Below are 57,671 nucleotides of genomic sequence, written 5' to 3'. Positions count from 1 at the left end.
GCAACCGATGATGCGAGTTCAGCGGCGCGGCCGGGCTCTGGCCATAGCTCCCTCGCCACAACGATGTCTTCCTCTGGTGACACCGCTCCCCGAAACAGTGGTCGACGGCCGCAGCTGGTGACAACTACGGCCTGCTGTCACACGCGATCATCCGTTCTCGCTGATTGATCATCGGCGCTCTGTTCGCGATCCCCATTACCACGATCGCGATCATCGCAGCTCTCCTCACCGGCCCGGTAAGTGACGAGAAGTCTGCATGGCGGATCCGCTCTCTGGCGAGTGTTGAAAATCGATTCTCGGTTCTGGGCTAATTACCGCCGCGGCGGTGCCCGATTTCCTTGGTGAGGGTGATGACATCGCTCAGTAATTGGGGCGCTTGGCTGCATTCCTCGGTGGTGACGCGCTTGCTGCCGCTGTTGCTGTAGGTTACGGTCACGGCGTACGAGTACGAGTCGCGGCAACCGTTCGGTTCGGTGTAGCTGTCTTTCAATGCCCGGAACTGCTCACTGCCGACCATGTCGAACAACTTGCCGCGTCGCTGGTCCTCGACGCTGCCGTCGACGGTGTAGAACTCATTGACCCCGGCAAAGCCGCCGGTCCGGTTGACCTCGACGCTGGTTGCTTTCGAAGTGCCTGTCCCGGACCGGGTCTCGCTGGTGCGGCCGCAGGCCGCCGACGCGAGAACCAGCGCGCCGACTACAGCGGCAGAAAGAACCAGCAGCGGCACGTGGCCATGGTGGGACCGCAATTCGCCCATAGCCGCACAATATCGGCGCGGGCAGGTCGAGACAATGGCGCTTCGGTTCGGTGGCAGCGCCCTGGTCGGCTGCCAGCGAGGGGGCGGGAGTTCGAGGCATGCCGCCGCCGCGATGTCAGCGCAGGTTTCGCCCACTGGGGACAGCGTGCAGGCGAACGGCGCTGACAGTGTTTCCCTCAATGCCGGCGACCTCGATCACCCACTCGTGCAAAGGGATCCGATCACCGGGCTGGCGTGGAATTCGGCCGAGTGCGGTGAGCACCAGTCCGGCCACGGTCGTGTAATCGCCGGTCGGTGCATCGTCTATCCGCACGCCGAGTTCGGGCAGGTCGTGCACCGGGAAGGTGCCGGGCAAAAGCAGTGCGCCGTTGCTTTCGTGCCGGACCGCGGCGATGTCCCGGTCGGCTTCGTCGTAGATCTCGCCGACCACTTCTTCGAGCAGGTCTTCCAATGTCACGATGCCGTCGATGTCGCCGTGTTCGTTGGCGACCAGCGCGAACTGTTCGTGCTCGGTCATGAATCGGCGCAACGCATCGGCCACTCGCATCGAGTCGGGGAACACGACGGCGGGGCGTGCGGCGTCGGTGAGGCGGCCGTCGTGAAGGATGAGGTCACGTAGCCCAGCGTGATAGTGATCTGGATCGTGGCGAGAAACCGGTTGGGTTCACGCGCCAGCCGCACGAGCGTGGCGGCGGCCCGGTCCTGACGCCGCTCCAATCGCCGAATCTATCCCTCGCGCAGAGTAATCAGAGCAGTTTCGCTGCCCGAGAACAACCCGTTGAGTCCCCCCAGCACGACCAAGCTCATATCACCGCCCCTTCCCGCCCTCCGATCTCGGCCTCGCGACATCGGAGGAATCCTCATAGCCACGGGCACGAAACGGCGCCCGCGTTCGCCGCTTCGGTTGCTGCGGTGGTAACCACCGGGACGGCGCAGCCCGAGGCCCACGAAGCGCGCAAGATTGAGACTGCCCGCCACCGCTGGGTGCCGCGTTTCAGCGCTGAAATAGCTTCGAGCACTACAGGATACGCGGCATGTCTTCGGTAGCGCGGTGAAGTTCGGGGGATGTCGCAGTTCCAATTGGGGGAATCGAAGCGTGGCCTGGCTGATACAGGTTGTTTCCTGCGGTATCGCAGCTGTGTCCGATGGTCACCGAGACGAGGGGCGATATGCCCTGTCGGCTGCGCTGGATTTGGAACACAGTGAGGCGAGCGTCGCGTGTGAGGACAGGAAGCGGCGATGGACTGCGACGATAGGCCGGGGATGAGAGCGAATGTGATTGAGCGGCAGCTCCTGTCGATGCTCGACACGCTACGGGGAGTGTCGACTACCAGCAACGTGCGCGCGTTGCGTGACAGCGTCGTCGCACTGAGCAGCTCTGCAGACGCATTGGACGAATCCGATCCACAGCAGCGCGCGGTCCGCCGACTGTACGACTACCTCGAAGCCACAACTCTCGATGCACTCGCCGAGGGCGCCGCGTCGCAGCACCCGGAGCGGATCGAGATCGAGAACGCCCTGGCATCGGTGCTGGCCGCCAGCAGGCGTGGGGGATCGGTTTATGCGCTGTCGTGTGTCCGGGACGACCTGGAGCAGTTGACCGTTCGTATCGACGAGTTGAAGCCCGACGATCGAGAACCCCTGCGCTCGTTGTTGTCCTATGTGGACGCGAAGAATCGGCAGGCGCTGGAACTGGCCATTCGCCGAGACTGGGGCACATCCACCATGGTGCGCCGACTCGACGGGGCCCGCGACGATCGGCCGGATGGCCTGGGCGAACAGAAGCCCTCGATCGCGCGGTAACGGGGTACACATCCCGCCGTGGTATCGGCGCTCGGATACCGTGCGCTATCGGGGGGACCCCTGTTCATGATGTCCGGCCGGGTGCCGGTGTTCCGCCGGTGTAGGTGCCGTGTACGTCGACCGGGTGGTCGGCGGTGCCGGCGGGTGGGTGTCGCAGGACTTCGTCGCGGCGGCTGCCTGCCCGGTAGACGGTGATGCCTTTGCAGCCGGCTCGCCAGGCGTGGCGGAAGATGCCGCGGACGGTGTCGACGGTCGCGTTCTCCGGCAGGTTCACGGTTTTGGCGACGGCGGCGTCGGTGTGTCGTTGCACTGCGGCCTGCATCCGGACATGCCAGATCGGGTCGATCTCGTGGGCGGTGACGAAGCGTCGCCGTAGGTTGGCGGGCAGAGCCGCGGGCGCGGCGGTGCCGGTCGCGGTGATGTCGGCGGCGACCTGCGCCGACCATACCCCGCACTCGGTGGCCAGGCGCTCGAACAGGGGATCGACCTGCGCGAAGTCGTGCCCGAGCAGGTGGCGGGTGTAGGCGAGGGCGAACAGCGGCTCGATTCCCGCGGAGGTACCGGCGAGCAGGGAGATGGTTCCGGTGGGCGCGATCGAGGTGAGCTGCGCATTGCGCATCGGAGCGGCGCAGTGTTGCGCCCGGCGGCTGCGGTCGAACAAGGGGAAGGCGCCCCGTTCGGCCGCGAGTTCGCGCGAGGCCGCGTGCGCCCACCGTGCGATGCGTGCCATCACGTGCCGAGCGAACTGGACCGCCGCGTCGCTGTCGTAGGGAAGTCCCAGGGCCGCGAGCATTTCGGCCAGTCCCATGATGCCCAGGCCGATCTTGCGGGTGGCCTGCGCGGCCGTCTCGAGCTCAGGTGCGGGATAGGTCGCCACGTCGATGACGTCGTCGAGGAACCGTACCGTCACCCGCACCGCGTCGGCGAGGCGCCGGTCGTCGAGGGCGTCGCCGGCCAGGAAGCGGGGCAGGGCGATCGAGCCGAGATTGCACGATTCATAGGCGGCCAGCGGCACCTCCCCGCAGGGGTTGGTGGCCTCCAACCGCCCCAACGCGGGCAGGGGGTTGGCGCGATCGACCGTGTCCAGGAACAGGATTCCCGGTTCGCCGGTGCGCCACGTCTGTGCCGCGATGTCATCCAGGAGTGAACGCGCCGAGACTTCCCGCACGACCTGGCCGGTGCGGGGGTTGATCAGCGGGTGGGGCCGGTTCTCGGCGGCGGCGAGCATGAACTCGTCAGTGATCCCGACCGAGAGATTGAAGGTGGGCAGTGTCGTGGTGTCGGCCTTCGCGCGGATGAACGCCGCGATATCCGGGTGATGCACATCGAGTACGGCCATGCTCGCTCCGCGTCGCCGTCCGCTGAGCTGAATGACTTGTGTCGCAGCGTCGTACAGCTCGATGAACGATACCGGCCCGCTGGCTCGCCCACCGGTGGTGGACACGATGTCGCCGTGGGGTCGCAGATGCGAGAACGAGAATCCGGTACCGGCGCCAGCTTGATGCAGCAGCGCTGTGGTGCGCAGCGTGGTGAAGATCGACTCCAGTGAATCGTCGATCGGCAGCACGAAACACCCCGACAGCACACCGGATCCGGTACCGGCGTTCATCAATGTCGGTGAGTTCGGCAGGAATTCACGAGCCCGCAGCAACTCCGAGAACCGCGCCGCCCATCGGTCCGCGCTGCCGGGGCGGTGGATGTCTTCGGCTCGGGCGACGAACTCGGCGACCCGATCCATCATCTGCCCGGTCGACTCGCAGATCCGGCCATCGACGTCGCGGCGCAGATACCGTTCGGTGACCACCGCCAGCGCGGCCGGCGACAAGCCTAGGTCATCCACGGCCTCGGTCCGCGCCTCGGTCACCGCCACCACCTCCTCGAGGTCTCAGCATCGGACAGCGCACCTGGTATCCACAGCTGGCAAAGTCCTCCTCCGGTGAGGACCAATGTCCCGCGCGACAGGAGATTTCGGGACCGAATCATTCGAGGGTATCGCGAACGGCAGGCCGGATAAGCTCGGCACGAACGGCGGCTCCCGGTCTGCGGTGTCCGGGGTACATACTGGACATATGTCGGGCGGGCTGCTGACCGATCTGTACGAGTTGACCATGGCGGCCAGTTATCTGCGCCGGAAGATGACTGGGTCGGCGACGTTCAGCCTGTTCGTCCGTGACCTGCCTCCGAATCGGGGTTTCCTCGTCGCCGCGGGCCTCTCCGACTGCCTGGACTGGTTGGCGCAATTCTGGTTCTCGCCAACTGATCTCGACTATCTGGCAGGTATCGGTTTCGACGACCGGACGCTCGCGTCGTTCGCATCGATGCGGTTCGGCGGGGATGTGTGGGCGGTCGGGGACGGGCGGATCGTATTCGCGAATGAGCCGATTCTGGAGGTGACCGCGCCGATCGTGCAGGCGCAGTTGGTGGAGACCTATCTGCTCAACCAGGTGAGCTTCCAGACCACGATGGCCACCAAGGCCGCCCGTTGCCGGATCGCCGCCGCCGACCGAATCGAGTTGGTAGATTTCGCCTTTCGTCGTGCCCAAGGGATCGAGGCCGGTCTGGCCGTCGCGCGTCTGTCGGCGATGGTCGGGTTCGCGGCAACCAGCAACGTGGAGGCGGCTCGCCGCTATGGCCTGCGCCCGGCGGGCACCATGGCGCACTCCTATATCGAGGCGTTCCCGACCGAACTCGACGCCTTCCATGCCTTCGCCGCCGACCAGCCCGAGCGGGCCACCTTCCTGGTCGACACCTATGACACGCTCGGCGGCGTGGCCCACGCCATCGACGTCATCAGACGTCTGGGTCTACAACGGCATGCCGGGATTCGCCTCGACAGCGGCGATCTGGCCCTACTCGCGATCGATGCGCGCCGGATGCTCGACGAGGCCGGCCTGCCCGAGGTCCGGATCGTCGTCTCCGGTGGCTTGGACGAACACGACCTGGCCACTTTCGTGTCCCGCAGTGTGCCGATCGACGCGGCCGGTATCGGGACCCGGATGGGAGTGTCGGCCGACGCGCCCTACCTCGACAGCGCCTACAAGCTGGTCGCTTACGACAGTCGTCCGGTCGCCAAGCTGTCCACTGGCAAGGCCACCATGCCTGGGCCGAAACAGATCTTCCGCGGCGACGGATTGCGCGATGTGATCGCTTGTCGCGATGAGCCCGCACCAGCGGGCACCGGTCCGCTGCTCGAACCGGTCATGCTTGCGGGGCGGCGCCTGGGAGCCGTCGAGGACGTATGCGCAGGGCGCGCACGTTTCGAAGCCGATCTCGTCGAACTCCCCGAGGACGTCAGTGACCTCTGTTTTCCGGTCACCCCGGTTGCCGCGATCTCACCACGGCTCGATCGACTCACCACCGATGTCCAGAACGCGGCCCACGGGCTCGCCGGGCCGGTTGGTCGGCACAGCAACGGGCGGTAATTCGCTCGGGGTACTCGACCCACGCCTATTCGTCGGGCGAAACGTCGGTATGGGTCTTCGGACCCTTTCCCAACGGGCTGTGAGGTGCTGAGTTGAAGTATGCGTGCTGCTCGCGCCGAAAAGGCTTCCACGTGGTTGATTCGGTCTCCGATCGCGGCCTCGCACGGCCGGAAGCTGCCTCCCGGCCGATGGTGAGCCGAGAACGGACCGCTCGCGTCCTCGGCCTGGTTCAGCAGTTGGTCGCCGAGGTCCATCCTCATGTGTCGCGGGATACCGTGTCGCTCGACAGCCGGTTCGACGACTTGGGTATCGGCAGTCTGGAATTGGCTGAGCTGCTGCTCCGGGTCCAGGCCGCGTTCGGGGTTGCGCTCGCCCCTCATGTCCTGACCAGTGCCGAGACACCGCGTGATCTGTTATGCGCCATCGACCGTGGCCGTGCATCGGCGGGCGAGGAGGTCGGGCTGGTCTCGCCGGTAGCCACTGCGGCGGGGGGTGCGGCGACGGAGGCGTCGACCGTGGTCGAAGCCCTCGAATGGCATGTGCGCACGGGCCCGGATCGGTTGCATATCCGCATCCTCGATGAGCTGGGCAGGTCTGAGGATCTGACCTACGCGATGCTGCACCGCGAGGCTGCGGCGGTAGCGGCGGGGTTACTGATGCGAGATGTCATGCCGGGCGACAGGATTGCGATCATGTTGCCCACCGGCAGGGCGTACTTCGTCACTTTCGCTGGGGTGATGCTGGCGGGCGCGGTGCCGGTGCCGTTGTATCCGCCGGCCCGTCCGTCCCAGTTGGCGGATCATCTGCGGCGCCACATCGGCATCCTCGCCAATGCCGGGGCGGCTCTGTTGGTCACCGTTCCCGAGGCCGTGTCGGTCGGTCAGCTGCTGCGCTCGAACGTCGACAGTCTGCGCCACGTCGTGGTCCCCGAAGCCCTCGAAGGCTCCGTCGGAGGAGCCCGTCCTCGGCCTCGACCCATCGATCTCGCACTGGTGCAATACACCTCCGGCAGCACCGGCCAGCCCAAGGGCGTCGCGCTGACCCACCTGAATCTGCTGGCGAATATCAGGGCGATGGGCCAGGCCGCGCGGGTGACGGCGATGGATACGTTCGTCAGCTGGCTGCCCCTGTACCACGACATGGGCTTGATCGGCGCGTGGCTGTCGCCCCTCTACTTCGGCGTCCCACTGGTGGTGATGGGCCCACAGGTGTTCCTGACCCGCCCGTCGCGGTGGCTGCGGGCGATTCACGCCAACCGGGGCACCATCTCGGCCGGCCCGAACTTTGCCTTCGAGCTCTGCCTCACCAGGATCGATGATGGCGAGCTCGAGGACCTCGACTTGAGTTCCTGGCGGTTGGCCTACAACGGCTCCGAGCCCGTCAGCCCCGCGACAATTCAGCGGTTCACCGAGCGCTTCACCAGTTACGGATTCAGGCCGAGCGCGATGACGCCGGTGTATGGGCTCGCCGAATCCTCGGTCGGTCTGACGTTTCCACTCGTGGGGCATGATCCGGTCATCGACCGTGTGAACCGCGAGAAGTTTCTGCGTTCGGGACGAGCCGCCCCCGCGAAACCCGGTGAGACGCATGCGCTGTGCTTTGTCGCCTGCGGACGGCCCCTGCCCGGGCACGAGATCCGGATCGTGGACAGCGCCGGAATCGAGCTGGGTGACCGCAACGAGGGTCGCATCGAATTCCGCGGCCCCTCGGCGACCGCCGGTTACTTCCACAATGCTGAAGCTACGCGGTCGCTGTTGCACGGTGACTGGCTCGACAGCGGCGACCTGGGCTATCTGGCAGACGCCGATCTCTACGTCACCGGGCGGGTGAAGGACCTGATCATCCGTGCCGGCCGCAACCTTCACCCCGCCGAACTCGAAGAGGCGGTCGGCAACCTCGACGGCGTCCGCAAGGGCTGTGTCGCAGTGTTCGCCGCCGCGAACCCGGTTGGCGGCCCCGAGCGGCTCGTGGTGATGGCCGAGACCCGAGTTTCCGGAGACCAGGCGACAGACGCCCTACGCACGCAGATCGTTTCGACGACGGTGGATCTGCTCGGTGTGCCACCCGACGAGGTGGTCCTCGCCCCACCGCGCACCGTTCCGAAGACCTCGAGCGGCAAAATCCGGCGGGCCGCCAGCCGAGAGATCTACGAGCAGCGCAGGATCGGTGCACGACCACGGCCGCTGTGGTGGGAGTTGATTCGGCTGCGGCTGCGCGCAGTCGTGCCGTCGTGGCGCCGGACCCGTCGCGGTGCCGCCGCTACGGCTTTCGCAGCCTACGCGTGGGTGGTTTTCCTCGCGCTGGCCGTGCCGGTGGTCATCCTGCTGGCGGTGCTTCCGAGCATGCATTGGCGCTGGCAGCTGATTCGCGGCTCGGCTCGGCTTCTGGCTCGTCTCACCGAGACCGAAGTCACCGTGCACGGTCTCGATTGCCTGCCGGAGGGGCCGGTGATCGTGGTGGCGAATCATCAAAGCTGGCTCGACGGGCTCGTGATCGCGACGGTGCTGCCGCGGACGTTCCGTTTCATCGCCGGGGAGGTGTTCGAGCATCGGCGGCTCAGTGGGTTCGTGCTCAGGCGGCTCGGCACGGAGTTCGTCGAACGGCATGAACGCGAACACGGTGTTGCCGATACCGCGCGCCTCGTCGACCACGTCCGATCCGGTCGATCGCTCGTGATATTCCCCGAGGGCACCATATCGCGCGCTACCGGGGTGCGGCCCTTCCATATCGGCGCGTTCGTGGTCGCGGCCCAGGCCGCGGCGCCTGTCCTTCCCGTGGGTATTCGCGGCACCCGCACGATTCTGCGGCCCGAGCACGGCTATCCGCGGCGGGGAGCGATCGCCATCGCCCTCGCTCACCCGCTCCGCGCCGCGAATACCGACTGGACCGAGGCAGTTCGATTGCAGCGCACCGCACGTGACGCTGTGCTGCACCTGTCAGGAGAACCGGACATCGAATGACACAGCCGCACAGCACCTTCCCCACGACATCGAACTGGTTCCCGGCCGCGGAGCTCAACCGCAAGTTACGAGCCATGAGGTGGAGCCGTGGTGGCCGTGGACCAAGGGTGACTTTCTCGTCCGAAACGGGGACCGAAGACCCATGACCGTCACGCCGACCGGGGGAAGGCTCGATAGGTCGGGGAAACCCGGGGGCCTGTCTTGGGGCATTGGAGTCGGTGATGGCAATCCGATCAGCGGGACATGTATCCGTGCCGCACACTGCCGATCTGCGTATCGAAGCGTGGGCTCCGACCCAGGCGCAGTGTCTGGTCGAAGCGGTGAACGCATTGGTGGACAGCTTCATCGATCGTCCGCGACCGCATCCGTCGTCGACGGTCGAGTGGACGTTGCTCGACGACCACGCAGAGAATCTGCTGGCCGATCTGCTGGACGAGGTCATCTATCAGATGGAGGTGTTCTCCCATGTTCCCGTCGCGACCACCGTCGAGTCGACACCGAACGGGTGGCGGGTCCGGTTCGAGATGGCTGAGCTGGCTGAGGCCACGGCGTGCGGGGCGATGCCCAAAGCGGTCTCCTTGCACGACATCCGGTTGCGGCCGGTGGAGAACGGCTGGCGCTGTGTGGTGACCATCGATGTCTGAGCAGCAAACCCTTATCGAGCTTGTCGAGGAGGCCCCATTCCGGTTCCGTATCCCACAGTGCGGCCGGATGCGGGTTCCCGGCGTGGTATTCGCCTCCCGTGCGCTGCTGCCCGAAGTCGGCGACCATCAGGCGTTGGAGCAGGTGGTGAACGTGGCCACGCTGCCGGGGATCGTGCGGGCCTCCTACGCCATGCCGGATGTGCACTGGGGCTACGGTTTCCCGATCGGTGGTGTCGCGGCCACCGATATCGCCGCAGGTGGTGTCGTATCACCTGGTGGGGTCGGTTTCGATATCTCCTGCGGGGTAAGGCTTCTGGCCGCCGATCTGGACCGTCATGCCTTGACGCCGGTGCTCGAGGCGGTCGTGGACGATCTCGACGTGGCGATTCCACGCGGCTTCCGGCACGGCGGTGTATGGCCGGTCTCTCGTGGTGAGCTCGGTGGGATCCTTTCCGGCGGGGCCGCTTACGCGGTCGGTCGCGGGCATGGAGTGGAGCGTGATCTGCGGCGATGTGAGGACCTTGGCACTGTGGCGGGCGCCGATCCGGATCTGGTCAGTGATCGTGCCCTCGAACGCGGGCTGCGGCAGGTGGGCAGCCTCGGCTCGGGGAATCATTTCCTCGAGGTCCAGGCCGTCGCCGAGATCTACGACGAACCGACCGCGAGCGTGTTCGGGCTGCGCGCCGACCAGGTGTGCGTGATGATCCATTGCGGCTCACGCGGTCTCGGGCATCAGGTGTGCGGCGACTACGTGCGGGTGATGGATGCGGCGATGGCCTGTTACGGCATCGACGTCCCCGACCGGCAGCTCGCGTGCGCGCCCGTGGAGTCCCGGCAGGGCCGCGACTATCTCGCGGCGATGGCGGCCGCGACGAACTACGCCCGCGCCAACCGGCAACTACTCACCGAAGAGGCTCGGCGGATCTTCCAGGCTCGCACCGGAACTCACCTCGACCTCGTCTACGACGTGTCGCACAACCTCGCCACCCTCGAAACCCACGAGATCGACGGCCGGACACGTCGACTGTGTGTGCACCGTAAGGGCGCGACCCGGGCCCTGCCGCCCCGGCACCCGGATCTGCCCGACGATCTGGCTCCGGTCGGTCAGCCGACCTTGATTCCCGGCACCATGGGAACCGCCTCGTACGTGCTCACCGGAGTCCAGCCCGGACATGCCTTCCACTCCACCTGCCACGGCGCGGGCAGAGTCTGGAGCCGGCACGCCGCCGCGCGCACCGTCGGCGGCAAAGCGTTGCGGGCCGAGCTGGAAGAGCGCGGGATCGCCGTCCGTGGCGCCTCCTGGAAGGGGCTCGCCGAGGAAGCGCCGGCGGCCTACAAGGACATCACCGCGGTGGTCGCCGCCAGCGAAGGCGCCGGACTGTGCCGCAAGGTCGCCCGCCTCGTACCGATCGGAGTCGTCAAAGGCTGACCACGACATCGTCGGATACCGACATACACAGAACCGGGGTGGTGCCGGTCCCTCGTTGGATGCAATCCTGGCGGAGTTCTCCTGTGGCCCTGGCTGTTCGGGCCATGGCGAGGCGATGCGGAACCGGCGGGCGCGGCGGCGCTGGTCACTGTAGTGGCGCCGTCCAGCATGTGCGCGCGCCCGGGCGGCCCCCTGCGCTGTGGGGATTCGGCCCGATGGTGAAGGAGCCGCCGGACTGTTCGGCGCGGTGGGCCATGTTGGTGAGGCCGCTGGGTGTGATGGTGTCCGGGACCCCCGTCCCGTTGTCGGCCACGATGATCGTCAGGTCGTCTCCCACAACGACGTCGACGGTGATCGTATCGGCGCCGGAGTGGCGGACAGCGTTGCTGACCGACTCTCGGACAACGGCGTCCACGTGATCGGCCAGTGCGGGCTCGACGATCGAGAGCGACCCGGATATGTGCACGGTGGCGTCGATGCCGGTGTCGCCGATGTGTTGGCTGACAGCGTCGGTGATCCGCTGCCGCAGATGTGGGCCGACGCGGTCCGGTTGGTGTGCGTCGAAGACCGATGTCCGTATGTCGTGGATGACTTGTTGTAGGTCGTCGGTGATTTCGCAGAGTCGGTGTCGGACAGCGTGATTGCGGATGTCGGGCACGATTGCGTGCAGCGTGATTTCGAGATCGAACAAGCGTTGTATGACATCGCGATACAGATCACGGGCGATACGGGCACGTTCGGTCGCTACCTCGTGTGTGCGCATGTGCCGCTGGGCATCGGCCAGCTGAATCGCGAGTGCGACCTGATCGGCGAAGGCGGCAGCCAGTTCCAGGGTTTCCTCGCAGTAGGGTCCGGTCCCGGACGGCCGTGCCGCCATCAGCACACCGAGTGTTGAATCGGGCAGGCGCAGGGGCAGAATCAGTACTGGACCGCTGCCGAGCAAGTCGCTGCACGCATCGTCCGGAGGGAGGTGATCGGCCTGCGCGGCGGTTGCCTGTCGTAGGACGTCACCGACCGAGCCGGAGCCGATCTGCACGGTCCGTCCTGACAGCGATGCTCCTGGCCCTGACCATTGGGTGATGACGAGTTCGTCGACCTCTGTCGCGGGGCAATCCGGATCGCGAGGGACAGCCAGGTAGGCGCGTTCCGAGCGGGTCAGGCGGCGGGCGTGTTTCACGATATGTGCGTGCACCTGTTCGGGTTCGGTGTCGGCGAGGAACTCGGCAGTAATCTCGCTGGTGGCCTCGATCCATGCCCGGCGAGCGCGGGTCGATTCGTAGAGGCGGGCATTGTCGATCGCAACGCCGGCAGCGGCGGCGAGGGCTTGCACGATCAATTCGTCGTCCTCGGTGAACGGCTGTCCGTCGGCCTTCTCGGTGAGGTAGAGATTGCCGAATATCTCGCCGCGGATCCGCACGGGGACACCGAGAAAGGTCCGCATCGGTGGATGGTGCTGGGGAAACCCGACCGACACGGGATGCATGGTGAGATCGTCGAGTCGTATCGGCTTCGGCTGGGATAACAACAGTCCCAGCACGCCGCAGCCGACAGGCAAGTGCCCGATCTTCGCCCGGGTTGTCTCGTCGATCCCCTCGTAGACGAACTCACTGAGCTGATCATCGTTCCCGCGAACTCCCAGAGCAGCAAAGCGGGCATCGACGAGGACCGCGGCGGCGCGCACGATCGCTCTCAGTGTTGGGCCCAGCTCGAGTCCGGACGTGACAACCAGCATCGCATCCACCAGCCCGTCCACACTGTCGCCGATGTCGAACATCTGCTCGACGCGGTCGCGGACCTCGGTCAGCAGTTCACGCAGCCGCAGGTGAGCCAGATCAGCTCGTACCGTGAATGATTCGGTCCGGTCGTCCGGTTTCGCCACATCGGAAGGACCGACCGAGAGTGCACCGTTCGTCGACATCGGTGCTGTCCCCTTCGCTGAGTTCTCGTGCTGCATACCGCAGCACCCACTGGTGTCGCATCCTCTCGGATGGAGGGGGACGCTCCGTCGATCGGACGCCAATCTGCCGTCGCAGCACTGCAGCCGGTGAAGGGAAGGCCCTGGCACGAAATGCCTTCAACGCTCAATTATTTCATCTTCGACCGAAGATGAAATGGGTTCCGGCCGGGATGCCGAGATTCTCGGAACCTGCATCGTGCGATGTGAACCAGCAATGAAAGGTCGGATGCGAGAACCAAACCCGACGGTTCAGCATGCGATGCACGTCGGTATCGGCGCACACGAGTGAGACACCGTGGGAAATGGCCTCGACAGTATGTCTGCGGGCTTGTGCGCCCGGACCCGGGCATTTGGACTCTGGCCGTCGCCGTGGTCGGTGTTGTCTGCTGAGAACCATGTCGAACCAGAGAATCTATCGAGACCATCGCAGCATCACCCGCGCGCAGTTGGCGACCGAGCTGCGTCGTATCGCCGAGCAACTCGAGACCGGTCACGACCTCGGTTACGGCGGGCTCGGAGCCCCCGGACACATCGCGGTGCCCGAAAGGGTCGACCGCGAACTCGACATCTCCTACTCGGCAAACCGAGGCTGGTTCACTGTTGGCGTCGAGTTCAGCTGGGCCGCAGACGCATTCGCCGACCGGACGCGCCGCCGCTCTCTCGAGGTGGCGAGTTGATCACGGAGCGGGCAGTTCTGCGTGCCGCTGAGACGTTCGGGATCTCGGTGGCACGACGGTGGGATTCGGCGGGATGGGCAGGTCGTGAAGCATAAGACAGTCGCTGATGTGATGACCCGCGATGTGGTGGTGCAGGCGGATACGCCGTTTCGGGACATCGTGGGCATCGTGGCCGAACACCGTATCAGCGGTGTTCCGGTGCTCGATCCGCAACGGCATGTCGTGGGGATGGTCACCGAAGCCGATCTGATGGGCAGGCAGGCCCTGACGGGCGGGATTGTCGGCGCGACGATGTGGGATCTATTGTGGCGCCGAGCATTCGCTCGTAGAGGTGTGACCAGAACGGCGACAGAGGTAATGAACGCACCGGTGGTGTCGGTTGCTCCGGACGCCGGACTCACCGCGGCTGCGGCGACGGTGGCCAGCGCGGTGTGAAACGGCTCCCGATGGTCGATGCCGACGGTGAGCTGGTGGGCATCGTCAGCCGTAAGGACATATTGTCGGTGCATCTGCGCACCGACGCAGAGTTGGCCCCCGACCTCCGATCCCAGATCCTGGAGAGGGCGATCCGGCCGAGAAGTCGCAGGTCTCGGTCGAGGTGTGTCACGGTGTGGTCACGCTGTTCGGAACGGTGCCGCACCCGATCATGATCGATATCCTCATCGCTCTCACCTCGGGTGTGAAAGGTGTCGTCGATGTGCGCAGCGAACTCCTCATCGAATCCAGACAACACCCGGACTCCGGCGACCAGGTCGTCGAAGCCGAGACGAACGACCCCATGAGGTAGATCGGGCTCTCCGATACTGTCGGCTGTGCAAGTGTTCTCGATGCTCAGACGTCGATAGTGACGGCGCAGTTCCAGCCGTGGGTGTCGGGGGCGAACCGTAACAGGTGCAGCAACACCGCCTTGGGCGCCGGGCCGCAGGGTTCGGTGTGCTCGAGGTCGGCCATATCGAACCGGACATGCAGGCCGCTGGATGTGGCCTCGACGGTGGCGGCCACCGGGGCCCGGCCGAAGACATCGATCTGGTAGATGGCCTCCTCGAGCAGGCGTACCAGCATGTTCTCCTCGCGGTCTGCTGGAAGATCCCATTCGACGCCGACCTCCGGTCGGGGAAGCGGGCGGCCGAGAAAGCTGTCCACCAGTCCGGCCACGGCCTCGGCGAGACAATGTTCCCGGCCCGGCGCCCAGGCCTCGATCCTCAGACCGGCGGAGTGCGGGACCAGCCTATGCCAGGTATCGGCCAGGCTCATCGTGCTGGGGCCGGCACGGTGAGCATGGGCTGGTTTGCGTGCAGCCGCGCGATGGCCTCGGCGAGCATCGGGGCGATCGAGCAGACCTGGATCGGGGGTGATGGATCGGGGTGGTGGATGGTGTCGGTGACGATTAGGCGGTGCAGGCCGAGCGCTCGTAGGCGGCCGAGGGCACCGTGAGTGAACACGCCGTGGGTGGCGGCAACGATGATGTCGGGTGCCGCGTCGTGCAAGCGGAGCAGCCCGACCGCGGTTTCGATCGTGGCGCCCGTGCTGATCATGTCATCGACGATGACGGTCAGCCGGTTCCGGACATCGCCGACCACGTCGAATGCGCTGACCGTGGCACCGGTTTCGCGTTGCTTGCGTACCACGGCGAGGGAGTCGCGGGACTTGGCCGCATACCGTTCGGCGAGTTTGACCGCACCCTCGTCCGGGGCGACGACCACCCTTTCGGACAGCGCGATCTCCTGCGCCAGGATCGGTATTGCGGTCAGTGTCTGGACCGGGATCGGGCACATCCGTTCCAGCGTGGCGGTGTGCGGGTCGACGACGATCAGCCGGTCGGCGCCGGCGTGGGCGATCATGTCGGCGACCACACGGGCGGCGAGGGGCTCGCCCTCGGCGCTGCGATGGTCTTGGCGAGCGTATCCGAAATACGGTACGACCGCGGTGATGCGGGCGGCGCGAGTGCGTCGGCAGGCATCGAGTAGCAGCAGGAGCTCGACGAGGTGGTCGTTGACCGGCGGGGCGGTCGGCTGCACGACGTAGACGTCACTGCCGCAGACATTTTCGACGGTTGGGCGCAGCTCGCCGTCGGGGAAGCGCTGTAGCGTGCTGACGGTTGGTCCGGCACCCAGATAGTTTGTGACGGCTGCGGTCAAGCCGGGGTTGGCGCTGCCGGACACGATACGCAGCGTGGTCATGATCGTCCGGCGTCCTTCCCAGTGCGTGGGCCGGTGGTGGTCGGTGCCAGGTGAGCGAGGAACCAGCCGCGGGCCAGGGCGGCGACCTGTTCCAGGGCGCCGGGTTCGGCGAACAGGTGGGTGGCACCGGGTACCACCTCGAGGTGGTTCTCGCACGACATGGCCCGCTGCGCGAAGCGATTCAGTTCCAGCACCGCTTGGTCGCGGCCACCGACGATCAGCAGTGTCGGCGCCCGGACCGCGGACAGATCGGCATCGGCGAGATCGGGGCGGCCGCCCCGGGAGACCACTGCGGCGATCCGCACGCGTGGGTCGGCGGCGGCTTGCAGCGCGGCGGCGGCGCCGGTGCTGGCGCCGAAGTAGCCGATCGGCAGTCCCGTCGCGTGTGGTTGGCGGGTCAGCCAGGTGGTGACCTCGACGAGCCGGTCGGACAGCAGTTCGATGTCGAAGACGTTGGCGCGGTGGAGTTCTTCGCTGGGAGTGAGTAGATCGAACAGCAGGGTGCCCAGGCCCGCCTGGTTGAGTTCGGCGGCGACGTAGCGGTTGCGGGGGCTGTGGCGGCTGCTGCCGCTGCCGTGGGCGAAGATGACCATCCCGGTGGGGTTTTCGGGGATGGTGAGATGACCGGACAGTTCGAGATCGCCGAGGACCACCCGTACCTCATCGTCGCGCAACGGTGGATCTCCCGGGCTCGTGTACCGCGGCTCGGGGACAGCGGCAGCGGCCTGCCGGAGCAGGTCGGTGACCTCGTCGTCGCTGGTCTGAGTGAAGTGGCGATACCACTGGCCGACTGCGAAGAACCACCTCGGAGTTTCGAGGCAGATCAGTTCGTCGGCCTCCGGCCCCAGCGAGGCCAGCGCCTGGCGGGAGGCGACCGGGACGGCGAGGACCACCCGAGCCGCTCCTAGTGCCCGGGCGACTCGACAGGCTGCGCGGGCGGTGGCTCCGGTGGCGATGCCGTCGTCGACGATCACCACGGTGCGCCCGCGCACCGGAATTCGGGCACGGCCGCGCCGGTACAGCTCGACCCGGCGGGAAAGCTCTTCGCGCTCACGCGACTCCACCGAATCCATATCCCCGTCGGCGAGCCCGATCTCCTGCACGACCCGCTGGTTGAGGACGCGGACACCGTCTTCGCCGATGGCCCCGAATGCCAGCTCCGGCTGGTACGGCACGCCGAGTTTACGCACCACGAGCACATCCAACGGTGCGCCCAACGCGCGGGCGACCTCGTAGGCGACCGGCACACCGCCGCGAGGCAGGCCGACGACGACGACGTCCTCGCCGAGCAGAGATTGCAGACGGACTGCGAGCCGGTGACCGGCGTCGCTGCGATCGTGAAACAGCATGGGAACCCCTCCTACTGCGACTGACCATCTCCAGATTCGAGGTCTTCGGCCGTCGCGGACAGATGCGGTTGTCATCGACGCCGAGGACGATAGTCCCTGCCTCCGGCCGACTTCCCCGGGCAAATGCACATGGGCCACAACAAGACTCCGACGGGCGGTCGGTATCCGCAGCAGCGCCGGTGTCCCATCGTGGACGACGGGACCGCGTGCAATGTCACTCTCACGTACGCGTCGACAGCCGCACTTCTATACCGGACACCGGCGGGCAGGCGGATTGTTGCTCGGCGTGGTTCGCTAGGTGCTTCTTCGACTCCCTGAGGGTCACGACCGCAACGGCGTCGGGTCCGGCCGTGCCAGCGGAGTGTGCCCGACGGTATTCGACCCAGCCTGCTCCCGCCGGGGATTTCCCGATAGGGACGGGGACTACTCGCGATGTGTGACCTATGTCCCCAGGACGCAGGGCCTCTCGTGCCGAGACCAGCGGCAGAGGAATTCGGCGTCGTTGCCCGCTCGTGGAACGCCCTGTGGTGCGGTGACTTTCGAATGTCGAGGTACGGACCTCGGACCCCTGCGTAGCGGGGCTCGGGCGTGAGATGCTCGATGTGCCGGGGAAACCCGGTGATCTGCCCGAGATGGCGGACTCGGCCGACGCAGGAGGTATTCGACTGATCGGCCTATCGTCGTAAAGACGGGGTTGCCGTACTCGGGCAGATCCTTCGACACGACCGCTCGAACAGATCATGAAGTCGGCCCAAGCAGCACAGGGCTCCGGCAGAAACTGTCTCGAGCCCCCAATTACCGACCGATGGCGTGACGTCCCAGCTGTGTGAACAGACATGACGAACAACAGCGTCGGCTGCTCCGATCGCTGGAAGCCGATCGAGAAGTCGCCTCGGGAACGAGCCGCGGCCAACCTCTCCCATCACGAGATGGCGCGGCGGGAATTCAGCTGGGACGCAGCGAGACTAGATTTCGCAGGACCGCCAGGTGGCGGCGTGAACATCGCTTGTGAGGCGGTGGACCGTCACCTGACCGAAGCTGCGGCACAGTCGCCATTGCTGAAAGCCCGGAAACTCGGACTGTCCGAAGGCGATGGGTGGACACTGCAGGACATGCTGTGACTACGGCACGGCGTAGTTTCGATACCGGGCGCGACATGCAGGGGCCCGCCCGAGGTCGGACACCCCGTCTTAGGGCGATAGGTCAAACCAGGCCCGTAGGCCTCAGTCACCTGTCCGGCGCCTCGAGCGAGCCTTCTCAGTGTCGCAACGCGCGGGGTTGTTCCATAAGAGGCCAAGTTCTCGAATACGGGGGACGAAAGTCATCGTTCCTCGAGCAGTGCGGCGCTGAACGGACACGGCCCGACAACGTTCGTGCGGTCGGGTCAGCACTACACGCGTGGGCGATCGGCCTATGTCGAGCGACGGCCAGTACCTTCGAATTGTCGCCGATGCTGCGACGACACATCGAGGAGCCTGCGCTGGATTCGATTGTGCACCAGCGCGAACGCGTCCTGATGCGGGTTCGGGGGACTGCCCCCTGCGGAAATCCACGTGCTATCGCGTTACCGATCGATACAGGCGATCGACAACGGCCAGCGCAACATTCGATTGCGGTGATGCCAGTCCTTGTGAGGCGAAAGGTGGAACAGCCATGCGGAAGGTGACCAAGGCTCCGGATTCATTGGTGCAGATCTCGATCGGACATCATGTGTCGGCTGGTGGAGCCGAATATGCGCGCGAAAAGATCACGCATGCTTTGGGATATGCGTCCGAGCCGGTGCTGTCGGCGCGAGTACGCCTGACCGGGCACCGGGACCCGGCTATGGAGAAACCCATTGTGGCGCAGGCGAACGTGAACTTCGACGGACGCGGGGTGCGGGTGCAGGTGGCCGCGGCCACGACCCGGGAGGCGATCGATCTGCTGGAGGCGCGACTGAAGGCGCGCCTGGAAAGGCTGTCGCGGCACTGGGAGGCTGTTCGAGGCGCCGGGCCCGGTCCGGGGCCACACGAATGGCGCCACGGCGAGACCCCACGTGTGCCGTTACCGTATTTCCCGCGCCCGTCGGAGCAGCGGGAGGTGGTGCGGCACAAGTCGTTCGCGCTTGCCGATGAAACCTGCGACGAGGCGGCATTCGATATGGAGACAATGGATTACGGCTTTCATCTGTTCACCGAATCCGGCAGTCGCACCGACAGCGTGCTGTACCGCACCGACATCGGTTACCGCCTGGCTCAGCTGGTTCCGCAGCCTCACATGATTGTCCAGGGTGCGGTTCCGGTGTCGGTGAGCCCGGCCCCCGCGCCGGAGCTCGATGTCGAGGACGCCATCGCGCGGCTGGAGGTGACCGGTTGGCCCTTCGTGTTCTTCCGCGACCGGGAGCGCAAGCGCGGCTGTGTGCTCTACCACCGTTACGACGGCCACTACGGGCTGATCACGCCATCAGCAACATAGTGGTCTGAGCAGTGCCCGTCGGCTCTTCGTCCTGGTCGCGGCGCAGACAGTCGTCGACGCGCTGTCCTGCGGCAGGAAGACCGGCCTGATCGCCTTGCGGGAGAGGAACAGCCGCCGGAGTGTCACGGCGATTCGATGGCATGACGAAAACCCTCACGCGCACCACCCGGGGATGGTCTCCCATCCGGCCGAGCCGGAAAAGAGTTCGATCGATAACCTGCGGCCGAGCGCGTACTGCGACAGGGACTTCAGCGACCCTCGGACTCGAGGGACCAATGTCCTTGGTACGCGGGGCCGTGGACTCTGTAGCACGCGGCCCAGGAGCGGGACAGTGGCTCTGGTCGGCCATCGGTGAATCCAGGCAATGACGAGGCGATCCGAGTGGCCCAGCAGGAACTTGGATTTCGGCGTCGTGGATGGCCGACTCGGCAAACAAAATACATGGAATGTGATGTGTCATAAGGCTATTCATGATGGAGGAAACATGAGTCCACTTTCCGTTCGCCGTCAGCCGGGTTCCTGGCTGGCCGATTTGTGGAGCAGTTTCACGCAGATGTCCGTGCGCAGCACCCATCCGCTACGAGTGGAGGATCTGATCGACGACGGCCACTACGTCGTGCGTGCGGAGCTTCCCGGCGTCGACCCGGACGAGGACGTCGAGGTCTCTGTACACGACCGCAAGCTCACGATCAAGGCCGAGCGCATCGAGGCGCCGGAGGAAAAGCGGCGGTCCGAGTTCGGTTATGGCTCTTACGCACGCACGATGACGCTGCCGGAGGGCACACAGGAGGAAAACATCGACGCCACCTACGCGAAAGGCATCCTGACGGTCACGATGCCGGTCGTCGAGCCGAAGCAGGTCGGCAAGAAAGTACCGGTGAAATCCGGCGACTAGACACGATCGGACACCGTGCACGCGATCGTTACCGAGTTCTGTCGCGCGCCGAGCCGATCGTGGTCGCGGCCGACAGATCAGCCAGTTCGATGTTGTTCCCGCCCTGATCTCCCGGTCGGACGGTGCGCGGATGCTCGTCATCGGCGATGTATGTGCACAGTGCGCCGGGCTGCGAGTCGTCCGGCCGGGTGCCCTCGCTGATCCGTGACGCACGTTGTCCGGTAATGGTCGTGCGCGGTACGGCGGCCGATGAGCGCAATGCCGTGCGTGAGGTGAATGTCCTTGGTGCACAAGACCGTTGGTGATGTCATGACCCGCGACGTGATCGCGGTCGGGGCGGATACGCCGTTCCGGGAGATCGTGCGCACGCTGGCCGTGTATCGGTTCAGTGGTGTACCGGTGGTCGACCGGCAGCGGCGAGTAATTGGCATGGTCACCGAGGCCGATCTACTCGGTAGACAGGCTCGAGCCGGCGGTGCGGTCGGCTCGGCGACATGGCATCTGTTGCGCCACAGGGCATTTTCCCGAAGGGGCACCACACTGACCGCGGCCGATCTGATGAGCACGCCGGTCGAGACGACGGCTCCCGATGCGAGGCTTTCCGCTGCCGCGGTGATGCTGGCCAGATACGGAGTGAAACGTGTGCCGGTCGTCGATCCCGATGGCGTGCTGGTCGGTGTGATCAGCCGCCGGGATGTGCTGTCGGTCTATCTACGACCCGATGCCGATCTGGCCGCCGAAATCCAGTCCGAGGTTCTGCAGAAGATGATGTCACTGGCACCATCCCAGATGTCGGTGGAAGTGGACAATGGTATCGTCACTCTGTGCGGAAAGGTGAAGCGGCAGAGCCAGATAGACATCATTACGTCTCTCGTGTCGGCCGTGGACGGTGTCATCGATGTGCGCGGCGACATCGCCGCGGAGATCGATGACACCGAGCGGTAGCCAACGGGAGTGGTCGATTGTCCCTTGCACCACGTAATTTCGGCCCTGTCGTTGACGAGGGCCGAGGCGCCATGGTGGAGCGATGACCGAAACGTCGAAACTCTCCGCACCTGATCGACGTCGGATGGCAGAACGCGCGGTGGAGTCGATCGTGCACCAGGACGAAAAGGTCCTGGTGCAGGTTCGATGCGGTCGCGGCCACCATGTGGCGATGGTGCTGGATACACAGGTAGGCCCGGTATTCCGGTCGATGACCGGCCCGCACGCGCACGGTTCGCGCGACTTCGTCGACGCCGGGCACGGCATCCACCACCACGGCACCCCGTATGTCGATCTGCTGGCCGGTGGCGACCTGGTCGATGATGCTCTCCCGGCGTGCTGTGAGTGTGGGCCGCACACGTTGTCGCGTGCTCGGCTTCAGCAAGCGATCGCAGACAGGCAACGGACCGTTCAGTTGCCGTAACCGCCACGACGCCATCGATTGGCGCCGACTCGAATCAGAGTGGTCGACCTCTCGGCCATGAGGATCCGGTGTCTAGAGTCGCTGGTCCATAGGATCGACGGCCCTCGTCCCGTGCGGGAAGTGGTTTCGGCCCTGGGGCAGTGTGGGTTTCGGCTGGCACGCTGTGTGGCTGTAAACCGACTGAATCCCGAGCACGAGCCGAGGAGGCTACCGTGACCACGGCCAAGGACATCATGCACAAGGGCGCGCAGTGGATCTCTCGCGAGGAGACCCTGGCGCGGGCAGCGCAGTTGATGCGGGAACTCGATGTAGGTTCCCTGCCGGTCGCCGACGAGAACGACCGGATGTGCGGCATAATCACCGACCGCGACATCGTCGTGAAGGCCCTCGGCGCGGGCCGAGATCCGGCCCAGACACGCTGCGCGGACCTGTGTGAGGGAACGCCGCGGTGGGTCGACGCCAGTGCCGGTATCGACGAGGTGTTGCAGGAGATGGAATCTCATCGCATCAAACGGTTGCCGGTGATCGAGAACAAGCGATTGGTCGGCATGATCAGCGAGGCCGACATCGCCGGGCATCTGGCCGACGAGCAGGTCGCCGAATTCGTAGAGCGGGTTTACGCGCTCACGTAACCGGGCCGAGAGGGCGGCCGCCTGGCGCATTCGGTCGCCACCGGCTGGAAGATCGAATTTATACCGCTCGTGCACGGCGCGAACGGGCCGAACGAGTATCCGACGCAAGTGGCGATCCCCGCCGGCGCGGAATTCGCAAGCGTGTCGATCATGGAGATTTCCGCCGGAACCGAAGGCGAGGAGCAGGGTCGCTATCGGATGCTGGTGTCCTTCGATGAGCGGATTCTGGGGGCTAGGTGGGCGGTGAACCAGTCTCGTGCGAGCTCGGCTGCCTTCTCGAGGGCGCCGGGTTCGCCGAACCGGTTGGTGGCGCCGGGCACCAGTGCCAGCTCGGTTTCGCAGGACATGGCCCGTTGCGCGGATCGGTTGAGTTCGAGCGTGACCGGGTCGCGGCTACCGACGATGAGCAGGGTCGGTGCTCGCACCGCGCTCAGGGAGGTCAGGGCGAGGTCGGGTCGGCCGCCTCGTGACACCACGGCCGCGATGTCGGTGCGGGGGTCGGCGGCGGCGCGTAGTGCGGCCGCCGCGCCCGTGCTGGCTCCGAGGTACCCGATCGGCAGGTTACTCGCACCGTGCTGGTGGCTCAGCCAATGTGTGGCCTCGATCAACCGTCGCGTGAGCAGTCCGATGTCGAATACCTTGGCGTGATCGAGTTCTTCGGTGGGTCGCAGCAGGTCGAACAGCAGCGTGCCGAGTCCGGTTGCGTTGAGTTCGGTGGCGAGGTATCGGTTGCGGGGGCTGTGACGGCCGCTGCCGCTGGCATGGGCGAAGATCACCATGGCGCTGGGGCTTTCGGGGATGGTGAGGTGTCCGGCGAGGTCGACCTTTCCGGCGACGACCCGGACCTCGTCGTCACGCAGAGCGGGTCTGTCGACAGCAACCCCGTACGGCTCGGGCAGGCCGACTGCGGCGCGGTGCAACAGATCGGCGACCTCGCCTTCGGTGACCCGCCGGAAATCGTGGTAGTTCTGGCCGACGGCGAGGAACCAGATCAGGGATTCCAGGCAGATCACTTGGTCGGCTTCGCTTTTCAGGGTGTCGAGCGTGTCGCGGGCGGCGACCGGCACCGCCAGCACCACGCGGGCGGCATCCTGGGCGCGGGCGACCCGGCAGGCGGCGCGCGCGGTGGCGCCGCTGGCGATGCCGTCGTCGACGATCACCGCGATACGGCCAGCGAGCCGGGCTTGCGGGTGTCCGCGCCGGAACCGCTGGACACGGCGTGACAATTCCTGGCGTTCGTGGAATTCCACGGCGGCGATCGCTTCTTCGTCGAGTTCGGTGCGTTGCACGATGTCGTCGTCGACGATCCGTACGCCGTTCTCGCCGATCGCGCCGAACGCGATCTCGGGTTGATACGGCAGCCCGAGTTTGCGTACCACGATCACATCCAGTGGTGCGCCGAGCGTACGTGCGACCTCGAATGCGACGGGCACACCGCCGCACGGTAGCCCGAGCACGACGACATCCGCTCCCTGTAGGAACTGCAGGTGCGCCGCGAGTTGTCGGCCGGCGTCGCCGCGATCCCGAAACAGCATCGAAACCACCTCCGAACACGTCATGTCCAGGAACGGAATGTGAAGAGCGAGGTCCGTCTGGATCCCGGTGAGCTGCGGCGGCCGTCGCCCAGCGGCGCTGCCGGTTGGTCGAATACGCAACGGAACTCGACCGTTGGTAACGGCCTGCTCGATTACTGCCCGAGTACGGCGCTCTGTTCGGGCGACGGCCGACTGTTCCCGGCACCTCCCAGCATCTCCGACACCGAGCGACCGATCGCGAGTCGAAGGTCCTCGCCCGGGCAGCGAAAGTCACTGCGGCACAGTGCTTGTTTGTCGGCCTTCAACAAGGAGGGCACCGTGACAACACCGTTCGATGTGTGCGTACTCAACCAGATCGATCGGTGCGGCCTCGCCATCGGCGCCATCGACCAGATCTCCCTCGGCTGCAGCCGATCGGCTGGGGCCCCTGCGCCATCGGCGCGGGAAGCGGATGCGTCTGCGCGCTGATACCGGGTCGTCCGGCCCTGTCATGGACGACTTGTGGCACTTGGGTGGCGGCTGCGCCCAGTCGAGACTGAACGCAGTCACGAGTGGAGGTTCCATCATGACAACAGCCGAAATCGCATCGTCATGGCTGCAACACGACGACGAGGTGGTGGTTCCCGTCGAGCATGTCGAACTGGCCGGGCATCTTCGGGTACCGATGCGCCCGACGGGGGTCGTTGTGTTCGCACACGGCAGTGGCACCGACCGCAATAGCCCGCGTAACAAATACCTTGCCGGATTGTTGGCCGGACAGCAGCTGGCAACGCTCACGATCGACCTGCTGATGCCCGCCGAGACAATCGACCGCGCACCGATTTTCGATGTCGGACGGCTCGGCCGCAGACTCACCGCGGGCCACAGCTGGCTGCAGAGGTCACCGATCTTCCAGGAACTCCCCGTCGGGTACTTCGGCGCCGGTTCCGATGCACCCGTGGCACTATGGGCGGCGGCGGAATCCCGGGATACCGTTCGCGCCGTGGTGGTTCGAGGCGGCAGGCCTGATCTGGCAGGGGAGCGGTTGCATGAAGTCCTGGCGCCTACGTTGTTCCTCGTCGGTGGGCATGACCAGCGCGTGCGGGCAGCGAATCATCGAGCGGCGGAGCGGATGCGGTGTGAGCATCGCGTCACGGAATTGACCGCACCGGGTCATGTCTGGGGCGAACCCCGGCTGACGCGATGGGCGGCCTATCTGGCGGCGGTGTGGTTCACCAAGCATCTGACCGAAAACGCGCTGATGTCGGAGACCTCGAGGATCGAGTCGGGGCCTGCCCGAACCAGCTGATCTACGTTGCGTACCGGTACGTCCATTTCATCGCTGCCCAGCGGCGCGGTGAACGGGATCTGTTGCGGTGGCGGACTACTCATGTGCGGCCATCGCCATCGATATCAAAAGACCTGCCCGAGAATGGCATCCCGTCTGTTACGACGGTCCTCTCGATCGGGCTCAGCGTCCCGTATCGAGCGATCCACCACCTCGGGCAGGACACCGGGTTTCCCCGGCATCACCAAGAACCGTCGGTTCCATAAGGATGTGCGTGGGCCGAAGGTCCACATCCCAACGATCGGGACCGGCGCCGACGAGGGTGGACGCACACGCGCTGACGGACAGGGGCGTCATCATGATTCGTATTCTTGACGAGGGCCGATACCGGGTCACCGAGCCCGAAATCGCCGAACTCAACGCACTCGATGCACGGTTGGTGGAGGTGGCCGACTCCGATGATGATGCCGCGTTCATCGATATCCTGAACCGCATGCGCGAGACGGTGCGCCGTGGTGTCCGGGGGCGAAAGGGTCGACTCTGACTTGGTGCTGCCGTCCGCCGATGCGGCGTTGTCCGACATCCGGGCAATGTTGCAGGACGAAGGGCTGATACCAGAGCGCTAGCCGGGCGGGGCGACACCGTTGTCCCTCACACGGTTGTTCTTCACACGCGTCCCGATACATCTCGCGGGCCGCTGCCGACCAGGGGTGAAATCTCTGGACCGTGCTGCAGGTGTGGGTCCGTCTGCAGTAGGCGCTCGACCGATGGGATCGACCATCCAGTTGTCCTGAGTACGAAGGCGGTTCGCGGGTGTGACCTGCCCGGGGCGACGCGATGCCACTCCCGGGCAGATCATCGGGGCCTCAGGCCACCCGACGCAGGCCTTGGCTCTTCTCCAGCGTCTGGGCCTCGTCGACCTGTCGGCGGGCCAGTCCTTCGAAGAAGCCGAGGATCGGCTGCCAGAAGTAGGCCGCGCCGGCCAAGGTCAGGCCGGTGAATACAATGCCGAGCGGATGGTTGCGGATGTGCAGCCCCCACGCGGCGAACACGTCGAAGTCGGTGATCCACGTGGCGGCGATCCCGAGCACGACGTAGGCGACGGCGATGAACTCCCGCGCCATTTCCAGATACCGGACCACGATCCGCGACACGATCAGGGCCGCGAGTCCGAGCAGAGCAATCATTGCGAACGCTTCCATGGCTCGAATCTCCTTGTCTCGAATGGTCAAGCCGCTCTTTACGATCCGCCGTCGGAACTCGGCTGAGCAGTGCACTGTGTCACCGTCTGCCATGACTTTGGACCCGGTGCCGATGCGGTGCCACGAAAACCGATGTCACATCGAGTAGTTCGTTCCACGCGTGTCGTGCCGCCGGAGCGCGAACACTGGCATGTGTACGCCAACGGTGACGCGCACCCATCTCATTCACACCCGCTCCAAGGGGATGATTACGGTGTTCGGTTTCCGGAAACCGGCGCTGGCAACTGCCACCGCGTGCGCGGCTGCGGTGACCGCCGTCGTGCTGGCTGCGCCTCACGTGTCGGCGGATGTCTGGAATGTCGGCATCCCACCCGGTGGGAGTGCCGGTCTCGCCGGGACGCCGTACGGTACCGGCCGCTCGTACCTGGCGACCGTGGAGGGCACCGCCTGGGAGGGTGGTCGTGCGCCGCCAACCGTCGATGTCGTCGGGCCGCAGCCGGGGCTCGACCCTTCTGGGAGACCTGACCTATCGGGATGTTGTGGGCACCGACCGTAGCTTGAGGTAGTGCTTGCTTCCGAATCGCTGGAAGGCGCGGCGTCGTTCGGGCGACAGTTGCGGAGCGGCCGATGCTGCGTCGATGATTTCGGGCTCGACGACATCGTATGTCCGGCCGCCTGTTCGGATCGTCGCCCGGCCAGAGCTGAGTACGTGGCGCAGCCAGTCGACGCGGGTGCCGTACGGCAGCGGGATGATGAAGCCATCTGCCACGCGTTCTGCAACAACAGGTGTGGCATACGATTCGCCCGTGCGGCGTCCGGTGTGCCGAATCACCGACGCGTACCAGTGTTTACGCCCGGCCAGGTGCATCATGGCCGGGTTGGTCACGTACTTGTTGACAATACGTAGCGCGTCTCGGATCGGGGTCGCCCGGTCGGAGGTCCTTCGTTTGTCGGTCATGTCCTCGATGCTGATCGCCGATCACCCCGGAGGAACAGTACCGATCGAACCACACGGCAAGGGAATTCGGCACTATCGATAACCGTCGACCGCGATCAGGGAGGCGGTTCTGTTCGCCTTGTTCACCGATCCCGGACGACGCCGCGGTGGGACCGTTGTAGGGCTGGTCCGACCGCAAGGAGGCCAGGCTGCGCGTCAGCGCCGCAGGAAGTCGGGAAGAGTCTGGTCGATCACGCTGCCGAACTTGCCGTCGGAGTCGAACCACCAACCGCAGTAACGATATACCAGCGACAGAACGTCATACATCGCCATGACGGCAAGTCGGGTCAGCCACTCGATGTTCTCCGGTTGCACTATCTGCACGGTTCCGACGTGATCACCATGGTCGATGAACGTCCGCCGGTGTCGGCTCGAGGCCAGTGTCGGATGGGTGTGGGTCGAGAGGAGGTCGTAGATCGCCGTCGGCGCCTTGGGCTCGAGGAGCGGGCTTCCTGCCGTCGCAAGCAGATCGAAGAACCACAGCACGGTATCCGTTGGGCCGAGGCAGATTTGGCCGTTGATCGTCCGTGTGTTGAAGTCCTCGCCGCTGGTTTCCGGGAACACCGTGGAGATTTCGGTACGGAGTCGGTCGAAACGGTCCTTGGCCGCACGGTAGGTGGGCGACTGCTTCCCATGGAGGTACTGGATGATCTTCTTGTCGTATTCGGCGCTCAGGTCATTGTCGATGTAGGCCCTTGCGAGACGATTTCGCGTCGGTTCGGTCGGCGGGTTACTACCGAGAATCCAGCTGGCTCGCGCGCAACTCTCCAGGATTGATCGTGTCAGCGGCCAGGGCGAAGCCACAATCTCGCAGGTGTCGCACAGCCCTGCCAGTCCTCCGCAGTGTGCGGCAGCCAGCTCGAGATAGGTGGCGACTGCTTCCAGGACGAGGCGGTGGTCGCGAACATATGCGGAATCGGCAAGGGCGGCGAGGTCTGCGGCGCAGACCGAATCTGGGTGTGCTGCCCAATGGTGGTCCTCGCCGATCCGCACGCAGGCATCGCGGCATGCTCGAAGGAGCGTTGCCAGCTCTGCAAGCCGCTTCCGTGTCTCGTCCGGAACCCTTGCGTAGTAAGGCATATGGATTCAGCGTCGTTTGGAGGCGATCTCGTGCCTAGAGCCTTATGTCCCCCAGCGTGCCTACCGGTGGAAATGTTGCCCGGTGGCGCGTGACCAGACGACATCGACGATGATGCGCTGTTCCGAGACCTCGAAAGGGGGCTGGGAGGGGACGACTGTCGGCTTCATCGGGATTCGCATCAGGCAGTCGCCGGCAGTGCCTCCCGGGTGAATACCACCCGCCCGTAGGTGGCGGTGGTGAGCAGCCGGATCTTGCGTCAGCTGACCGGCTTGCCGATCGGCCGAGATGAGACCGCTGCCTGACGGCCCGCGATCCGATGACCTTTGCCCGTCTCGCGATCGGCCACGGCGCGAGATGCTCGTTAGGAATGAATCCTGATAGGGGACACGCGATGTCAAAGCATCGCATGCCGTGCAGACGGAGACGATGCGGACACCGTTGCTGCATAACGCTCGGCCCTGGCTCTGGCGGGCTGGCGGCAGAGGTGGTGCACCTCGTGTGATCTCACAGGCGTGGAGAAGGAGGTGATCGTGGTGGTGGCCGAATTTGCCCCAGTGCCGAAACGTATCTGGCGCAGACAGCCGTTTCGCCACAACCCGCTGATGCGTGGATCCGACCGGTTCGAGAGTGTGATCCGTGGTCTCGCGGTCGTCGTGATGTTGATTGCCGTGCCTATGGCGGGAGCCTTCGGAACCTCTGCCTACACCTCCGAGGCGGCGCGCATCGCCTCCGACAACGCGGCGAAATCCGCTGTCACCGCGACGGTCACAGCAGATCCGGTGCAAGTCTCGACTGCGGACACCTCCGGCACGTCCGCGGACACCTATCAGGCGCCCGTCCGGTGGGACGAAAACGGCAGGTCCGGGGTAGCGATCGTCGAGGTGCCGCGTACGGCCGCACGTGACGGGCAGATTCAGCTGTGGCTCGGCCACGACGGGCAGACGACCTCGGCGCCGGAAGCCTCGAGCAGTGCCGCTGTACACGGGATAAGCTTCGCGTTCATGTCGCTGGCCGGGATCTGGGCTTGCGCACTGGTGTTCGTCTGGTCGACCGGCCGGGTGCTGAATGTGTGCCGCAGTTCCGCGTGGGCGCGGGAGTGGCGGCAGATCAGTCGCCCGCTCGGACAAGATAAGTAGTGACATCGACGTCATGAGTGTTGAACAGTGTCCGGCCACTCGAACCGCGACAACCGGAATCAGACGAGTGCGGCCGACTGGCCCATCCCGCCGCAGCGGCCGGTAATGGTGGGCGTGGACGGAACACAGCTCAGCGAACCGGCCATCGGCTGCGGGTTCGAGTTGGCCGCGGCGTTCGGTGTACCCCTGGGGCTGTCCACGCGTGGGCGCCGGGAATCGAACCCGTCGGACGGCGCAGTGGCGGCGACGTGGAGGAAAAAGCGGTGCTGTCGGAGGCTGGGTGGCGGGAGAAGTTTCCGGACGTTCACGTCACCGAGGCCGTGATTCCCGGCAGTGCCGCCGCTGTGCTGGCAGCAGACGTTCAACGGCTCGACCCTGCCGACTAGTCAGCCGACACGCATTCGTGGGCGGGGCCGGGGGCGGTTGGCTACGGGGGTAGCCAACCGGCCGGACGTATTACCTCTGACACCCCGTTGTTCTGCGCAGCGGTCGATAGACGTCGGCTACCGGAGAGATTCATCGACAGTACGGGTTGGTACCAGGTCGTCGATTGCGCTTGTGAGTGTTGCCGGAGTTCACAACCCGGTCGGGTAGGTCTCCGGCGTGGTTCCGGCCATCCAACTGCTCGATGGTGCCACTGGTTTCAGGGCGCTGGTGTGGTCGATGTGGATGATTGCGTCGTAGCGGTCGGCGAGGCGGGAGTGGAAGTAGTGGCTCTGGCGTTCGGTGCCTGGCTGGTAGATGACGCCGATGGCGCGTTCCAGGCGGGGCTGGCGCAGCGCATCGGTGGCCGGACCGGCTGTGTCGGTGCGGATCAGGAAGGAGTCGCGGCCGGTGTCGTGCAGTAGTTCCTCGTAGCTGCTCGGGAGGGCGTTGCGGACCTTCTTGCGTTCGGCGTCGCCGCCCCAGCGGGTGGCGGCGGTGACGGTGCCGTGGCAGGTACTGAATCCGATGATGCGGCAGTCGTTTCCGTGGCGTTCGCGGACCAGTTGACCGAGTGAGAGTTGGCCGTCGGCGGCCATTTCGGTGGCTCGAGCATCGCCGATGTGAGAGTTGTGTGCCCACACCACGATGCGCGCCGGTTTGCCGTCGCGGCGGAAGTGGTTGGCCAGGGCGTCGAGGGTGCCGGCCATGTGCTCGTCGCGCAGATTCCACGACGAGACGCGGTCGCCGAACATGGCCCGATAGTAGGCCTCGGCGTCGCGGACGGTCCAGGCGTTGCGCAAGGCATCGAACTGCGCCTCACCGTCGTAGGCCAGCATGTGCTGGGCGGCGTTGCGTTGCAGGTCGACCAGCTGGCGCACCACCTGCGCCTCGCAGGATTCCCCGGCACCGAACGCGGCGGCGAAACCGTATGCCTGGCCGTCGTTGCCGCTGGTGCGGTCGAAGCTGGCGTAGCGGCGTCTCGCGCGTTCGGCCGCCGCGGGATCGGCCTGCTCGAGGTAGGTGATCACCTGTTGCATCGAGCGGTGCATGCTGTAGAGGTCGAGCCCGTAGAACCCGGCCAGCTTGCCGCCGATGCGGCGTTGGACGTCATTGTGTAAACGCAGCCAGCCGACGAAGTCGCGGACCACCGTGTTGCGCCACATCCAGGCAGGGAATCGTTCGAATGCCAGCAGCACGTGACCTGGTGAGGAGTCGCGGTCGAACCCGCGCACGAAGCGGTCGAGGCGGTAAGCATCAGGCCAATCCGCCTCCGCGGCAACCGCATCGAAGCCCTTTTCGGCGATGAGCCAGCGGGTGATAGCCGCACGTGCGGCGTAGAACTCGTGGGTGCCGTGCGAGCTTTCCCCGAGGAGCACGAAATGGGCGTCGCCGATGAGGTCGTCGAGGACGTCTTCGGGCGGGACGCCCGAGGGGGCGTCGATCGCGGCCTCTCGCACCGCGGCGACGGGATCGAGTACCGCGGGGCGCGCACCGATGGTGGGGGTGGCCAGTAGCCGTCGGACCTCGTCGTCGGTGACTTGCGCGAAATTCCAGAACGCGGCACCGACGGCCAGAAACGGGGATGGCATCGTGGCGCACACCATTTCGTCGACGAGTGCGCCGAATTCTCGGCATGTCGATTCGGGCGCGGCGGGAACAGCGATGACGATCCGTTTCGGCTCCTCGGCGCGGATGGCCTCGACGGCGGCGAACATGGTTGCGCCGGTGGCCAACCCGTCGTCGACGAGAATGACCGTCTTTCCGGCGACGGTCAGGCGCGCGCGGCCGGAGGTGTAGGCACTTTGCCGGCGGGACAGCTCTTGGGCCTCGGTGCGGGCGATGGATCGGACCTGTTCGGCGGTCAGATGCAGGCCCCGGATCATGTCGTCGTTGACGACGATCCGCCCGTCGGGTGCAATCGCGCCGATGGCGCATTCCGGATTGCCCGGGGCACCCAGCTTGCGCACGACCAGCGCATCCAGCGGCGCATCGAGGTCCGCGGCGACTTCCCAGGCGACCGGAACGCCTCCCCGGGCAAGCCCCAGCACGATGACGTCCTTGTCGCCCCGGTAGTGCTCGAGCAGCCCGGCCAGAACACGGCCCGCCTCCCGCCGGTCGCGGAAGATCGGCTGCGGCGTATCACGCAGGACAGGAACGGATTCCATGACATCAGCCTGCGCCGATACTCTGAGGTCGATCAGAGGCATCGTGCCTATAGGGGAAGGACCAATGTCCTCGGCCGAGGCGCGCTGTTTCCTGCACTATCGCGATCGTGACCGATGGTCATCGCGATAAAGGCGATGTGCCAGGCGGCTTCACACCACTCCTGCCCATGTTTCCAGGGCCTTCGGCACGGCCGTGAGGTCTTGCCGGGCCAGCGTTGTGACGAACTCCTCTATGGCGTTCTGCCACCGGTGCGGTGTGCTGAGACTGCTATGTATCCCCTTGCTCGGAATCCCGTGAGTTTCCCGGCAGTGCGGGTTGATTCTCCCGGACGTTGCTGTCCGGCGGCGACAACGACGTAGGAATCGCGAATCCTGTTCTGTGCCAGCCGAGGTGGGGTGATTTCGTGCTGGTTCGGTGCGCGCGTGAAGCGGGAAGCGTGCGGGCCGATGTATCGAAGGAGATGGCATGCGCATCGGCTTGATCGCACCCCCTTGGGTTCCGGTCCCGCCGCCCGCCTACGGTGGCACCGAGGCGGTGGTGGACAACCTCGCTCGTGGATTGGTCGCGCTCGGGCACGAGGTACGGTTGTTCACCGTCGGCGACTCGACCTGCCCGGTACCGCGTGAATACCTCTACGGGAAAGGGTTCGCTCCGATCGGGGTGGCGGTACCGGAGGCGGCGCACGTCCTGGCCGCCTACGAGGCATTCGCCGATGTCGACATCATCCACGACCACACCGCGCTCGGCCCACTGGTCGGGCCCTGCCCGGACGGCCCGCCGGTGGTGAGCACCTGTCACGGCCCGTTCGATGCGATGAATTCCCGCAACATCGCTCACTTCGCGGACCGGGTCTCGGTGGTGGCGATCTCGCACGCGCAGAAGCGGTTCGCCGCACCGATACCCATCACCGCGGTCATCCACCACGGCATCGATCTCGACACCTACCGCTACGGACCGGGCGGCGGCGGATACCTGATGTGGATCGGGCGCATGTGTGCGGCCAAGGGCCCGCATCGGGCGATCGGGTTCGCCCGGGCCGCGGGCCGGAAACTGGTGATGGTCAGCAAGATCCGCGAAGATGAGGAGCGGCAATTCTACGAACAGCACGTACGTCCGCTGCTGGGGCCCGACGACCCGGAGCCGCAGGAACTACCGCTGCCGCAGCGGGTGCGGCTGCTGCGGGCAGCGGATGCGTTGCTCAACCCGATCGATTGGCCCGAGCCGTTCGGTCTGGTGATGGCCGAGGCGTTGGCCTGTGGCACACCGGTTCTGGCGTTCCCGAGTGGTGCGGCGCCGGAGATCGTCGACCATGGCCGGACCGGATTCCTGTGCCGCGACAGCGAAGACATGCTGGAGGCGATCGCCCGAGTCGGTGCCATCGATCGCCGTGCTTGTCGGACCGCCGCGGAGCGACGATTCGACATGCACCGCATGGCCCGCGACCACGCTGACCTCTATCAGCGCATCCTGACCGGCGCCGACCGACAGCTGGTGGCAGCGGTGTCGAGCGAGTCCGGCGCCGCGTGACGACCATGGTGAGGACATGCCCGAGATCACCCGCTGGCCAGCGTCCGTCGACCATCAGCAGGGTATTCGACGAGATCGAGATGATGCCGATAGCCGTGGGCAGAACCCGCACGCCCGTTCTGTTGACCGCCGACGATCTCGACGGTCGACACAGCCGATGCGCCGGCGACGGATAGATGTACAGGCCCGCTCAGAAGGCTGGGTGCTGCTTCGATACGCAGCGGTTCGCCGATCGGCCGCCGGTAACGGTGATCATGCCTGGGGTACCTTGATGACATCGCCCGGGTGGATCAGGTTCGGGTTGGTGATCGTGGTGGGGTTGGCCGCAACGAGACGGTGGTAGAGGTTCCCGGATCCGTAGTAGTGGGTAGCGATGCTCCACAGCGTCTCGCCGCTGGCGACGGTGTGCTCGAGATAGACCCGGTAGGCGGGCACGATTTTCGGGCCGAGAATCACCGGGACGACCACCTTGTCGAGTTCGGAGCCATCCTTGGGCGATGTGTGGAATACCTCGACGAAGATTCGGTCGAGTATGAACGCCGCGCTCGACACGTCGACGATGACCTGAAACTGACCGTGGCCACCGGAGCCGTCACCCGCCATGAAGCAGCCGGTGACTTCGTCATGTCCTTCATGAAGCCGATAGTTGAAGTTCGCCTCGAACGCGCCCCCGGCCGTCCCGGCGATCTGGACCTGACCGCCGACCAGGTCGTACGGCCGAGGTTGCTGCACATCGATGGTCATGATCGAGCCTCCGATCGAGTCAGACATACTGATCACCATTCATCGTGCCACCGAGAGATGTTGTGCCCCAGCGGAATCAGCAATGGAATCCGGCGACAGGATCGAAGGACCCGAAGACTCCGGACCGGGGACGGTGTGCCAGAACTACTCGAGAGTCGATTTCCGCAGACTTCGAGCCGATGTCAGGTCCCCCGGGGCGGCGGCGCGACAAGGATGGGCGAAAGGACCTCGGGCTGGGGGACTTTCGCCAGCATTGCCGTCGGTCACCGGTTCTCTACGGTGGGTGGGAGGCGTCGAAGAGTGCTGCGGCGTGAAAGGGTTCATGATGGCGCAACTGCACACCGATGTCCATCACCTGGCGTCGGCTCCGGTGGTGGTCGGAGTCGACGGACCGGCGGCGGACACAGCTCTGGATTGGGCTGTCGACCTGGCTCTGCGCCGTGATCGTGAGTTGCGGATCGTGCATGGGTTGGATCTGGAGGGCGTGCACCGCAGATACGGCGAACATGATCCGCGGGTGCCGATGATGCTCGAGACGCTGTCTGCCCGTGGGACAGCGGTGGTGCAGCGGGCCGTACGACGGGTCCGTGAGGCGAGGCCGGGTCTGCGGGTGTCGACCGAGTTGTCGGAGTCGGGCCCGGCCGGATTGCTGGTAGGCCACAGTGCCCGCGCGTATCGGCTGATACTCGGCCACCGAAGCGGGCACGGGCTCGTCGGGCATCTGGGCTCGACCGTGGTGACGGTCGCCGGCCACGGGCAGGGAGCCGTCGTGGTCGTCAGACCCGACTCGGACGACGGCCACTGGGTGCGCACTCAGGGGCCGGTGATTGTGGGCATCGACGGTGGCCCGGTGAGCGAGGCCGCGGTCGGCGCGACGTTCGAAGAGGCGTCCGAGCGCGGCGCCGAACTGATCGCCGTGCACGTGTGGAGCGACCTGGATGTGGGACGGTTCGTCGGGGTCTTCGGCAAGCTCGGCCCGGTCACCGATATCGGTGAGCTCGAGCGAGAGATCCTCGCCGAGCGTTTGGCGGGGTGGCAGGAGAAATACCCCGAAGTCACCGTCGATCGGCGGCTGTATCCGACCGATCCGGCCGCCACGTTGCAGCATTGGTCCGAATCGGCGCAACTGGTGGTGGTCGGGAGCCGCGGCCGTGGTGGATTTCTCGGCATGTTGCTGGGTTCGACATCGAATTCTCTTGTCCAGCATGCCCGTTGCCCGGTCATGGTGGTGCACCCCGCCGAGCCGTGATGCGGAGGATCGGACGACCGACCAAAAGCCCAGCCCGTTGCCCCGCCGGCCGGGTTGGTCCGGGGCTGACGAATAATGCTCAATCCCAGCGAATGTCGAGGAGATCGTCATCATCGCGCGTTACTCGGGTGCCGAATCGTGCGCTGATGTGTTGCAGCGTCGTTCGCAGCTGTTCGGTGTCGGCATGAACCGTGCGCTCCAGCCGCATCCGCCGTACTCGTAGTGGCAGCAGGCGCAGCGCGGACAACTGATCAGGGGAATCGAACGTGGTCAGGTAGAGCAGTCTCAGCTCCCTCGTGCCCGCCGATCCCTTCGTAGTCGTTGATGACATCGCCGCATCCATACAGGATCGGCTTGCCGCGGTAGATCTCGATCGGGCGGGGATGGTGCGCGGAATGCCCGTGCACGATGTCGACGTCGGCGTCGATGAGGTGGTGCGCGAATTGTGTTTCGCTGCGCGCGATCCCGTATCCCCAGTTCGGTCCCCAATGCACGGACACGATCGCGATGTCGTTGTCGCGCTTGTGTGCCAACACTCCTGCGGTGACCCGGTCGGCAGCGTGGCGGCCGGATGACACGTCGACTAGCCATACCCCTGGCGCGTCCGGTCGGGCGGCCCAGGCCGCTCGAACGCCGCTCGAGGGGTCGGCAACCGATGCGACGATCACCCTGGTTCTGTGTTCGGTTTCCACGATCACCGGCTCGGAGGCGTGAGCCAGGTCCTTTCCAGCCCCGGCCGCACCGACGCCGGTCTCGGCGAGCGCGTCGAGGGTGTCGCGGAGCCCCGGGTGGCCGAAATCGAGTATGTGGTTGTTGGCCAGCGCGCACACGTCGGGGGAGAAGGCGGCCAGCGCGGCGAGGTTGCCCGGATGCATGCGATAGTGAATTCCCTTGTCCGGGGCGAATTCTCCGTCTGCGGTGATCGTGGTCTCCAAGTTGATCAGACGGACCGACGGTGCGAGCCGATCGAGGACCGTCAGTGCTTGTCCCCATGGCCAACTCGCGTCGACCGGATGCGGAATCGGCCCGTTGGCCCGCTCGGCGGCCTCCATATAGTGGCGAGCGTCCCGGGCCCACGGCTCGCGCAGGATGGGGTCCCCTGGATGCGGCAGAATCTGATCCACGCCACGGCCGAGCATCACGTCACCGCCCAGCAGCACGGTGACTGGGCCATCCGGTGTGGGTGTGTCACTCACCATTGGCCGCTGGACGCGGTTCGCACCGTCGGGCGAGTTCGAGCATGCGGGTGCGGTAGTCGATCGGGGAGAGCCGGCCGGTCAGCCGCGCGGCCAACAGAGCGTTCTCCTGTTCTACTGCGGGCCATGATTGCGCCGGGTCGGCCCACGCCACCCGGATATCGTGCATCGACAACCCGGTAGCGGTCGGAGGGTGGGGATTCGGTGGCACGCGGCCGTCGGAACGGGCGTGACGACGCTGCCGCCTCTTCATCATCACCGTGGCCAGCCACCCGAGTGCCACAGGCATGACTGCGCATGCGGCTATCAACGTACTGACCACGTTCATGGATATGCCTTCCTCTTCCGACGGAAAGCCGTGCGGGGTAGCCGTGAGTCGGATGCGGTGTAGGCGCGGCCGCCCGACCTGTGGAGGTCGGCCTCGCGCGTGTGGCGCAGGGTTTCGGAGAGTGCTTGGGCGAGGACGGCTACCGCATCACCGAGCAAACGCGATCGCTGCTCCAGGATCTCTGTACGACCCACGAGTTCATCGGTCGTGGTTTCCTGGGTGAAGCCGGGGCTGTTGCCGCGCAAGAGATCTCGTACGGTGTTCAGTCGGTCGGCGACGACATTCAGCGGTTCACCCACGGTGCGCACCGCGGGTGAAAAGGGACCATTGCGGTGGGACATGCATTCCAGCGTGAGGAGACGGCGGAGCCGAGTCTAGAGTCCGTGGTCCATCCAGGTGACGCCAATCGTCCTGTCCCGCTGCGGTGGTCACCTGCGTTGCCTGGGCTGAATGGGTAGCCGATGAACGAAGACCAACGGCCCTACCGGGCACACCCGGATGCGAGTCACGATGGATTTCGGTGCCACCATATCGGACGAGGAGGCAGGGTATGCACGCCAAACAGGGAGACTGGCTGGTGGTGGAGGGGCGTTCCATCGGTGACATGGTCCGGCGGGGGCGCATCGACGAAGTCCACGGCCCGGACGGGACGCCGCCATTCCTGGTGCATTGGAGCGACACCGGACATCGGACGCTGATCTTTCCTGGTTCCGACAGCTATGTGCTGAGCGCTGATGAGCTGCGTGCTCAGGAAGAGGTCGCCATGGAACGGTTTTCGTCCATTCAGCACACGCCGACGGCACACAGCACAGACGACACCGGCCGCAGCTGACACCTCGCGTTCGCGGTGCCGTCGCCGTAGGGCCATTCACCAGCAGCGGAGAGAGTCCTCTGCCGCGACGTCGATGATGAATCGAAAGTCGTTGCGCGAGCAGTTAATTCGAAGTTTCATCCTGCAATGGAGCGTCATCGGTGCCGAACACCCGCGGACGCGACCAGAACGGAGCCGTACAGATGAACGGCGAGGCAAGCCGAGTCGGCCCGGGTGCGGCACAGTATGACGTCGTGGCGGCGCAGACGGGTCGTCCTGCCGTGCCCGCCGCCTCTGCCGACATGACCGCCACTGTCGTGCCCTGCCCGCTGAAATTCCCCGAGTTGGATCTGCGCTGGACGATCCGCGAGAATCCGCTGCGCCACCGCGTATCCGACGCGGCGGTGTTCACCATCGGTTCGGGGGGTTTCGCCACTCGGGCCGTGGCGGAAGAAACCGGCGTGGACACTGCCGGTGTGCTGGCCGTCGGCGTGTATGCGGGCACCGGGCCGGACCAGCATCAGCTCGAGGGCCCGGTCTGGACCCGACTGGATCTCGATCCTTCACCCGGCTCGGCCGAATGGATCCTGGATTTGCGTGCCGGAGTATTGCATCGCATCGAGGCCGCCGCGGATGGCGAGTACCACAGCCTCCGATTCGCCTGCGCTCATCGGCCGGGAGTGATGGTAATGCGAGCGCACGCAGCGCAGGCTCGGTTGCGGCCGGGACCGCCGCTGGGCCGTCCCGCCGTCGAGCCCGGCGTCAGCACCGTGGACATCCCGGTGCGGTGGTCCGGCGTCGATGATGAAACATCCTGTCTGCGCACCGAATCGACATCGGGTGCGATCGTCGCTGTTGCGGTGCAGCGGGTCATGAACGATCGGTTGGACCGAGTCGTGGTGTGCACGACCGATCGACCCGGCGGAATGAGCAGTGATCGTGCGCTGCGGCAGCTGCGGCACGCGTGGGAGCACGGTGTGGATGGTCTGCTGGCCGCGCACCGAGCGGCGTGGGCGCGGCGGTGGGAAATCGTCGGGATCGACCTGCCTGACGACCCCGAGGTCGAGCTCGCGGTGCGGTTCGCGCTGTTTCAGCTGCAATGCAACGCCGACGCGCACGGCGAGTCCGCCATCGGTGCGCGCGGGATCTCCGGGGCTGGTTACCGGGGTCATGTCTTCTGGGACGCCGATGTTTTCGTGCTGCCGGCGATGGTGAGCATTGACCCCGAGGCTGCGGCGGCGATGCTGGCCTACCGGCTGCACCGCCTGCCCGCCGCGCGGGAACGAGCCCGTGCCGAGGGGTATCGCGGGGCTCGGTTTCCGTGGGAGTCGGCGTCGGACGGCACCGATGTCACACCCCACAGCGGATTCCTCGGCGGCACGCAAATTCCCATTCTCACCGGAGCGAAGGAGGAACACATCACCGCCGATATCGCCTGGGCAGCATGCCATTACGCCGAATGGACAGGAGGCCCGGATTTCACCGAGACCATCGCGCGTGAACTGCTCACCGATACCGCCCGTTACTGGGCCTCGCGAGTACGGCTGGATACCAACGGCCGCGCCCATATCGACGATGTCATCGGTCCGGACGAATATCACGAATCGGTGAACGACAACGCCTACACCAATGTCATGGCTCGCTGGAACCTGCGCCGCGCGGCCCGACTCACCCCCGTAAATCCCATGGAGGCAGAGGAATTCGCCTCCTGGCGCGAGCTGGCTGACCGCCTCCTGGATCAGCGGCGGCCCGACGGCCGTTATGAGCAGTTCACCGGTTACTTCGCGCTCGAGCCACTGACCGCCGCCGCGGTCGGTCCGGCGCCGATGGCGGCGGACATCCTTCTCGGTCGCGACCGTGTGGCGGGGTCCCAGTTGCTCAAACAGCCGGACGTGCTGATGCTGCACCACCTCGTCCCCGAGGAGGTGGAACCCGGATCACTGGGCGTGAATCTGGACTACTACGGACCACGCACCACACACGGCTCGTCGCTGTCGCCAGCGGTGATGGCCACCCTGCTGGCTCGAGCGGGCCGACCCGACGACGCACTCGAGATGCTGCGCGTCGCACTGCGCTTGGATCTGGAAGACCGAACCGCCATGACCTCCGCCGGACTACACATCGCCGCTCTTGCCGGGGCGTGGCAGGCGATGTTGATCGGATTCGCCGGGGTATGGGTGCGTGGCGGGGTGCTCTCGCTGCGGCCCGCCTTACCCACCCGATGGTCGCAGCTGGGGCTGGCGTTCCGCTGTCTCGGACGTCGGATCCGCCTCGACCTCACCCATAGCGGTATCGGAATTCGCACCGACGGCCCGATCCCGGTGACGATCGGCGATCGGCGCAGGGTCGTCTCCGGCGAATCCTGGTGGCCCTCAATCGAGAAGGAGTGACGATGAACAAGGTTCTGACCCGCCCCGAGCCCCAGGCGCTCGCGGTTGCCCGGGCGCTCGCGGACATCGCCGCGGCGCAGGTGGAGGTCTGCTCGCCCGAGGCGTCCGACGACGATTATCTGCACGCCCTCGCCGACCCCGATGTGGCGCTCGGTGTCCTCGCCGGCGACGACGACGGGTGGGCCGTACTGCAGGGCTGTGACAAACCGGTGGTTCTCGTTCCCGAGCACGCTCATTCAGCGGAGGCGATCAAGCGCGTGCTCGTACCGCTGGACGGCACCGACGAATCGGCGCACGCCGTCGCTGAGACCGTGCGGCTGCTGCGGGATGCCGGGTCCGAAATCGTTGTGCTGCACGTCTTCGACCGTCAGACGGTGCCCGCGCACTGGGATCAGGCGGCGCACGCCCGCGAGGCGTGGGAGGAGGAATTCCGTGCCCGCTACTGCGTACCCCATTTCCCCGGCCCACGTCCGACGATCACCCTGCGCAGTGGCCGGCCCGGCAACCACGTAGTGGACGTCGCTGCCGAACACGCGGACATGATCATCCTCGGTTGGTCGCAGCAATTGCATCCCGGGCGCGCGCAAACCGTGCGGCAGACCGTCTCCCACGCGTCGGTACCCGTCATGTTGATACCGATGCCGCCCGCCCCGGTACCCCGGCCGACACACTGATCACCGCCATGGGGAGATCCCACGGCAGCCTGACGCTCCCCACGACGTCACGGACGCTGTGCCCGGGTTACCGGTCATCGAAATGGATTTCGTCTGTGACGTCGGCGACGGCAATCGCCGCAGGGACCTCAGGGGCTCGGTGGCTGATTGCCTGCCGCCGACGCGGGCTGTCGTGTGAGGACTTCCGACCTCGGTGCGGCGACCGATTGTCCCTATTCCCGGATTTCACCAGCGGGACACAGTGGGTATTCGGAAGCGAACATGAGTGGGGAGGCGGCGGGAGACGACGATGAGCAGACATGCCAGCCCGCCACCGCAGGGTGACCGGCCGACACCGCCGCCGCAGCAGCAGCGTCTGACGTGGCGGTTATGGCTGTTTCCGGTCGCCATGCTGATCGTGGTGCTCGTTGTGTCGATATGGTCGCCCGGACTGCGGACGTCCAAGCCGAACTCGGTCGGCCTCGGCTACAGCGAGTTCCTGTCCGACGTCGACTCGCATCAGGTCAAAACCATCACGATCGAATCGTCCGGCAAGGCTTCGGGCGCCCTGACCGACGGGCGCGACTACACCACCACGATTCCCGCCCAGGCCGGTCCCGCGCTGCTGGACCGAATGGAAAAAGCCGGTGTGGCCATAGCGGCGACCCCACCGGCGAACACTACGTCGGTGGGGTCGCAGGTGTTGTCGTGGGTGTTGATCATCGGCCCGTTCGCGTTCCTGTTCTGGTGGCTGCTGCGTATGGGGCGCCGTGGCGCGGGCCAGTTGGGGACGGCGATGGGGGTGGGCAAGTCGAAGGCGAAGGTGTTCGATACCGAGCGGCCGGGGACCACGTTCGACGATGTCGCCGGCTATTCCGGTGCGAAAGCGGAGGTCAGCGAGGTTGTCGATTTTCTGCGGGCGCCGGAGCGGTATCGCCGTGCGGGCGCGGTCGCTCCCCGCGGGGTGTTGATGATCGGACCGCCCGGGACCGGTAAAACGTTGTTCGCGCGGGCGGTCGCGGGGCAGGCCGAGGTTCCGTTCCTGTCGGTGGCCGGTTCCAGCTTCGTGGAGATGTACGTCGGTGTCGGGGCCGCACGGGTGCGTGACCTGTTCGCCGAGGCCCGCAAGCGGGCCCCGGCGATCGTGTTCGTCGACGAGATCGACGCGATCGGATCGCGCCGAGGTGGGTCGGGATCGATGGTGGCCAACGACGAGCGCGAACAGACCCTCAACCAACTGCTTTCGGAGATGGACGGTTTCGACCCAGCCGTGGGCATCGTCGTGCTGGCCGCCACCAACCGGCCGGAGGTGCTCGACCCGGCGCTGCTGCGCCCGGGGCGGTTCGATCGGCAGGTCACCATTCCGCTGCCGACGCTGGCCGAACGCGCATCAATTCTGGCGGTGCACTGCCGCGGCAAACATCTCGGGCCGGATGTCGACATGCAGGTCATCGCCCGTGGCACGCCCGGGTTCTCGGGTGCGGATCTGGCCAACCTCGCCAACGAGGCCGCGATCTGCGCCGTGCGCGACGATCGCGAGGTGATCCGCGCCGCGGACTTCGACACGGCTCGTGACCGTATCCTGCTCGGCCGCCGCGAAGGATCGAATGTGTTGCTCCCGGAGGAGAAATACGCTGTGGCCGTTCATGAGAGCGGGCATGCCCTGGTCGCCGCGCTGTCCGAACATGCGGATCCGGTCGCCAAGGTCACCATCCTGCCCGCCGGGCAGACACTCGGCACCACCGAGCAACTGCCGCTGGTCGAGCGCCACCTCTACGGGCAGGACTACCTCACCGACACCCTCGCCGTGCGCCTCGGCGGCCGCGCCGCCGAACGGGTCGTATTCGACCAAGGCTCCACCGGCGCGGCCAACGACCTGGCCCAGGCCACCGAACTGGCCACCAAAATGGTCCGCGAATTCGGTCTTTCCACCAGTCTCGGTCCGGTCGGCTACCCGCAGGGCGGATCGGTGTTCCTCGGCGGAGGCGGGGCGGAGCTGACGAGCCGTCCATTCGCCGAAGCCACCCAGGCAGCCATCGATGCCGACGTATCGCGGCTGCTGCGCGAAGCCGAAAATCGAGCCCTCGACCTGATCGAATCCCACCGCGACGCGCTACAGCGACTGGTCACACGGCTGCTGGAACACGAAACCGTCGACGGCACCGAGGTATACACGCTGCTGGGCGTCGCTGTTCCGGCCGACCGCTCCGGTTCTGTCCCCGCCGCCACCGTCGCACCCCATCGCGGTGCCCGAACCACGCCGACCCCCGTCACGAACGGCCGCCAAGTCCAGGCCCGGCATGCGATCGATCACACGCAAACGGGTACGAGCTGAAAGAAGAAAATTTCTCGAGCAAGGGCGCAATCTGCCGACCACGTGGGATCCAGACAAGCAGTCGAGCGTGTTCGACAAGGACGATCAGTAAGCGCCGCGGCTCTTGCGGTCCACGGGATCGTCGTCAGGCGAAAAATGCACCATCCGTTCGGTTTCGAGGTTGTTTTCGGCACCGTCGTGCTTGCTGTGCATGAGCGTTCGTGGCTGTTGATAACGCAGTTTGAATCGAAAGGACGAAGGCCACCTGGGCACGGTGGTGCGAAGTCGGTCACCTATCCCGTACTGCACGGTCTGTGGACCGGCGAAGTGGATGATCGTGCGGCATCGAATCGACGGAGTCGGATGCTGGATTCGTCGGTCCTCGGAAACCGAGGACTTAGGGCCGCTTGCGATTTCCTTGCGATTAAGAGGAGTATGAGAATGGTCTGGTGTCGGTTCGCTGATCGCCGGATCATCGAATCCCCGTCGGGGCAGGGGTAGTAATTTCATTTTCGATTCGCCGCGGCGGTCGAGTCCTCGTCGTGGTCGCAGGCGGTCACGGGAGCGCACGCGATTGCGGGGTGGATCGACTCTTCTCGATAGCAGGTGAAGATCATGGGAATCGCGAAATGGGCTGCGGCAGTAGTGCTCTCGGCTGCGGCGCTGGGTATCACCGCGGTCACCGCTCATGGCGAGGTGGGTGTCACCACCCCTGCCGTGAACGGGTCGGATCAGGGCGTTGCCTACACCACCACGCTGGCGCGGGATCGATCGGCGGTGACGACCACGTTGGCATCGGGCCGGTTCGTGGTCTCTCCGGACGGGACGGCGGCAACGGTGCTGTCGCCGACCGGTGAGTCCGTCGGCGCGGTGCCGCTGATGTACAACGTGGCCGGACACCAGGTGAGGATGGTCTCGCAGGTTGATCAGGCCGGGACGACCCTGACAGTGCGGCCGACGAATCCGGCCGACATCAGCGCGCCGACACCGGGGACCGTCGCTCTGCAGAATATCGCCGATGCCGGGACCATCATTGCTGGTGTGGCCATCGGCTGTGCGGTCGGCGTGATTATCGGCATCGGGTTCTTCGGTGTGGGTGCCGTCGTCGGTTGTCTCGTCGGCGGTCTGATCGGCGGCATCATCGCGGCCAACCAGCCGTGACATCAATTCTCGCGACCGCTGCCCCCGTTCCCAGAGTGTGATTCAGGTTCGTCGCGATGCTGTTCGGATCGAGATTGCCGTCGTCCAGTCCCTCGATCGTGGTTCAGTGTCCGCCCTCGCGAGTCGGTGGGCACCGTGACCGGAACATCTCTGCGGGAACGTAAATGGGTTGATCATCCGACCGTGCGTCATCCGACACCGTGTCCCGCCGTCTCCAACCTGGTGTTGGACGCAAACAATAAGAATGTCGGCACTAAACATGTTGGGCCCCAACAGTTGTCTGTCCGGCGTCCTGGATTCGGTATGCGGCAGCCACGTGCGAGACGGGTAGATTGATGGGCCCCGGTAGCGGTGGCGGAGGTTCACTCCGCCTGTATACCGCCCACGGCGCACCCGGGTTCCGTACCCTTGAAGTCGTGAACAACCCGGGGGAACCGCCGCGGGCCGACGACAACCCGTCTGGTGATGCACCAGCATCGGCCCACGATGAGCACCGGACCCCGATGGAAGGGGCCGAACTCATCGCCGAGCTGAAAGCCGCCGAGCAGCAGGCCGAAACCGCCCGCGCGGAAGAGGCCGAACTCATCGCTGAACTGAGAGCTGCGGAGCAGCAGGCCGACACCGCCCGCGCGGAAGAGGTCGAACTGATCGCTGAGCTGAGAGCGGCTTCCAACCGCCCCCTATTCCACTTCGACCTGACCCGATTCCTGCTCGTGATCATCGGGGTCATCGTCCTCGGTGTGCTGGTGATGCTGTATGTAGTGCTCGAATTCCACGGCATGTAGTGCTCGAATTCCACACCGACACGCAGGTTTCACCACGACCTATCCAGCTGAGGCATTGAGTGCCCATAGTCGAGCCGATGACAAACACCGGAATGCTGGTGGCTGGGCGTATGCCGAGGGGAGCGGTACTCGGTTATAGGGGCGAGGTCGTGGTCCGGCCTGGGCGGCCACCGCGCGGCGGTTCCGATATCGAGCACTTCGCGGCCCCCGCGCCGGCCCGAGGTGCTACCGGGCCGATGTGGTTTCGCGACGGACGCGACCAGCCACCCAGACTCCGGCACCGACCGCTGCGGCCACCGGCCAGGACAGCAACCCAGCCAGCGCCATTGCCCCGAGCCCGACAACACTTTCCGACTCCCGTTCGGTGATCCGCTTTGAGATCCGCGATTCCACACGACGTACACGCGCAAGGCATTCGGGTGGACGATGAGCGATGCCGGACCCGGCTACACCACGGTCGAGGCGGTGGATGGAGGTCTGGGTGGTGGCATCATGCAGACGCGCGAGGGTGTACCGCCCTACGTGACCGTGTATGTGCGGACAGCGGATCTGGATGCGAAACTCGCCGAGATTCAACGGCTCGGCGGCACGGTGGTCGTACCGCCGACGCCGATCAGCGACACCATGTCGTTTGCGTTGTTCTCCGATCCCGGTGGGGCGGTCGTGGGGTTGTTGCAGACTGCGGAGGTTCGATCATGACGCGGGAAACCGTTCTGGTGGTTTATGGTTCGGAGCGCGGCGGCACCGCCGAGATCGCGCAGTGGATCGGCGACGCGCTGCACCAGGCGCACCTCTCGGCGGAGGTGAAATCCGCTCGGGAGGTCCGCTCGCTCGGCGGATACGGCGCGGTAATTCTCGGTGGCGCGCTCTACTCCGGTCTCTGGCACCGCCACGCGCGCGGCTTCGCCCGCCGATTCACCCGTCAGCTGCGGGAGCGACCCGTCTGGGTGTTCGGCAGCGGGCCGCTCGACCATTCGGCCGATCAGGCGAACCCGGAGAAGATCTTCGGCGCGGGCGCGGTCCGCAAGGCCGCCCAGCGCCTGAACGCCCGGGACTACACGATATTCGGTGGCCGCCTCGAACGCGACGCCCGCGGCTTCATCGCCTCGGCCATGGCGAAGAACCAGGCCGGCGACTACCGCGACCGCGACCGAATCCGCGCCTGGGCGAAGGGCATCGCCGACGAATTGTCTCGCGCGCCATGAGCTGCCCGACGAGTTTGGCGATGCGGGACAATGTAGTTCACAGCCGAGGTCGATGACTCCGGAGGTGCTCTCGCGCCGACTCGCCGTCGGAGGCACCGTAGTCGCGGGCATCGGCCTCATCGACACCGCGATCGGCCGAAACTGGGATCTGGTGGTCCTTTTCGGAGTGATCGTCGCGCTGGGACATCGAACTCCGGTATCGCGCGGAGTCGGATGCCTGCTCGCGGGCCGACGTCCAGGACTTCGAGCCGATTCCGCGGAGCGCTGTGGTTCGGATGGTCAAGGAGCCGCCCGGGCCGACGACGCTCGGCACACGCTGGCAACGAGTGGGTCGGGGTCGCGTCTGGCTGTTGGCTGCACGTCGAGAACGTCGTATCGGAGGTGAATGAGTCGTACCGGCTCGGTATCGACTTTCGCTCCCTGTGGCTTACCGGGCGCTTGACCTATGACATCGAGCCAGTGGTAAGCGGAAGCATCCTGCGCCACCGTGAAACCCTACGACCGCGCGCACTTCTCCGGTGGCTGAGACCGCTGGTCGGACGCAGGCTACGACCGCGGCTGGCCGAACGCCTGGTAGACATCAAGACGATCCTCGAGGAGTCCACGTAGGTACGCCCCGATAAGAGATACGGCGGGATCGCTACTCCGGACAGCCTTCCACCATCCAGGCGCGGAATGCCGCGAGGTCTTCGTTCGTCCAGCGACGGTCGCACGGCATTGCCCCGTCCCGAAGCTTCTCAAAGATGGCTTCGGCGTTTTTCGCCACATCCTCGTAGTTCCACAGATCGAGCGCCCACTCCATCCGATTCCGGTCGAACGCACGGAACTTAGGCTTGATGTTCTTCTCGAAGCTACCCATGTTCTCTCCGATCAAGGGGCTGCGCACGGCATCGAGTCTGCCGCCCTGTCATTTGCGAGGAGACAACCACCTCGTGGCCCGGCAGGCCGCCGCCTACCGTTCCCCTTCGAGCACGAGCGGTCGGACACACCGCCCCAGCTCTCGCTCACTCACACTCCGAGAGTGTCACGCGTCGACCACCGCAGACAGAGACCAAAGCCACCAAACGCCCCTGTGTCGCATCGACTTCCGGACATGCGGTCATGGACCTTCGGCATCTGTTGTGCGGTCAGAGGACGTGGTGGCGCTGCAGGTAGGTGAACGATATTGAGCCGAGTGTGGCGGGCAGCCAGAATGTGGCCAGCCGGTAGGCGAGGACCCCGGCGATGGCGGGCGCGCTGGCGACGCCGCCGACAGTGAGACCGGCGACCAAAGAGGCCTCGACCACCCCGAGCCCTGCGGGAGTGGGGCTGGCGGCTCCGAGCGCGGTACCGCCGAGGAACACCGCGGTAACCAGAGCCGCCGATGAGTGGCCTCCGAATGCGTGCACCGAAAAGCCCAGTGCCGCAATGTAGGCGACATTCGTTGCGAGCTGGCCGCCGAACAGCAGTGCGGCCTGCCGGGGCCGACGGGCGATGACGGCGATCGCAGCGGCAGCACCGCGAAGTTCGTCGAGCCAATCGGGTCGATGGATGAGCAAAGCGACCGTGACCCCGAGGACGGTCATGAGGGCGACGAACCCGATCAGCAGACCCCATCCGCCGGGTAGCGCGGATGCGAGCAGCAGCCTGGTGTGACCGAGCCACAGCCCCGCGCCGAGCAGTTCCAGAAAGTGCAGGGCCACAGCGGAACTCACCCAGACCGCGACGACGGCCAGCGCGGTGGGGCGGCCCAACCCCGATCGTTCCAGGTAGCGTTCGTTCACGGCTGTGGCGCCGAGCCCGTAGGGGGCCAGCCGGTTCGCGAACGAGGTGGCCAGCTGCACGTTGACCGTGCGGCCGAGCGCGAGCGGCTTCGGGCACGCGCCTATCAAGGCCACCGCGGAAGCGACGTACGTGGCGGCCGACATTGCCGCAGCGCCTGTCAGCCACGGCCATTGTGCGTCGCCGAGCGCGGCGATCGTCGCGCCGAGCTGGCCGAGCTGGGGAAGGAGAACGTAGGTGGCGAAGACGGTAGCGAGGATCCAGCCGATCGTGCGCCAGCGCACCCGTACCAGGACTTCGGGTTGCACTATCGGCTGGTCGATCGTTTCGGCGACTGTGGTTCGCAGTTCGTCGAGCAGGCCGTGCCGGTGGCGCACGGCGGACCGGGTGGCCGACGCCAGTGCCAGCGGCTGGAGCAGGGGTGCCGCCTCCTGCAGCGCTTGTTTGCCCAGCACCTGATATGCCGTCGCGACGGCACGCGGCGCGCCCACCCGCAGGCTCATCGAGGCCAACAGCTCGGCCACATCGGTGGCGAGGCGATGATCGGACGCGCTGGTCTCGCCGAAGCCGAAGTCGACGATCCATGCCGTGCCCTGGGCGTCGACGAGGACATTGGCCAAGCGCAGGTCCCGGTGAGCGATACGGGCCGCACGCATCAGCGCCAACTGGCGCCACACGTCGCATAACGTGTCCTCGGAGATCGGTTCGGGCGCTGAGCGGGCGAGATTATGCGCCGGAATACGGGTTTCGGCCATCCAGGCATCGCCGGTAGTGGCGACTCCGACGCCGACGACCTCGGGCGTGCGGACCCCGGCTCGCCGCGCGAGCAACGCGAGGAAGGCTTCATGTTCGGCCTGCTGTTTGGGTGTGGCGAAAGGGGATTCGTCTTCGACGGCACGAAACATCGAGTGCCGAAACAGCTTGAACAGCAGATCGGCATTTCGTTCGTGGTAGCCGATGATCTTCACGAACAACTCGCCGGTGTCCTCGGTGGTGACCACGAACGGCCGGGAGCCGCGCGAATCGACCCGTACCGGATTCACGGTGACCGGGCGCAGTCCGGCGGCGCTGAGCGCGGTGTGGACCAACGGTATTTCTGCGCGGTGTATCGGTGCGCCCCATAGCAGGTGTAGTACCGCGGCGACCGACCAGCCCAGTGCCGCGCCACCGAAGATGTCCAATACCAGATGCGCGCCCATGAACACCCGTGCCACGGCGACCGTCGCCGCCCCTGCCCAGACGGCTCGCCGCCACGGTCGCGGCAGCCATGGGCCCGCCGCTGCGGCCATCGCCGCCGCGACCGCCGCGTGCCCGGAGACGAATCCGAGTCCGCCCTGTTGGCTGCGCAGTACCAGCTCGTGCAGCAGGACATCCGGACGTGCTCGTCCGACGAGATGCTTGACCCCCAGCGCCGCCACATAGGCGAGTCCGCCGGCGACAGCGATATCACGGGCGAGCCCGACCCGCCGACACAGCAGGGCCGCACCGGCTGCGACACCGACCGCCCCGATTGTCCCGGCCTGCATGACGACCCACAGCACCGGTGTGATCCAGGTCGGTAGGTCGTTGATGAGATGGAACAGGTCCATCTCCAGGCGCGGCACCTCGGTGTGGTGTGCCAGCAGCGACGAAATCACCAGTGCCGTAATCCCGAGTAGCAGCCGCACGGCATCGCCGGGGTGGCGGCGAAGAAGACGGCGGCGAGACACGTGCGTTTCCGCGGTGGTACCGGCTGCGGTTGGCTCACGCGTTGTGTCGGTCGCCATGCTGGGTCGTCCTTACGTCGCTGGGGTCGGATTCTTCCAGCGACCCCACGAAGCTCGACAGAGACTTTGGGCTCATACCCGAGGGCTTGATGGCATCGTGCCGGTACTCGCCGGTCGATGAGGTTGTCCGAGCACAAGAGTGAGCAGTGCACCGAGCGTGATACCGACCGCGGCGCCACCGAGCACATCCAGAGGACCGTGCGCACCGAGATAGATGCGGGCTGTTGCGGCCAGTGCTGCGATGGTGAAAACAACACAGCGCCAACCGCGGTCGAGGTAGGGGCTCACGAGCGTCGCGATGCCGAACAGAATGACGGCGTGACCGGAAGGGAACGACAGTCCAGTCGGCGGCACGTTCCGCAGGATCGCGTCCGGCACGGTCGCACCGGGCCTGGAATGTTGTACCAGGACCTTCAGAATGTCGAACTCCACCAAAAGTTTCGCGGGAATCAGCAGGATCAGCGCAACCGCGAGCCGGAATCGGCGAGTCGCAGCAGCAGCGACGGCGATCACGGCCGGTGCGCCGAGCACGCCGACCAGCTGCACGAGCCACAGCGGCCGGTACAGGTTGTCGGGCCAGGAATTGATATAGCGGAAGACTTTCTGGTCGAGGGCGTCGAAGATTCTTGATGTTGTCGCCCACGCGATGAGCGTTGTCGCGATCAGTCCTACGGCTGCCGCACACATGTCCCCGCGCCTGCAAGTCACCTTCAACCGTCGCATTCGTGTCGAGCTGATATCTCATTCAATTGTCCTGTGGACGGGCACATTTTGCGAATAACCTGTCCGAGGGTCACGGCGACCTGGTGTGGTAGATGACTGCCGATGGTGTTGAGCCCGGCCTGGAAGCTGAGGGAGATCCGTTGGTCGGCAGGCTGTCGTTGCGCAGTGTCGGCAGTAGGTGCGCTTGGTCTCGCGTAGGGGCGTCGGCCGGGAGTATCAGCACCGAGCAGGGCGCGTGGAATAGAAGTGCATGGGCGAGATCGTCCAGCTTCGTGGTTCGGTGATCAGGCCTGTAGTGGCTGACCACAACGAGCTGCGCGCCGACCACCGAGGATCTTCCGCCGTATTCTGCGGTCCGTATCTCGAGAGTTCTCGTCGATGCGCAGCTGCGACCGGCGCTGGCGTCCGTAATCACCGGCGAATTACGATGCTGTTCCTGACAGCTAACGACACAGAGGGCTCGAAGTTGAGATCGCCGACATCTTTTTCGCTGACCGCCGCTGTGCTGCGTTTCCAGGTGCACTCGCCTTCTCTGACCACGGTTCCGCCCAGGTCAACTCCGGCCGGAATATTGCGGATTACGAGGCATGCTGAGAGTGACTTGCCAGCCGCGTTTCTGGTCGTAAACCAGCTCTCCGTGGCAGGACGCGACAAGTCCGCGGTGGTGGGCGGCATCGAGCAGGTCGCTGTATCGGTCGGTCATGGCCTTGGTCAGTTCTCCGATGCGGGTTCCTTCGAGCCGGACTTCGATTGCTTTGGCGCCACGATATTTCCCGCGTTGAATGATGCAGTAGTCCAGGGTGAACAGGGCATCGGTGTGGTTCCGATGCCGGGTGGCGTACGAGCTGAGGATTTCCTGATGGGCTTCCTCGCCGGTGACGACGCACGCCCATTCGGCTTTGAACATGATCTCCGTGTCGGTAACGTGTGCGAACGGTCGCTGGTCCGCAGGTTCTGTCGATGCAAAAAGCGACGTCGCGGTAGCCAGGTGCAGGTAGATGCCGTAGAACCGCCCTGCTCCGCCACCGGTCAGGCGGCCTGGGCAGGTGCCGATTTTTCCCTGGGCGCGAAGCTCGAGCAGGTGGGGCTGATATTGGGGCGCTATCGCTCGGGAGAGGTAGCCGACCGTTACCGATTGTCGATCGCTGACGAGGACATCGATGCGTACCGCATTCCGGTCGTGGGGATTCTGCGGTTCGGGAATAAGCATGGCTCTGACCGGACCGTGATCGGCGAATTCATGACCGAATACTCGCCCGTTAGCGACGAGACTCAGGGCTGGTTGGTAGTGTGATTCGCCGACTACCGCTAGGCGTCCGTCGTCGGACAACTCGACCAGGTCGGCATCGATGGTGCTGTAGCCGGGGAAATCGTCGTCACCGTTGTCTCGGTAGGCGAAGATATCGCCGCTGGCAGGTAGTTCGACGTGGCTGGCCTGGTGATCGGGTACTCGGTCGACAGAGAATACTCGCGCGGTCGGGTGACCATCCGTGGTTTCGGATTGTGGTGGTTGAGGTGGGACTGCCGGACGGGTGTACGGAGTCCAACTCCTACCGTCCCACCAGCGAATTTGTCCCGGCACGGTCGGCTCCGGATACCAGCCCGGGGGCGGGCTTTGGGGGTGCGGTTCGTTCCGCACTGTTCGAGCGGCCGGTCGGGTCAGCCGAGCCAACATTCGGGATATCCGCATCGTGTTCCCCATTCGACCGGCTCTTGACCGGTGGTGAGTCGACGCATCGGCGACGCCGATGGTGTCCATTCCATCGGATCGTCGGCGGCACCGTTACCCACTTGTCGGTGCGGAAACCGGAAAGACGATGCGTGTTCCCAAGTGGAATGGAATGGTCCTGCCGGGCGCGCCAAGAACTCGGTTGCGGTATCCGGCATGCCCTGCCCCACCTCCTTCTTGAGCAGCATTACTCCGGGACGGCCGCGCCCGATGCGGGCGAAGGGCCTCTGTCCGAGGACCAACGGCCCTGCCGCGCGGCGCTTGGGGAGCCGCTGCGCCTGTCAGCCAGGGGCGTCGGGGGCCTACTTCACCCGCGTCGGCGGCGGGCAGCTCGAAGGCGCTTCGGCCCAGAGCAATCCGACGAGGCCACAGGAGCGCTGAGACAATAACGTTGTTCTCCCGGGACTTCGTCCGTCGCACACCACGCTCGTAGATGGCGGCTCGCCCTCATACGCAAGCACCGGCCGTCCGAATTCGAGGAGAGGGCGACGGCGGTGACTTCCGACCTCCGCCCGGGTTGCTCCCGGCCCTATCGGGCGACCCGCCGATTCACGTGAAATCAGTTCAGTCAGAGCTCATTCCGACCTCAGGAGTATTCGTATGACGCGGTCGTACGACGATATTCATCATTTGGCTTCGGCTCCCGTCGTGGTCGGGGTGGACGGTTCGGACGCCGACGAGTTGGCACTGGATTGGGCCGCGGCGACCGCCGCTCGGCGCGGCCGTGAGGTAAGGATCGTGCACGGGATGTCGCTGGAGGGGCTGGTTCGGTCGTACGGCCGAGCGGACCAGTGGGTGGCGCCGACGCTGGATGCGATCCGAGACCATGCGAGCGCGCTGGTGGAACGATCGGTCGAGCGGATTCGGCAGGCGCAGCCCGGAATTCGAGTCCGCGCACAGCTGTACGAGTCGGCTGCGGCCGGGCTGTTGGTTCGCGAGAGTGCGCACGCCAACCTGTTGGTTCTCGGTCGGCACGGCGAAGCCGGGATCGGTGGGCAATGGGGTTCCATCCTGCTGACGGTGACCGCGCATGCGAAGGGGTCCGTTGTGGTGGTTGGGGCCGATCTCGATCGGAGCGTGCAACGCCAAGGCCCCGTAGTGGTCGGGATCGATGGAAGCCGGGTGAGTGAGGCCGCCACGGCCGCGGCGTTCGAGGAGGCTTCGGCGCGTGGGGCCGAGCTGGTGGCCGTGCACATCTGGAGCGACCTGGACATCGGCTGGTTCGAGGGTGTCTCTGATCTGATCGTGCCGGTGACCACCATCGGCGAGACCGAACGGGAGGTCCTCGCCGAGCGACTGGCGGGCTGGCAGGAGAAGTATCCCGACGTGAAGGTCCGTCGCAGGCTGTATTCCAGCGGCCCGATCGCGGTGCTTGCGCACTGGTCGGGGCAGGCGCAGCTGCTCGTCCTGGGCAGCCGCGGCCGCGGAGGGTTTTTGGGCATGCTGTTGGGGTCGACCTCGAATACGCTCGTGCGTCAGGCGAAGTGCCCGGTCATGGTCGTTCATCCCACCGAGTAGCGATGAGGAGACGTCGACGTGTCCGATTATCGCGCCAGGTCGCGCACCGACGCCGCGGCGACCGAGCCGAGCACGCTGATCAGGCACACACCCGCGACGAGATTGATGGCGGCGGCCGTGGCGATTTGGGCGCTGGACTCGGCAGAAACGGTGAACGGCAGAATCACCGCGGCCGCCGTGGCCAGCGCGGTGATCCAGTAGAAGAAGGTGAGTGGGCTGGGCATGAATTCCAGCAGCAGATGCAGCAGTCCCGTTGCCAGCAGTGTGATTCCGGCGGCGCCGAGCGCGTAGGTGGTGGTGTTGGCCGTGCCGTAGGCGCCTTCGCGGGCAGGGGCGAGTATGGGAATGGCGAAGACTCCGCGGACCCGCGGCGCTCGCCCACCGCATTCGATGAGACCAGCGCGTCCGCCCTCTTCGGACAGTACTGCCCGAGCCGGGCTGCGCCGATGTGGGCTAAGGAACTCTGTTCGGAGGCCAGCGGTCCGCTCGCGGGGCGACCACCGGACCTATTCACCCGTGGGGCAGCAGCGGACGCTGAATGAATGGAGGTTCCGATGCTCGGTCGACGCGCCGAGGCGGCCTGCGACGACGACGTATGGATCGATGCCGGTGCGGTCGAGCTGGCAGGTCATCTCACCATTCCCGAACGACCGCAGGGGCTGGTCGTATTCGCTCATGGAAGCGGCAGCAGTCATCACAGCCCGCGCAATCGGTACGTCGGGGAGGTCCTCGTCCGGGCAGGCCTGGGTACCTTGCTGTTCGACCTGCTGACCCCCGAGGAAGAACACGACCGGGCCCACGTGTTCGACATCGACCTGTTGGCACATCGACTGGTCGAGGCGACCCGCTGGCTGCATGGCGATCGCCGCGCCGCTGGGTTGCGGATCGGCTATTTCGGTGCCAGCACCGGTGCGGCCGCGGCATTGCGCGCCTGCACGGACCCGCGGGTCGACATCGCCACGGTGGTGTCGCGAGGCGGACGCCCCGATCTGGCCGGCGCCGATCTGGCCGCCGTGCGCGCGCCGACGCTGCTGATCGTGGGAGGTGACGATCCCGTGGTGATCGAACTCAATCGCCTTGCCGCGGAGCAGATGTCGTGTGAAACCGTGCTGGCGATGGTTCCGGGCGCGACACATCTGTTCACCGAGCCGGGCGCACTCGAGAAGGTCGCCGAACTGGCCCGCGACTGGCTGCTGGCACAGCTGTCGCCGGGCGTTGTCGCACCGTGAAGGGAGAATCCGCATGCAAGCAAAGCCGGGGGACTGGCTGATCGTGGGAGCCGTCGGCGGTACGCCGCGCCGGAGTCTGATCGAACAGGTGCGCGGCGTCGATGGCGAGCCACCGTATCTGGTGCACTGGACCGATACGGGCCATCGCGCGCTGACCTTCCCCGGGCCCGACGCCCATGTGGTGAGCGCCGCCGAGCTCCGAGCGCAGGAAGAGATTGCCGCCGCACAATTCTCATCGATGCAGCGCACCCCGGCTGATTCCTAGCGAACCTGGCCGTCGGGTGAGACCGGCCACTGGAACTCGATATCGACCTTCATTGTGGTGCCGTTCTTGGACGGCTTGATCTCGAACTCTCTATGTATCTGGTGCGGGACCGTCAGGGTGATCTCGGCATCGCCGGTGCCGTAGTCCAGGTCGCGGCCGGTCTCGAGACGGTTCGCGAGGCGATGCAGTTCGGCGGCCAGCTCGCCGCGGGTGAGCGTGGTGTGTTCCTCGTACAGTTTGCGATGCGACATACCAGTCAGTAGACCGGTCGGCCGGGACGCAGCGGGAGAGGCGAAATGCCCACCCCGAGGCGGCCGACGGTCCTTCCCACAGAATCATCGGGTTTCGTGGCCTTCGGTCCGTGAATGGATGAGTGGGTGGAAGACTCCAACGTTCTCCGGTTCCGGCGGCGGGAGATGGGTGTCGTCGGTGCGGGCGGTGAGCCGGTTGTGCACGGCCACGACACCGTCCACAGCCTCGGTGAGCACGGTGATGATCTCGATCATGCTCTGGCGTTCAACCTCGCCGGTCAGCGTGACCACGCCGTCGACGATCTCGACCGAGACTGCGCGGCGGGGCACGCACATGGCGCGGGTGAATACCTCGGTGCGGATCTCGGCGACCAGCTCGTAGTCCGGGCGCAGGTAGACCGACAGAAGATCCTTGCGGCTCACGATGCCGACGAGACGACCGTCGACGTCCAGCACCGGAGCGCGTTTGACGTCATGGCGAGCCAAGGCGGCCGCGGCGGTGGTGAGATGATCGGGTGCGGAAACGGTGACCACCGGGCTGCTCATCAAGTCGGCGGCCGTCCGCGCGACACCGGAACGCGCGAAAGCGCCGTGCAGCAACAAGTGTCGGATCCGGCCCGGGACAGCGCCACCGGCACGTGCCTGCCTGCCCAGCAGGTCGGCCTCGGTGACTATGCCTACGACGCGCCCATCCGCGTCCAGCACCGGTACGCCGCTGACGTCGTGGTCGCGTAACGTACGCACGACCTCCCGGAACGGGGTGGTGGTGGTCACGCTGATCACATCGCGGGTCATGACGTCGCAAATTCGCTTGTGTTTCATGATTCCTCCCTCGAGAGGCTGCCGTGGAGAGGCGCAGTTGCCGTACTGGATCGAGGGTGCGTTCGTATTCGGTGCATCCGCCAGAGGCGTCGTTCCCGCAGATGATGTGACGAATGTCCCGCGCTCGCCCCGCAGTGACGTCGAGGCGGATTGCCTTGCACACAAGAGGCTTTCGCCGTCGATCCTCAGGCCGGGCCCGCTCGCCATGGACCGACCAACGGCACTTCCGGCACCCCGGTGCCGCGCGGTGTCCTGAGATCACGACCGACACCGCCGATCGGGTCGGGGGTTCACCCCACATCGTTCACGGCGCGCAACGTGGCGAGCCCGATTCACTCGAGGAGTAGCAATGCGCATCGGATTGATTGCGCCGCCGTGGGTTCCGGTGCCGCCACCGGCCTACGGCGGCACGGAAGCCGTGGACAACCAGGCTCGCGGACTGACCGAACTCGGACACGATGTCCGGCTGTTCACCGTCGGCGAGTCGACTTGCCCGGTACCGCGAGAATATCTGTACGACTCGCCCCGATCGGGGTGGCGGTACCGGAGGCGGCCCACGTGCTGGCCGCGTACGAGTCGTTCGCGGGTGTCGACATCATTCACGATCACACCGCGCTGGGGCCGCTGATCGGCCCCCATCCGGACGGGCCATCAGTGGTGGCGACCTGCCACGGTCCGTTCGACGAGATGGACTTCCGCAACATCGCCTCGTTCCCCCACCGGGTAACGGTGGTAGCGATCTCCCACGCGCAGAAGCGATTCGGCGCACCGATCCCGATTCCTGCCGTCATCCATCACGGCATCGACCTGGAGCACTACAGCTACGGGGACGGCGGCGGGGGGCCATTTGATATGGATCGGACGTAT

The 57,671-nt window shown here is 65.8% G+C and carries 53 protein-coding genes and 3 pseudogenes (2 of these 56 running past the window's edge); 34 read left to right on the top strand and 22 right to left on the bottom strand.

Going from position 1 to position 57,671, the window contains the following annotated elements:
• Window positions 1-11: the 3' end of a YwaF family protein gene (locus tag NP4_RS22620; protein WP_082876131.1), read on the top strand. It extends 691 nt beyond the left edge of the window; the window shows 11 of its 702 coding nt (coding positions 692-702); its start codon lies beyond the left edge, outside the window; its stop codon occupies window positions 9-11.
• Window positions 12-307: 296 nt separating this feature from the next.
• On the opposite strand, the gene NP4_RS22615 is transcribed toward NP4_RS22620, so the two are convergent.
• Window positions 308-757, bottom strand: coding sequence for a protealysin inhibitor emfourin (locus NP4_RS22615; RefSeq protein WP_068001183.1), 450 nt, complete (start codon window positions 755-757; stop codon window positions 308-310).
• Window positions 758-872: 115 nt separating this feature from the next.
• Window positions 873-1,319, bottom strand: coding sequence for a transporter associated domain-containing protein (locus NP4_RS22610; RefSeq protein WP_255285534.1), 447 nt, complete (start codon window positions 1,317-1,319; stop codon window positions 873-875).
• A gap of 758 nt (window positions 1,320-2,077) precedes the next feature.
• Between NP4_RS22610 and NP4_RS22605 the strand changes: the two genes are divergently transcribed.
• Window positions 2,078-2,560, top strand: a complete 483-nt coding sequence (locus NP4_RS22605; RefSeq protein WP_156524933.1) for a hypothetical protein — start codon at window positions 2,078-2,080, stop codon at window positions 2,558-2,560.
• A gap of 64 nt (window positions 2,561-2,624) precedes the next feature.
• Here the strand turns inward: NP4_RS22605 and NP4_RS22600 are convergent, their stop codons facing one another.
• Window positions 2,625-4,424, bottom strand: a complete 1,800-nt coding sequence (locus NP4_RS22600) for an adenosylcobalamin-dependent ribonucleoside-diphosphate reductase (protein ID WP_245998707.1) — start codon at window positions 4,422-4,424, stop codon at window positions 2,625-2,627.
• Between the two features lie 205 nt (window positions 4,425-4,629).
• Between NP4_RS22600 and NP4_RS22595 the strand changes: the two genes are divergently transcribed.
• The 4 genes from NP4_RS22595 to NP4_RS22580 all read left to right on the top strand — a co-directional run bounded on the left by NP4_RS22595 (window position 4,630) and on the right by NP4_RS22580 (window position 11,015).
• On the top strand, window positions 4,630-5,982 hold the full coding sequence (locus NP4_RS22595; protein ID WP_068001171.1) for a nicotinate phosphoribosyltransferase: 1,353 nt from the start codon (window positions 4,630-4,632) through the stop codon (window positions 5,980-5,982).
• 131 nt (window positions 5,983-6,113) lie between these two features.
• A complete protein-coding gene (locus NP4_RS22590; protein ID WP_245998717.1) occupies window positions 6,114-8,942 on the top strand; it encodes an AMP-binding protein in 2,829 nt (942 codons plus the stop codon).
• 221 nt (window positions 8,943-9,163) lie between these two features.
• Window positions 9,164-9,586: an archease gene (locus NP4_RS22585; RefSeq protein ID WP_068001166.1), complete on the top strand. Its 423-nt coding sequence runs from the start codon at window positions 9,164-9,166 to the stop codon at window positions 9,584-9,586.
• 67 nt (window positions 9,587-9,653) lie between these two features.
• A complete protein-coding gene (locus tag NP4_RS22580) occupies window positions 9,654-11,015 on the top strand; it encodes an RtcB family protein (protein ID WP_281277696.1) in 1,362 nt (453 codons plus the stop codon).
• 145 nt (window positions 11,016-11,160) lie between these two features.
• Here NP4_RS22580 and NP4_RS22575 read toward each other — a convergent pair whose 3' ends face one another.
• Complete coding sequence (locus NP4_RS22575) at window positions 11,161-12,933, bottom strand: sensor histidine kinase (RefSeq protein WP_082876130.1); 1,773 nt, start codon at window positions 12,931-12,933, stop codon at window positions 11,161-11,163.
• A gap of 434 nt (window positions 12,934-13,367) precedes the next feature.
• Here NP4_RS22575 and NP4_RS22570 point away from each other — a divergent pair, with 434 nt between their 5' ends.
• From NP4_RS22570 to NP4_RS41705, 3 genes are all read left to right on the top strand, one after another.
• A complete protein-coding gene (locus NP4_RS22570) occupies window positions 13,368-13,649 on the top strand; it encodes a hypothetical protein (RefSeq protein WP_068001160.1) in 282 nt (93 codons plus the stop codon).
• 84 nt (window positions 13,650-13,733) lie between these two features.
• Window positions 13,734-14,084, top strand: coding sequence for a CBS domain-containing protein (locus tag NP4_RS40125; protein WP_147288100.1), 351 nt, complete (start codon window positions 13,734-13,736; stop codon window positions 14,082-14,084).
• Between the two features lie 61 nt (window positions 14,085-14,145).
• A complete protein-coding gene (locus tag NP4_RS41705) occupies window positions 14,146-14,436 on the top strand; it encodes a BON domain-containing protein (RefSeq protein ID WP_082876127.1) in 291 nt (96 codons plus the stop codon).
• A gap of 44 nt (window positions 14,437-14,480) precedes the next feature.
• Here the strand turns inward: NP4_RS41705 and NP4_RS22560 are convergent, their stop codons facing one another.
• Genes NP4_RS22560 through NP4_RS22550 form a run of 3 tightly spaced genes read right to left on the bottom strand, consistent with a single transcriptional unit; the run spans window position 14,481 to window position 17,178 of the window.
• On the bottom strand, window positions 14,481-14,903 hold the full coding sequence (locus NP4_RS22560) for an archease (RefSeq protein ID WP_068001158.1): 423 nt from the start codon (window positions 14,901-14,903) through the stop codon (window positions 14,481-14,483).
• Window positions 14,900-15,829: a ribose-phosphate diphosphokinase gene (locus tag NP4_RS22555; protein WP_082876126.1), complete on the bottom strand. Its 930-nt coding sequence runs from the start codon at window positions 15,827-15,829 to the stop codon at window positions 14,900-14,902. Before NP4_RS22555 ends, NP4_RS22560 begins: the two co-directional genes overlap by 4 nt.
• Window positions 15,826-17,178 carry an alpha/beta family hydrolase gene (locus tag NP4_RS22550; RefSeq protein WP_068001154.1) on the bottom strand — a complete coding sequence of 451 codons (1,353 nt, stop codon included), beginning with the start codon at window positions 17,176-17,178 and terminating at the stop codon, window positions 15,826-15,828. The genes NP4_RS22555 and NP4_RS22550 overlap by 4 nt, the downstream gene beginning before the upstream one ends.
• 836 nt (window positions 17,179-18,014) lie before the next feature.
• Between NP4_RS22550 and NP4_RS41105 the strand changes: the two genes are divergently transcribed.
• The 6 genes from NP4_RS41105 to NP4_RS22520 all read left to right on the top strand — a co-directional run bounded on the left by NP4_RS41105 (window position 18,015) and on the right by NP4_RS22520 (window position 22,567).
• A complete protein-coding gene (locus NP4_RS41105; RefSeq protein WP_147288101.1) occupies window positions 18,015-18,299 on the top strand; it encodes a hypothetical protein in 285 nt (94 codons plus the stop codon).
• A 565-nt stretch (window positions 18,300-18,864) separates the two neighbouring features.
• Window positions 18,865-19,632: a ribosome hibernation promotion factor gene (locus tag NP4_RS22545; protein ID WP_245998719.1), complete on the top strand. Its 768-nt coding sequence runs from the start codon at window positions 18,865-18,867 to the stop codon at window positions 19,630-19,632.
• Between the two features lie 484 nt (window positions 19,633-20,116).
• Window positions 20,117-20,527 (top strand): Hsp20/alpha crystallin family protein, encoded by a 411-nt coding sequence (locus NP4_RS22540; protein ID WP_068001148.1) that lies wholly within the window; start codon window positions 20,117-20,119, stop codon window positions 20,525-20,527.
• A gap of 285 nt (window positions 20,528-20,812) precedes the next feature.
• Window positions 20,813-21,472 carry a CBS domain-containing protein gene (locus NP4_RS22530; RefSeq protein WP_169813792.1) on the top strand — a complete coding sequence of 220 codons (660 nt, stop codon included), beginning with the start codon at window positions 20,813-20,815 and terminating at the stop codon, window positions 21,470-21,472.
• A gap of 82 nt (window positions 21,473-21,554) precedes the next feature.
• Window positions 21,555-21,935 (top strand): hypothetical protein, encoded by a 381-nt coding sequence (locus NP4_RS22525; protein WP_211335987.1) that lies wholly within the window; start codon window positions 21,555-21,557, stop codon window positions 21,933-21,935.
• Between the two features lie 212 nt (window positions 21,936-22,147).
• On the top strand, window positions 22,148-22,567 hold the full coding sequence (locus NP4_RS22520; RefSeq protein ID WP_068001139.1) for a CBS domain-containing protein: 420 nt from the start codon (window positions 22,148-22,150) through the stop codon (window positions 22,565-22,567).
• A 191-nt stretch (window positions 22,568-22,758) separates the two neighbouring features.
• On the opposite strand, the gene NP4_RS22515 is transcribed toward NP4_RS22520, so the two are convergent.
• Entirely contained in the window at window positions 22,759-24,102 is a 1,344-nt protein-coding gene (locus NP4_RS22515) for a phosphoribosyltransferase family protein (RefSeq protein WP_068001279.1), read from the bottom strand.
• On the opposite strand from NP4_RS22515, the gene NP4_RS40110 reads away from it, so the two are divergent.
• The 3 genes and pseudogenes from NP4_RS40110 (at window position 24,055) to pspAA (ending at window position 25,995) form a co-directional block, all read left to right on the top strand.
• Window positions 24,055-24,570 (top strand): phosphoketolase family protein, encoded by a 516-nt coding sequence (locus NP4_RS40110; RefSeq protein ID WP_307597531.1) that lies wholly within the window; start codon window positions 24,055-24,057, stop codon window positions 24,568-24,570. The two genes, NP4_RS22515 and NP4_RS40110, sit on opposite strands and share 48 nt — an antisense overlap.
• Window positions 24,554-25,390 (top strand): dienelactone hydrolase family protein, encoded by an 837-nt coding sequence (locus tag NP4_RS22510; protein WP_147288102.1) that lies wholly within the window; start codon window positions 24,554-24,556, stop codon window positions 25,388-25,390. The genes NP4_RS40110 and NP4_RS22510 overlap by 17 nt, the downstream gene beginning before the upstream one ends.
• A 247-nt stretch (window positions 25,391-25,637) precedes the next feature.
• Window positions 25,638-25,995, top strand: a pseudogene (pspAA, locus tag NP4_RS43415) (PspA-associated protein PspAA).
• 240 nt (window positions 25,996-26,235) lie between these two features.
• Here pspAA and NP4_RS22500 read toward each other — a convergent pair.
• From NP4_RS22500 to NP4_RS22490, 3 genes are all read right to left on the bottom strand, one after another.
• The gene (locus tag NP4_RS22500) at window positions 26,236-26,571 is read right to left on the bottom strand and encodes a hypothetical protein (protein ID WP_068001133.1); all 336 of its coding nucleotides are present in this window, start codon (window positions 26,569-26,571) and stop codon (window positions 26,236-26,238) included.
• Between the two features lie 526 nt (window positions 26,572-27,097).
• Entirely contained in the window at window positions 27,098-27,529 is a 432-nt protein-coding gene (locus NP4_RS22495) for a PNPOx family protein (protein WP_068001130.1), read from the bottom strand.
• Window positions 27,530-27,724: 195 nt separating this feature from the next.
• Window positions 27,725-28,648 (bottom strand): hypothetical protein, encoded by a 924-nt coding sequence (locus tag NP4_RS22490; protein ID WP_147288104.1) that lies wholly within the window; start codon window positions 28,646-28,648, stop codon window positions 27,725-27,727.
• A 513-nt stretch (window positions 28,649-29,161) separates the two neighbouring features.
• Between NP4_RS22490 and NP4_RS22485 the strand changes: the two genes are divergently transcribed.
• Window positions 29,162-29,785 carry an Rv1733c family protein gene (locus tag NP4_RS22485; RefSeq protein ID WP_068001125.1) on the top strand — a complete coding sequence of 208 codons (624 nt, stop codon included), beginning with the start codon at window positions 29,162-29,164 and terminating at the stop codon, window positions 29,783-29,785.
• 575 nt (window positions 29,786-30,360) lie between these two features.
• On the opposite strand, the gene NP4_RS22480 is transcribed toward NP4_RS22485, so the two are convergent.
• Window positions 30,361-32,376, bottom strand: coding sequence for an erythromycin esterase family protein (locus NP4_RS22480; RefSeq protein ID WP_082876122.1), 2,016 nt, complete (start codon window positions 32,374-32,376; stop codon window positions 30,361-30,363).
• A 466-nt stretch (window positions 32,377-32,842) separates the two neighbouring features.
• On the opposite strand from NP4_RS22480, the gene NP4_RS22475 reads away from it, so the two are divergent.
• Window positions 32,843-33,904: a glycosyltransferase family 4 protein gene (locus NP4_RS22475; RefSeq protein ID WP_068001122.1), complete on the top strand. Its 1,062-nt coding sequence runs from the start codon at window positions 32,843-32,845 to the stop codon at window positions 33,902-33,904.
• Window positions 33,905-34,156: 252 nt separating this feature from the next.
• On the opposite strand, the gene NP4_RS22470 is transcribed toward NP4_RS22475, so the two are convergent.
• The gene (locus tag NP4_RS22470) at window positions 34,157-34,675 is read right to left on the bottom strand and encodes a Gmad2 immunoglobulin-like domain-containing protein (RefSeq protein ID WP_245998720.1); all 519 of its coding nucleotides are present in this window, start codon (window positions 34,673-34,675) and stop codon (window positions 34,157-34,159) included.
• A 283-nt stretch (window positions 34,676-34,958) separates the two neighbouring features.
• Between NP4_RS22470 and NP4_RS22465 the strand changes: the two genes are divergently transcribed.
• Window positions 34,959-35,897 (top strand): universal stress protein, encoded by a 939-nt coding sequence (locus NP4_RS22465; RefSeq protein WP_245998723.1) that lies wholly within the window; start codon window positions 34,959-34,961, stop codon window positions 35,895-35,897.
• A 79-nt stretch (window positions 35,898-35,976) separates the two neighbouring features.
• Here the strand turns inward: NP4_RS22465 and NP4_RS22460 are convergent.
• Both NP4_RS22460 and NP4_RS42145 read right to left on the bottom strand, forming a co-directional pair.
• Window positions 35,977-37,096, bottom strand: a pseudogene (locus NP4_RS22460) (CapA family protein).
• A complete protein-coding gene (locus tag NP4_RS42145; RefSeq protein ID WP_218023986.1) occupies window positions 37,086-37,421 on the bottom strand; it encodes a hypothetical protein in 336 nt (111 codons plus the stop codon). The pseudogene NP4_RS22460 and the gene NP4_RS42145 overlap by 11 nt, the downstream one beginning before the upstream one ends.
• Window positions 37,422-37,546: 125 nt before the next feature.
• Here NP4_RS42145 and NP4_RS22455 point away from each other — a divergent pair, with 125 nt between their 5' ends.
• The 9 genes from NP4_RS22455 to NP4_RS22415 all read left to right on the top strand — a co-directional run bounded on the left by NP4_RS22455 (window position 37,547) and on the right by NP4_RS22415 (window position 46,740).
• Window positions 37,547-37,738 (top strand): hypothetical protein, encoded by a 192-nt coding sequence (locus NP4_RS22455; RefSeq protein WP_147288105.1) that lies wholly within the window; start codon window positions 37,547-37,549, stop codon window positions 37,736-37,738.
• A gap of 233 nt (window positions 37,739-37,971) precedes the next feature.
• Entirely contained in the window at window positions 37,972-38,253 is a 282-nt protein-coding gene (locus NP4_RS22450) for a DUF1918 domain-containing protein (protein ID WP_068001112.1), read from the top strand.
• 281 nt (window positions 38,254-38,534) lie between these two features.
• Window positions 38,535-40,622: a glycosyl hydrolase family 65 domain-containing protein gene (locus NP4_RS22445; RefSeq protein ID WP_082876134.1), complete on the top strand. Its 2,088-nt coding sequence runs from the start codon at window positions 38,535-38,537 to the stop codon at window positions 40,620-40,622.
• Window positions 40,623-40,624: 2 nt separating this feature from the next.
• The gene (locus tag NP4_RS22440) at window positions 40,625-41,296 is read left to right on the top strand and encodes a universal stress protein (protein WP_068001106.1); all 672 of its coding nucleotides are present in this window, start codon (window positions 40,625-40,627) and stop codon (window positions 41,294-41,296) included.
• A gap of 289 nt (window positions 41,297-41,585) precedes the next feature.
• Window positions 41,586-43,610, top strand: coding sequence for an ATP-dependent zinc metalloprotease FtsH (gene ftsH, locus NP4_RS22435; protein ID WP_082876121.1), 2,025 nt, complete (start codon window positions 41,586-41,588; stop codon window positions 43,608-43,610).
• 594 nt (window positions 43,611-44,204) lie between these two features.
• Window positions 44,205-44,750, top strand: coding sequence for a DUF8020 domain-containing protein (locus NP4_RS22430; RefSeq protein ID WP_068001099.1), 546 nt, complete (start codon window positions 44,205-44,207; stop codon window positions 44,748-44,750).
• A 416-nt stretch (window positions 44,751-45,166) separates the two neighbouring features.
• Window positions 45,167-45,535, top strand: a complete 369-nt coding sequence (locus NP4_RS22425; protein WP_147288107.1) for a hypothetical protein — start codon at window positions 45,167-45,169, stop codon at window positions 45,533-45,535.
• 426 nt (window positions 45,536-45,961) lie between these two features.
• Window positions 45,962-46,234, top strand: a complete 273-nt coding sequence (locus NP4_RS22420) for a VOC family protein (protein WP_068001094.1) — start codon at window positions 45,962-45,964, stop codon at window positions 46,232-46,234.
• Window positions 46,231-46,740: a flavodoxin domain-containing protein gene (locus tag NP4_RS22415; protein WP_068001091.1), complete on the top strand. Its 510-nt coding sequence runs from the start codon at window positions 46,231-46,233 to the stop codon at window positions 46,738-46,740. Before NP4_RS22420 ends, NP4_RS22415 begins: the two co-directional genes overlap by 4 nt.
• Before the next feature lie 640 nt (window positions 46,741-47,380).
• Here the strand turns inward: NP4_RS22415 and NP4_RS22405 are convergent.
• From NP4_RS22405 to NP4_RS40105, 4 genes are all read right to left on the bottom strand, one after another.
• Window positions 47,381-47,626, bottom strand: coding sequence for a hypothetical protein (locus NP4_RS22405; RefSeq protein ID WP_068001087.1), 246 nt, complete (start codon window positions 47,624-47,626; stop codon window positions 47,381-47,383).
• 241 nt (window positions 47,627-47,867) lie between these two features.
• Window positions 47,868-50,210: a flippase-like domain-containing protein gene (locus NP4_RS22400; RefSeq protein ID WP_245998725.1), complete on the bottom strand. Its 2,343-nt coding sequence runs from the start codon at window positions 50,208-50,210 to the stop codon at window positions 47,868-47,870.
• Between the two features lie 129 nt (window positions 50,211-50,339).
• Entirely contained in the window at window positions 50,340-50,954 is a 615-nt protein-coding gene (locus tag NP4_RS22395; protein WP_068001081.1) for a phosphatase PAP2 family protein, read from the bottom strand.
• 589 nt (window positions 50,955-51,543) lie between these two features.
• Window positions 51,544-52,749: a DUF2510 domain-containing protein gene (locus NP4_RS40105; RefSeq protein WP_082876119.1), complete on the bottom strand. Its 1,206-nt coding sequence runs from the start codon at window positions 52,747-52,749 to the stop codon at window positions 51,544-51,546.
• Between the two features lie 570 nt (window positions 52,750-53,319).
• Here NP4_RS40105 and NP4_RS22380 point away from each other — a divergent pair.
• Entirely contained in the window at window positions 53,320-54,237 is a 918-nt protein-coding gene (locus NP4_RS22380; protein ID WP_068001071.1) for a universal stress protein, read from the top strand.
• 26 nt (window positions 54,238-54,263) lie between these two features.
• Here NP4_RS22380 and NP4_RS42715 read toward each other — a convergent pair whose 3' ends face one another.
• A complete protein-coding gene (locus NP4_RS42715; RefSeq protein ID WP_255285536.1) occupies window positions 54,264-54,578 on the bottom strand; it encodes a DUF6069 family protein in 315 nt (104 codons plus the stop codon).
• A 243-nt stretch (window positions 54,579-54,821) separates the two neighbouring features.
• Between NP4_RS42715 and NP4_RS22370 the strand changes: the two are divergent.
• Window positions 54,822-55,466 (top strand): annotated as a pseudogene (locus NP4_RS22370) (dienelactone hydrolase family protein); the annotation flags it as partial.
• A 13-nt stretch (window positions 55,467-55,479) separates the two neighbouring features.
• Window positions 55,480-55,731, top strand: a complete 252-nt coding sequence (locus NP4_RS22365; protein WP_068001062.1) for a DUF1918 domain-containing protein — start codon at window positions 55,480-55,482, stop codon at window positions 55,729-55,731.
• Here the strand turns inward: NP4_RS22365 and NP4_RS22360 are convergent.
• Both NP4_RS22360 and NP4_RS22355 read right to left on the bottom strand, forming a co-directional pair.
• Window positions 55,728-55,982: an amphi-Trp domain-containing protein gene (locus NP4_RS22360; protein WP_068001059.1), complete on the bottom strand. Its 255-nt coding sequence runs from the start codon at window positions 55,980-55,982 to the stop codon at window positions 55,728-55,730. The genes NP4_RS22365 and NP4_RS22360 overlap by 4 nt on opposite strands.
• Before the next feature lie 84 nt (window positions 55,983-56,066).
• On the bottom strand, window positions 56,067-56,804 hold the full coding sequence (locus tag NP4_RS22355; protein WP_068001055.1) for a CBS domain-containing protein: 738 nt from the start codon (window positions 56,802-56,804) through the stop codon (window positions 56,067-56,069).
• Between the two features lie 558 nt (window positions 56,805-57,362).
• On the opposite strand from NP4_RS22355, the gene NP4_RS41095 reads away from it, so the two are divergent.
• Window positions 57,363-57,671, top strand: partial view of a glycosyltransferase family protein gene (locus tag NP4_RS41095; protein WP_147288108.1) — the 5' portion only. It continues 264 nt past the right edge of the window; the window shows 309 of its 573 coding nt (coding positions 1-309); the start codon lies at window positions 57,363-57,365; the stop codon falls past the right edge of the window.

The organism is Nocardia pseudobrasiliensis NBRC 108224 (assembly GCF_001613105.1).
Taxonomy (GTDB): Bacteria; Actinomycetota; Actinomycetes; order Mycobacteriales; family Mycobacteriaceae; genus Nocardia; species Nocardia pseudobrasiliensis.
This window is presented reverse-complemented; position numbering and strand designations above follow the sequence as displayed.

Bases quoted from the DNA above. Each gene is read 5' to 3' on its own strand.
- NP4_RS22540 (WP_068001148.1), top strand. From the start codon at position 20,117: ATGAGTCCACTTTCCGTTCGCCGTCAGCCGGGTTCCTGGCTGGCCGAT.
- NP4_RS22445 (WP_082876134.1), top strand. From the start codon at position 38,535: ATGACCGCCACTGTCGTGCCCTGCCCGCTGAAATTCCCCGAGTTGGAT.
- NP4_RS22450 (WP_068001112.1), top strand. From the start codon at position 37,972: ATGCACGCCAAACAGGGAGACTGGCTGGTGGTGGAGGGGCGTTCCATC.
- NP4_RS22510 (WP_147288102.1), top strand. From the start codon at position 24,554: ATGCGTCTGCGCGCTGATACCGGGTCGTCCGGCCCTGTCATGGACGAC.
- NP4_RS22550 (WP_068001154.1), bottom strand. From the start codon at position 17,178: ATGCTGTTTCACGATCGCAGCGACGCCGGTCACCGGCTCGCAGTCCGT.
- NP4_RS22580 (WP_281277696.1), top strand. From the start codon at position 9,654: ATGCGGGTTCCCGGCGTGGTATTCGCCTCCCGTGCGCTGCTGCCCGAA.
- NP4_RS22490 (WP_147288104.1), bottom strand. From the start codon at position 28,648: ATGCCTTACTACGCAAGGGTTCCGGACGAGACACGGAAGCGGCTTGCA.
- NP4_RS22525 (WP_211335987.1), top strand. From the start codon at position 21,555: ATGACCGAAACGTCGAAACTCTCCGCACCTGATCGACGTCGGATGGCA.
- NP4_RS22595 (WP_068001171.1), top strand. From the start codon at position 4,630: ATGTCGGGCGGGCTGCTGACCGATCTGTACGAGTTGACCATGGCGGCC.
- NP4_RS42145 (WP_218023986.1), bottom strand. From the start codon at position 37,421: ATGAACGTGGTCAGTACGTTGATAGCCGCATGCGCAGTCATGCCTGTG.
- NP4_RS22495 (WP_068001130.1), bottom strand. From the start codon at position 27,529: ATGACCGACAAACGAAGGACCTCCGACCGGGCGACCCCGATCCGAGAC.
- NP4_RS22380 (WP_068001071.1), top strand. From the start codon at position 53,320: ATGACGCGGTCGTACGACGATATTCATCATTTGGCTTCGGCTCCCGTC.
- NP4_RS22575 (WP_082876130.1), bottom strand. From the start codon at position 12,933: ATGTCGACGAACGGTGCACTCTCGGTCGGTCCTTCCGATGTGGCGAAA.
- NP4_RS22360 (WP_068001059.1), bottom strand. From the start codon at position 55,982: ATGTCGCATCGCAAACTGTACGAGGAACACACCACGCTCACCCGCGGC.
- NP4_RS22500 (WP_068001133.1), bottom strand. From the start codon at position 26,571: ATGGAAGCGTTCGCAATGATTGCTCTGCTCGGACTCGCGGCCCTGATC.
- ftsH (WP_082876121.1), top strand. From the start codon at position 41,586: ATGAGCAGACATGCCAGCCCGCCACCGCAGGGTGACCGGCCGACACCG.
- NP4_RS22570 (WP_068001160.1), top strand. From the start codon at position 13,368: ATGTCGAACCAGAGAATCTATCGAGACCATCGCAGCATCACCCGCGCG.
- NP4_RS41105 (WP_147288101.1), top strand. From the start codon at position 18,015: ATGACGAACAACAGCGTCGGCTGCTCCGATCGCTGGAAGCCGATCGAG.
- NP4_RS22365 (WP_068001062.1), top strand. From the start codon at position 55,480: ATGCAAGCAAAGCCGGGGGACTGGCTGATCGTGGGAGCCGTCGGCGGT.
- NP4_RS40105 (WP_082876119.1), bottom strand. From the start codon at position 52,749: ATGGACACCATCGGCGTCGCCGATGCGTCGACTCACCACCGGTCAAGA.
- NP4_RS22430 (WP_068001099.1), top strand. From the start codon at position 44,205: ATGGGAATCGCGAAATGGGCTGCGGCAGTAGTGCTCTCGGCTGCGGCG.
- NP4_RS22515 (WP_068001279.1), bottom strand. From the start codon at position 24,102: ATGCTGTTTCGGGATCGCGGCGACGCCGGCCGACAACTCGCGGCGCAC.
- NP4_RS22480 (WP_082876122.1), bottom strand. From the start codon at position 32,376: ATGGAATCCGTTCCTGTCCTGCGTGATACGCCGCAGCCGATCTTCCGC.
- NP4_RS22420 (WP_068001094.1), top strand. From the start codon at position 45,962: ATGAGCGATGCCGGACCCGGCTACACCACGGTCGAGGCGGTGGATGGA.
- NP4_RS22355 (WP_068001055.1), bottom strand. From the start codon at position 56,804: ATGAAACACAAGCGAATTTGCGACGTCATGACCCGCGATGTGATCAGC.
- NP4_RS22415 (WP_068001091.1), top strand. From the start codon at position 46,231: ATGACGCGGGAAACCGTTCTGGTGGTTTATGGTTCGGAGCGCGGCGGC.
- NP4_RS22475 (WP_068001122.1), top strand. From the start codon at position 32,843: ATGCGCATCGGCTTGATCGCACCCCCTTGGGTTCCGGTCCCGCCGCCC.
- NP4_RS22440 (WP_068001106.1), top strand. From the start codon at position 40,625: ATGAACAAGGTTCTGACCCGCCCCGAGCCCCAGGCGCTCGCGGTTGCC.
- NP4_RS22395 (WP_068001081.1), bottom strand. From the start codon at position 50,954: ATGTGTGCGGCAGCCGTAGGACTGATCGCGACAACGCTCATCGCGTGG.
- NP4_RS22555 (WP_082876126.1), bottom strand. From the start codon at position 15,829: ATGACCACGCTGCGTATCGTGTCCGGCAGCGCCAACCCCGGCTTGACC.
- NP4_RS22615 (WP_068001183.1), bottom strand. From the start codon at position 757: ATGGGCGAATTGCGGTCCCACCATGGCCACGTGCCGCTGCTGGTTCTT.
- NP4_RS22470 (WP_245998720.1), bottom strand. From the start codon at position 34,675: ATGTCTGACTCGATCGGAGGCTCGATCATGACCATCGATGTGCAGCAA.
- NP4_RS22560 (WP_068001158.1), bottom strand. From the start codon at position 14,903: ATGAGCCTGGCCGATACCTGGCATAGGCTGGTCCCGCACTCCGCCGGT.
- NP4_RS22585 (WP_068001166.1), top strand. From the start codon at position 9,164: ATGGCAATCCGATCAGCGGGACATGTATCCGTGCCGCACACTGCCGAT.